Raw genomic sequence first — 57671 nt, 5'->3', positions numbered from 1 at the left:
ATATTAAATCCATGTTTAATTTTTTATTATCAGCATGCAGGTTTAGCATTATCTTTTAGTATATCTGGATGGATAAATTTATTTCTTATCTTTTGGATACTACACCAAAAAAAAATGATTAGTTTAAATTTTAATATATTTATTTTTATTTTTCGTTTATTCATTGCTTTATCTTGTATGACATTAACCTTAATTTTTATGTTATATTTTATACCTTTACATAATATTAATTCTTTTTTTACTAAAATAGTGTCTTTATTTACAATTTTATTTACTATTGGGATAGTTTATTTAATTAGTTTGTATTTTTTAAAAATATCATTTATAAATGATATTTATAGTATTAAAAATAGTAAAAAAAATTGAAATAATTAAATCAGTAGTTGAGTACTAATCTAATTAAATTAAAATTTGTACAAAATCATTTACATAATTATATTTATATTATTTATTATAATAGTAAGGTATATTATATTTAAGACGTGAATTTTTTTAATTTATTCAACATAAATTACATGGAGTTTTAAAATGAAAAAACGAGTTTCTGCTATTCTATTTGTTATATTAAGCCTAGCAAGTAGTGTTCAAGCAAAAAATTACGAGGGATGGTATTTAGGTGCTAAAATGGGATGGTCTCATTTTAATCTTTTAGAACATAAAAAAACACTATCATTAAAATCAAAAAATAATGAAACCAAAGATTCTAAAAGTGCTGATGCACCTGTTTTAGGTTTATTTTTAGGATATGATTTTAATTCATATTTTGGCTTAGAAATTGAAAATGATACAACTGGATTTTATCCGCATTTAATGTTTCAAAAATTAAACGAAAATACACAAGCTAATAATATTCAAATTTCGACAAAATTATCATATCCTATCACAGATGATTTTCGAATATACACCCGATTAGGAGGTATGATGTTTTGGGAGAATTTAACTTCTAAAGATGATTTAAAAAATGTTTTTACTAAAAATAGTTTAATATTTCCAAGTATTTCACTAGGTGCAGAATATATCTTAAATAATCAATTTATTACAAGGTTTGACTATACATTAAAAAGTACTGTTGAAGAAATTATGAATTTATCTAAACCAAATTTAGGTGATGCAGTTTTATCTTTTGGATGGAAATTTGGAAATTTTGATAATGATGTTTTTTCATCATATTCTCCAGAAACATCTAATAAACAATATGTTGCACTAAACGAAAATATTAATTTTCCTTTTAATAGCACAGAATTAAGACCTATATTTTATGATAAATTAAAAAAAATCGATACTGAAATCAATAATATTAAATCAAAAAATATTTATATTACACTTTCAGGCCATACAGATAGAATAGGGAATAAAGAATATAATCAAAAATTATCTGAAGATCGTGCATATAGTATTAAAAATTATTTTACTTCTCACGGAATTTCTGAAGATAAAATTACAATACAAGGAATGGGTAATCAATATCCCTTAACTGATCAAATATGCAAGGGTATAGAGAGTAGATCATTATTAATTAGTTGTTTAGCACCTGATCGTCGTGTTGAAATCGAAGTAACTGCTGATCAATAAAATTTTAGATTATTTTAATAAATATTTAAAAAAATTTAATTTATATTGTTATTTTCGGAGAGAGAGAGATTCGAACTCTCGGATGATTTCTCATCGGCGGTTTTCAAGACCGCTGCCTTAAACCACTCGGCCACCTCTCCATTAGATTATATAAACATTTATCATAGTAAAACATTCTATCATTGAATGTAAAGATAATTTTTTATTTATTTAAATTTTTAAGTTTAAATATAGTTTATTAATTAAATTTTATTTGTAATTTTTGTTTTTTTTTTTTATAATAGAATTTAAAGGCGTGTTGACAGATTGGATATGTAGCGGACTGCAAATCCGTATAACCCGGTTCGATTCCGGGACACGCCTGTAAAATGCCCGGATGGTGAAATTGGTAGACACAAGGGACTTAAAATCCCTCGGCTTTAAAAGCTTTGCGGGTTCAAGTCCCGCTCCGGGTATAAAAAAATACTTATCGTAAAAAAGATTGATATACTGTATAGAAATTTGTTTTTTCGATGATATTATATTTATTAAAAGTATTTTTTAAGATAAATTTACAATTAAAAAAATTATTCACAACAAATCTTAGCTCCCCTCCTATCTTTAAATATTTTATAGAATTTGTTATAATATCTTTAATAACATAAAAATCAATTTTTAAATCATTATGAAAAGGCGGATTAGATATAATTAAATCAAATTTATTATTTATATTAGAATAGGTATTACTAAATAAAATTTTTCCCTTAAAATTATTAGTACTTAAAGTTGATTGACTAGATATTATTGCAGATATTTTATTATCTATCATAGTTAGAAAAGAATTTGGAGACTTATTTAATATACACGCAGATAAAAATCCTGAACCACAACCAATATCAAGTATTTCTCCATTAACTTGCTTATTAATACTACAAGCAAGTAATTTACTTCCTGTATCTATTTTTTTATAACCAAAAACACCAGGTAAAGTTTTAATAAATAAATTTTCCCAAGTATGTGTTTTAAAATAATTTTTTAATACAAATGTTGTATTATTTTTAATGATTCCTGAAAATAAAATAGAATGTTTTGCATTTTCTAGTTTTTTTAATATAACCCATTTTTTTAATATTTTTATTGCGTTTTTTACTCCACTAGAATTGTTTCCAACAATAAAAATTTCATCATTAATAGAAAAACAAGATAATAAGTTATATAATTGAAATTTAGCTTCTAATTTATTTTTAGGCCAATAATATATAAGAGCATTGTAATTTTTAATATTTTTTTTAGAAACGATTAAATTTTCATATAAGTAAATTTTTTTATAGTTTTTTATGACTTCATGAAAAAAAATATTTTTTACAGTAATATGAATTCCTGTTTTTATACTTGGTAAGTATACTGGCAAATGATCTTGTATATTTCCTGAAAAAAAAATTTTTTTATATTTAAAAATTTTTTTATAACGTAGTATTAATTGACTATTTTGAGAAAACAACAAAATTTTAATTTTCCTTATAATTAATATAAAAAAATATATAATAATTTTATATATTTAAATATCAAGGTTTTGAATATTATAAAAAATAGAAATTGTTATAAAATAATATTTATATTATAATTTTAATTAAATTTAATGTTTAATTTTAAATAAAACACAATATGTACACTTAAAATGCATATAAACATATTATTGAGCTATATATATGCAAAAAAAGCCTATTGAAATAAAAGGTAGTAATTTTACATTATTAGTATTATACCTAAAAGATAATAATATAGATTTAATTAATAAGTCATTATATAAAAAAATTAAAGAATATCCTCAATTTTTTAAAAATGCACCTATTATTCTTAATGTGTCAAATTTATTATTAGATCAAATGAATTGGAGTAAAATAAAAGATGTTGTAATTTCACATGGTTTTTTTATTGTTGGAGTAACTGGTTGTAAAGATGAATATATTAAAAAAATAGTTATTAATTCTGGTTTACCTATTTTACTAGAAGGAAAAAAAATAGAAAATCTTAAAAAAGATATAAATGAAAATATTAGTACTTTTTATAAAGTACATAATTTTAAAAATATTAAAGTTAATAAAAAAATAAAAAAAATAGAAAAAACTCATATTATTAATAAACCTGTTCGCTCAGGTCAAAAAATATATGCTAAATATTCTGATTTAATAGTAATAAATAATGTAAGTGCTGGAGCAGAATTAGTTGCTGATGGGAATATTCATATTTATGGATCTTTACGTGGTCGAGTACTTGCAGGTGCTAACGGTGATATTAAAAGTAATATATTTTGTACAGCTTTATTTGCTGAATTATTATCAATATCTGGTAAATATTGGTTATCAGATCAAATACCATTAGAATTTATTGGAAAATCAGCTCAAATTTATTTAAATAATAAAGTTTTAACTATAAATTCTCTTAATTAAGTGTATTTTTAGGAACTTTTTATATGACACGGATTATTGTAGTTACTTCAGGGAAGGGGGGGGTAGGTAAAACTACTTCAAGCGCTGCTATTGCAACTGGTTTAGCAAGAAAAGGAAAAAAAACTGTTGTTATAGATTTTGATATAGGCTTAAGAAATTTAGATTTAATTATGGGCTGTGAACGCAGAGTAGTATATGATTTTGTTAATGTTATTCAAGGTGAAGCTAAAATTAATCAAGCTTTAATTAAAGATAAACAAACAAAAAATTTGTTTATTTTACCAGCATCTCAAACTCGAGATAAAGATGCTCTTACATATTCAGGTGTAGAAAAAGTTTTAAATGAACTAATAAAAATGAGTTTTGATTTTATTATTTGTGATTCACCCGCTGGAATTGAAAAAGGAGCTATTTTATCTATATATTTTGCAGATGAAGCAATTATTACTACAAATCCAGAAGTTTCTTCAGTCCGAGATTCTGATCGAATATTAGGAATTATATCATCAAAATCAAAAAGATCGGAACAGAATAATACACCTATAAAAGAATATCTTTTATTAACACGTTATAATCCAACACGTGTTAAATATGGTGAAATGTTAAGCATGAATGATGTTTTAGATATACTTCGTATTCCAATTATTGGTGTAATTCCTGAAGATACTTCTGTATTACGCGCATCGAATCAAGGGGAATCTGTAATTTTAGATAACACATCCAATGCAGGACATGCTTATTTTGATACAGTAAATAGATTATTAGGTGAAAATCATAAATTTCGTTTTATTGAAGAAGAAAAAAAGGGATTTTTACGACGTTTATTCGGGAGATAGACATGGCTTTATTAGATTTTTTTTTATCCCGGAACAAAAATACTGCTAATGTAGCTAAAAAAAGATTACAAATTATTGTTGCAGAACAAAGAAAGTTTAAAAATGCACCAGATTATTTTCCACAATTACAACGTGAAATACTTTCTGTAATTTGTAAATATGTAAATATTGATCCTAATATGGTTACAATACAACTAGAGCAAAAAAATGAAGAAATTTCCATATTAGAACTAAATATTGTTTTACCAGATTAACTATTATAAATAATTATATAGAAATGAAAAATCATTAATTAAATTTAATTTATATAAAATAATATCATCAATACTGAAGTATTTTTAGTATTTCAGTATTGACATTTTTTAATATTTAAAATATATCATTTAAATACTCAGAATTAACTTGTGTTGCATATAAAAAGTTATTATGTTTGATATTAAATAAAGCCAATGGAATTATATCTTTTGCATTAGGAAATATAGTTTTTGCTTTTTTTGTTTTTAAAAAATTTAAAGATTTTTTTTTATTCCATTCACTATTAACTATAATCCAATCTTCTTTAAAAAGGTGTATTTTTTTATTAATTTCATTTATATTTATTAAAGATTCTGTTTTTTCCCCAGACCATAATAATTTATTATTTTTAATATATTCAGCCCAATATACTTTATTTAAACCAGCATAAATTATAATTAGTATTTTTTTTTTTATATTTTCTCCATACTTTTTGTGCTATAATAGAAAAAGTTGAAATTCCTAAAATAGGAATTTTTAAAGTTAAAGATAAACTTTGAGCAATTCCTGTAGCAATTCTTAATCCAGTAAAATAACCAGGTCCTTTTGAAAAAGTTACATATTCAATTTCTTTTAATTTTGTATTAGATAAAATTAATATTTTCTTAATCATTGGTAATATTTTAATAGTATGTTTTTCTTTAGATTTATTTAGTAATGAATATATTTTTTTATTTTTATATATAGCAATTGAACAATAATTTATTGAAGCATCAATTGCTAAAATTATATTAGACATAATTTTTTCTCAATATTTAAATTAAATTTATTTTTATAATAAATATATTTTTAGAAAAATATATTTTTAATTTATATTTGAATTCTTAATAATTCTAACTAAATCAATACGATATTCTGTTGCTTTTACTATATAAAATGAAAAAGAATTAATATTAATTGTTTCACCTTGAGTAGGTAATTGACCATTTTGTGCTATTAATAATCCTCCTAAAGAAGCACAATCATCTTCTTTAATTAATTCCTTTGTATTAAGTAATTGTTGTAATGAATGTAAATCTGTTTCACCTTTAACTAACCAACTATTTTGTTCTTTAATGATATTAGGTGTTTCATCTGCATCAGGAAATTCCCCAGCTATAGCTTCTAAAACATCTAATGGCGTGATTAAACCTTGAACAACACCAAATTCATTACTTACAATTACAAAACTACCTTGGGCTCGACGGAGAACACCTAATAAATTAATAGGATCAAGAGTATCTGGTATAATAATAGGTGGTATTTGAGAAGAAAATTGATATACATCTTGATTTTTTTCGATAGCAACTAAAAGTTCTTTAGCTCTTACAATACCAATAATTTCATCTAGTTCACCTTTACAAACTGGAAATAAACTATGCGGTGTATCTAATAATTGTTTTCTAATTTCATTGATATTATTTTCTGTATTAACCCAAGATATATTACTTCTAGGAGTCATAATACTTTTAATTGATCGACCTGCCAATGTTAAAACTCCATTAATCATATATTTTTCTTCATCTTTAAACATTTCTGTTTCTACTGATGGTACAATTGATACCTTTTGAGTATTATTTATTTTAGTTTTTTTTATATTAATATTTTTATTTTTTTCTCTTATCATTAAACGCAAAATTGCTTCTGCAGCTCTCTGTCGCATAGGTTTTCGAGATTGATTTTTCATAAAATTATGACGAGCTATTTGATTAAAGATCTCAATTAAAATAGAAAAACCTATTGCAGCATATAAATATCCTTTTGGAATATAAAATTTTAATGATTCTGCAACTAAATTAAAACCTATCATTAATAAAAAACTTAGGCATAAAACTACAACAGTTTGATGTAAATTAATAAAATTGGTTAATGCTTTTGATGCTAATAACATAATTATTGCAGCTAATATTACTGCAATCATCATAATTAACAGTTGATTCACCATACCTACAGCTGTAATAATTGCATCTAATGAAAAAACTGCATCTAATATAACAATCTGGATAACTACTGCCCAAAAACTAGCATAGTTTTTGTTTTCTGTATTTTCATGATCTTCATCATTTTCTAATCTTTCATGTAGTTCAATTGTAGCTTTAAATAATAAAAATAAACCGCCAATTAATAAAATTAAATCACGAATTGATAAATCAAAAAATTTACTACTAAAAATTGGAGTAGTTAAAGTTACAACCCAGGAAATTAATGATAATAATGCTAATCGCATAATTAATGCTAAACTTAAACCAATTATACGTGCTTTATCTCTTTGTTCAGGAGGTAATTTTTCTGATAAAATTGCTACAAATATTAAATTATCAATCCCTAGCACTACTTCTAAAACTACAAGTGTTAATAAGCCGGCCCAAATTGACGGTTCTAAAAAAAAATCCATCAGAAAAACTCCGTAAAAAAAAATAGGACAGCGTAGTATTTAATTTATCTACAATATAGTATAATTAATATTATATATTTTATTTAAAAATCTTGTTTTATTTTTTTTAAGAAGATTAAAAATAATCTAGATATATATTCGAATGAATAGATTAAAAGAATTTATTTATATTTAATATATTAAAAATATTAGAATTTAATTTAAATTTTTTAATATTTTTTATTTTTTAAATAAAAAATTTTCTGTAACTTTTAAAATATATAAATATATTTTTTATTTTTTCTCTTAATAGATATTTTTTCTACTAAGAGAAATTTTTATATTATTTTTAATTTTTACATATATTTTTTATTATTTAAAGCTTGTATTCTTTTATCTAAAGAGGGATGAGATGCAAATAATTCGATAATTTTATTAGATCTTCCATGAATGCAAAATGTCATAATACTATCAGGTTCTTGTGGTTTAGAGCTTAATTTTAATCGATTTAACGCAGCAATCATTTTTTTATTACCTACTAATTTTGCAGAACTAGCATCAGCATAAAATTCTCGATGTCTAGAAAACCACATAGTTATAATACTTGCCAGAACTCCAAAAATTATTTCTAAAAATGTAGAAATTATAAAATAAGTAAATGAATTTTTTTCATTTTCATTATTTTCTTCTCGATTATTTAATAAAAGATTATTTAATATTTGTGAAACAATACGAGATATAAATATAACAAATGTATTTACAACACCTTGTATTAAACTCATTGTAATCATATCACCATTAGAAATATGACTAATTTCATGAGCCAAAACTGCTTCTGCTTCATCTTTAGTCATATTCTCTAATAATCCTGTAGATACTGCAACTAATGCTGAATTACGCCTGCAACCTGTTGCAAAAGCATTAATATCAGCAGAATCATATATGGCAATTTGAGGTGTTTTTATACCTTTTTTAAAAGCTTGTTGTTTAATAGTTGATATTAACCAATTTTCTATATCATTATTAGGGAAATTAATAATCCTACCATTAACAGAACGTAATGCAATCCATTTTGATATAAGCAGTGAAACAAGAGATCCACTAAAGCCAAATAAACTAGAAATAATTAAAATACCATAAATACTATCCGAATTAATTCCTGTTAATGTTAAAATTAAAGCAAATGTTGATGTAACTGCTAAATTAGTTAATAAGAAAAGAATGATACGTATCATAAGATATTATCTTCCTCAATGAAAAAATAATATATTAAATAATATAAATAAAAGTATTAATTTTAGATGAAAATTATTTTAACTTAACATGATTATCTTTATGAAGTCAATACAGATCAAGTATTTATAATTAGTTTAAATCAAATTTATTCCAATATCTTCCGTCTTGAATAAGCATTTGATCTGATATTTTTGGTCCTGATGTCCCTGGTTTATATAATTGAAGTGTATTTTTTTTTGTTATTTTCCAAGCATTAATAATTGGATCTATCCATTTCCATGCTGTTTCTATTTCTTCACGAGATACAAATAAAGATTGCACTCCTTTCATACTTTCTAATAAAAGCCTTTCATAAGCATCAATTTTATTTTCATTATTTTTATTAAAATAATTTGATTTAATTCTATTATCTTCTAATTGATATATTTCATATAATCCTGGTAATTTTTTTAATAAATCTATTTTTATATTTTCATTTGGTTCTAATTGTAAAATTAATTTATTCAAAGGTAAGTTTTTATTATATTTTGAAAATAAATTTACAGGTGTTTTTTTAAAAAAAATTACTATTTCTGAATATTTATGTGCTAATCTTTTTCCTGTTCTTAAATAAAAAGGAACACCATGCCATTTTTTATTTTCAATTTCTACTTTAATAGATACAAATGTTTCAGTTTCGCTTGTTTTATTTGTATTGTTTTCCTCTAAATACGAAGGAATTTTTCTACCATTAATATTTCCAGATGTATATTGTCCTCGAACAGTTTTAGTATTTATATTATTTATGTCAATAGTTTTAAGATTTTTTAATATTTTAATTTTTTCATTTTGAATACTTTTTGGTTGAATATTTTTTGGAGGATCCATAGCAATAATTGTTAATATTTGTAACAGATGGTTTTGTACCATATCCCTTGTTTGTCCTATTTGATTGAAATAATTCCATCTACCTTCAATACCTACTTCTTCAGATACAGTAATTTGAACATGATCAATAATTTTGTAATTCCAATTATGAAAAAATAATGAATTTGAAAAACGCAATGATAATATATTTAATATTGATTCTTTTCCTAAATAATGATCAATTCTAAAAATTTGTGATTCTAAAAAATATTTAGACATTTGATTATTAATTTTTTCACATGTATAAAAACATGTACCTATTGGTTTTTCTATTATTATTCTTGATGGTAATATATTTAAATTTATTTTTCCTAATCCTTTGAAAATAGCATTAAAATTATTAGGAGGTACAGCACAATAGTAAATATTTATATTTTTTGTTTGATCTAGAATTTTTTTTAATTCAATAAAGCATAATTCTTCATTTACATCTATATTGATAAAATGTAAACGAACACTTAATTGTTTCCAAATATTTTCATTAAAATTTTCATTTAAAAATTCTTTAATAGATTTTTTTACTATTTTTTTATATTCTTCTTTATTCCAATTAGCTCTAGCAGCTCCAATTATACGCGTATTAGGATGTATTTTTTTAAATTTTTCTAGTTTATATAATGCAGGTAGTAATTTTCTTCTAGATAAGTCACCTTTTGTTCCAAAAATAACTAAATCGCAAGATTGAGTAGTTTCTTTAAACATAAAATTTCTCTTTTTTATAATATAAAATTTTTTAATATTTTAAAAATATAAATAAATTTAAATAAAATTATTTGTTAGAATAAATATTGTTTAAGATTTTTTATTTAATATAGGGTATTATTAAATATAATTATTTTTATCAATGTTACTAAATAAATAACTAAATATAAATGAATATTTTATTTTCAATTATTTTTCTTCATGAAATTAAATTAAATAAAATAATATATTTAATTTTTTAATTATTATATTTTTATAGAGGTAGTATGTTAACTCGTTTAAGAAGAACTAAAATTGTAGCTACTTTGGGTCCTTCTACAGATCAAGATGATAACCTTAGAAAAATTATTCAATCTGGAGCTAATGTTCTTCGTTTAAATTTTTCTCATGGAACTTCTCAGGAACATAAAAAAAGAGCTATAAAAGCAAGAGAAATTATGCGTAGTTTAAATACTAATATTGCTTTATTAGGAGATTTACAAGGACCTAAAATTCGAATTTCTAAATTTAAAAAAAATAATATTTTTCTTTGTAAAAATAAAATCTTTATATTAGATGCAAATTTAGGAGAAAATGATGGTGATGAAGAAAAAATTGGAATTGATTATAAAAAATTACCATATGATTTAAATATTAATGATATATTATTATTAGATGATGGGAAAATACAGTTAGAAGTATTTAAAGTTACTAATTCTAAAATATTTACTAAAGTTATTATAGGGGGTGTTTTATCAAATAATAAAGGTATTAATAAATTAGGCGGTGGATTATCAGCACATGCGTTAACAGAAAAAGATCGAAATGATATAATACTTGCTTCTCAGATAGATGTTGATTACTTAGCAATTTCTTTTCCTCGTTGTGGAGAAGATTTAAAAAAAGCTAGATATTTATTAAATCAAGCTGGTAGTCAAGCAAAAATTATTGCAAAAATAGAACGTGCAGAAGCTGTTTTTGATCAAAGAATTATAGAAGAAATAATATTATCTTCAGATGCAATTATGATTGCTAGAGGTGATTTAGGAGTAGAAATTGGTGATGCAGAACTTGTAGGTATTCAAAAACATTTAATTAGAAGTGCTAGAAAATTAAACAAAGTAGTTATTACTGCAACACAAATGATGGAATCTATGATTTTAAACCCTTTACCTACTCGTGCTGAGGTTATGGATGTTGCTAACGCTGTTTTAGATGGTAGTGATGCAGTGATGTTATCCGCTGAAACTGCTTCTGGAAAATATCCATCTGAAACTGTTGAAAATATGTCTAAAGTATGTATTGGTGCAGAAAAAATACCAAGTATTAATGTTTCTAAACATCGTATTAATATGAAGTTTAATGATATAGAAGAAGCAATTGCTATGTCATCTATGTATGCAGCTAATCATTTAAATGGTATTACTGCAATAATCACAATGACCGAATCAGGTAAAACTGCATTAATGACTTCTAGAATAACATCTGGACTACCAATTTTTGCTTTATCAAAACATATCAAAACTTTAAATTTGTCAACTTTATATAGAGGTGTAATTCCTGTTTATTTTAATAGTAAAAATGATGGAGTAAAAGCAGCTAATGAAGCTATAATGTTACTTTGTAAAAAAGGTTATTTATTCAATGGTGATCTAGTGATTGTTACTCAAGGTGATATTATGGGAAAAATAGGAAAAACTAATACTAGTAGAATTTTAAAAGTATTTTATTAATAAATTATTTAATTATCTAAGTATATTTTAATTTAAATACATTATAATATTTTTAAATTATTTAAATATTTTTAATTTATCAAAATAATATTGATAAACTTATTGATATAATTGCTTTAGTTAATTATTAAAGTATATTAAATAAATCTAAAAGTTCTTTTTTATTTTATTTTTTTATTTAAATAAAATTTTATTTTGATATAAATATTTTTAATAATAAAATTATATATTATAAAAAATATTTTTATTCTATTTAATATCATTTAATATAAATCTATATTTATTTCTTAAAAAGTATTCTATAATATCCCATTATAGGATAAAAAAATAAGTTTATTTAATTATGTTAAATCTTATTAGTTTAAAAAATATATATGTAAATTTTTCTAATCATTCTATTCTTCAAAATATATCATTATCTTTAACTGAAAATCGTATTTTTACAATAATAGGTCCAAATGGTGCTGGAAAATCTACTTTAATACGTGTTATTTTAGGTTTAATTCATCCTACAACTGGTAAAGTTTTTCGTTCTTCCAATATCTCTATTGGATATGTACCTCAAAAATTATATCTTAATGATTTATTACCAATGACAGTTGATCGATTTTTAAGATTATCTCAATATAAAAAAAATACTAATAATATTTTAAAAATCTTAAAACGTGTCAAGGCTGAATCATTACAATATTTTCCATTAAAAAGATTATCTAGTGGAGAAATACAACGTATACTTTTAGCTAGATCTCTTTTAAATAATCCAAATTTGCTTGTTTTAGATGAACCATCACAAGGAGTAGATATTATTGGTCAATTAGATTTATATAATTTAATTTATTCTATTCGTAGAGAACTTAATTGTACTATTTTAATAGTATCACATGATTTAAATTTTGTTATGTCTAAAACTGATTATGTTATTTGTTTAAATAAACATATTTGTTGTTCCGGGCATCCAAAAAAAGTATTTAATAGTTTAGAATTTATTTCAATGTTCGGTTTAAAGCGTATTAAAGAAATAGCAATTTATCATCATAATCATGATCATATTCATCAATACTAATAACATACAAGATATTAACAAGAGTATTTATTTATTATGTTCAAATTAATCTTTCCAGGATGGTTATCTGGAATATTTTTATCTTTTGCTACAGGTTTTCTAGGTACTTTTATCATTTGGCGTCGAATGTCATCGTTTGGTGACACTTTATCTCATTCATCCTTATTAGGATTAGCTATATCTTTAGCATTTCAAAGTAATTCTTTTTATATTATCTTTATTTTTATAAGTTTACTTGCAGTTATTTTGGTATGGTTAGAAAAAATTTTACCTATTGCGTTAGAAACAATATTAACTATAATATCACATAGTTCAATGTCTTTAGGTATAATATTAATTAGTTTAATATCAACTCCAAAAAAAATAAATTTTGATCATTATTTATTTGGTGATCTACTTTCTATAAATCAAAACGATGTAATAATAATTTTTTTTGGAAGTATAATTGTTTTAAGTATTTTACTTATTTTTTGGGAAAAGATTTTATTGGTTACAATTAATCCAGAATTAGCTCAAATTGATGGTGTTAACATATTTTTTACGCGTCTAACTTTAATGTTAACTACTGCTTTAACAATTTCTATTTCAATTAAATTTGTAGGCGCTTTATTAATAACTTCTTTATTGGTTATCCCACCTGCAACTGCAAAATATTTTTCAAAATCTCCAGAAAAAATGGTATTTATTTCGATTTTACTAAGTATGTTATCTATTACAGGTGGAGTATTTTTATCTGTTTTTTTAAATACTCCAACAAGCCCTTCTATTGTTTTATTTTCTTCTTTTCTTTATTTGTTAAGTAGTATAAAAAAAATTTTTTTTAAAATATAAAAAATTATTTTTTATTAATATTAATATTTAATTCATTTAAATTTTTATTTTCTATTATACTTGGCGCGTTAGTCAGTGGGCATGAAGCTGATGTTGTTTTAGGAAAAGCAATAACATCTCTAATATTATCTGTATTTCTTAAAAGCATAATTATTCTATCTAAACCAAGAGCTATACCTGCATGTGGTGGAGCACCATATTTTAATGCTTCAAGTAAGAATCCAAATTTTTCTTTTTGATCTTTTTCATTGATACCAATAATATTAAAAACTTTTTTTTGTATTTCAAGATTATGAATTCGAACTGATCCACCACCAATTTCATATCCATTAATTACCAAATCATAACTATCTGACATAGCATAATCTAAATTTCTAGAAAATTTATTTTCATGATTTTTTTTAAATGCTGTAAATGGATGATGAATAGAAGAAAATACTCCTAATTTATTTTTTTTAAACATAGGAAAATTAATAATCCATAATGGAGCCCAAATATTTTTTTTAAAAATTAAAAAATCATTACCTAATTTAATACGCAATTTCCCTAAAGATTTATGTACAATATTTTCCTCACCGGCGACTATAAATAAAACATCTCCAATTTTAGCATTAGATTTAGTTAAAATTTTATTTAATGTTTTCTTATCTAAAATATTTTTTATTGAACTAATGATATTATTTTGATTATTATCGTCTTTTAAAATTTTTATATAAAATGATTTATTTATACCAAATTTATTAATGCTACTTAAGTATTCATTAATTTTTTTACGACTAAGTTTAAAACCTTGAGAAAAACATAATAAAGCTATTGTTTTATTTTTTAATGTATTTATTTTAAAAAAATCAAAAAATTTTATTTTATTAATAATATCAGATATATCAATTATTTCCATAGGATTTCGTAAATCAGGTTTATCTGATCCATACCTTTTAATTGCTTCATTATAAGTAATTACAGGAAATTTTTTTAAATGTATATTTAATATTTTAAGCCAAATTTTTTTAATTAATTGTTCTACTATATTTCGAATTTTTTTAGCATTTAAAAATGATGCTTCAATATCAATTTGTGTAAATTCCGGTTGACGATCTGATCTTAAATCTTCATCACGAAAACATTTAACTATTTGATAATATCTATCAATTCCAGAAATCATTAATAATTGTTTAAATAATTGCGGGGATTGTGGTAAAGCATAAAATTTTCCTATATGATTCCTGCTTGGAACTAAATAGTCTCTTGCACCTTCTGGAGTAGATTTAGTCAATAATGGTGTTTCAATATCTAAAAATTTTTTTTTTGTCATAAAATTTCTAATTAAATAAGTAACTTCATTTCTAATTTTTAAATTTTTAAATAAGATTGATTGACGAAGGTCTAGATAACGATATTTTAATCGTATATCATCACTATTATTATTTGAATAATCTATTGGAAGCGGTTCTGAAATATTAAATATATTTATTTTTTTTGCTAATATTTCTATTTTACCAGTATTCATTTTTGAATTTATATTTTTAATATTTCTTTTTTTTACAATTCCAGTGACTTGAATACATGATTCATTTTTTAATTTTAATGCTTTTTGAAAAATTTCAGAATTATTTAATTCAAAAATTATTTGTATAGTACCTGTATAATCTCTTAAATCTATAAAAATAAATTGACCAAAATTTCTTATTTTATTTACCCATCCAGATAAAATTATAGATTTATTTAAATCAATAAGTCCAATATTTCCACAATATTTAGTACGCATAAATTCTCTGTGAAATCAATTTTTTTGATAATTCTTAATTAAAATAATGTAATATTTTCATTTTTAAAAAATAGATTTCTTAAGAAAAATAACTTAAAAAATTAAATTAGAAATTTTTATATATTATGAATATTTGATAATATATAATTTTTAAAATTTTTTAATTTAAAAATGAATAAAATATTTTTAAAATTAACTATATAAAAATTAACGACTTCTAAAAATAATTCTTCCTTTCGTTAAATCATAAGGTGTTAATTCAATAGTTACTCTATCTCCTGTAAGTATTCGAATATAATTTTTTCTCATTTTACCTGATATATGAGCTGTAACAATATGTTTATTTTCTAATTCTACACGAAACATGGTATTAGGCAACGTATCAATTACAACTCCTTGCATTTCTATATTATCTTCTTTAGGCATTTTATTCTCTAAAATAGTTTTTTATTAACTAATTATATCTGATACTAGTCAGTTTGACTAGTATGTTTTTAACAGGAGTAAATTCATTAAATTATTTAATTTAATGAATTTAAATAACGTTCACTATCTATTGCTGCCATACAACCACTAGATGAAGATGTAATTGCTTGTCTATAAATATGATCTGTAACATCACCTGCAGCAAATACACCTGGAATACTTGTTTGAGTATAATTTCCATGTTTTTCTTTTTTAATTTTAATATATCCATTTTCCATTTCTAATTTGTTAATAAATATATTTGTATTTGGAATATGACCGATAGCAACAAATAATCCAGATGTAATAATTTTTTTTTGTTTTTTTTCAATTGAATTAACACTATTTATAATTAAATGTGTAATTCCGAATTTATCTCCTATTATTTCTTGAATAATATAATTTAAATATAAAATGACTTTTTTTGTTTTTACTAGTTTAAATAATCGATTAATTAATATTTTTTCTGCTTTAAAATTATTTTTACGATGTATTAAATGTACTTTATTTACAAAATTTGATAAATATAATGTTTCTTCTATAGCTGTATTTCCTCCTCCTACAACTGCTACTTCTTTATTTTTATAAAAAAAACCATCGCATATAGCACAAGTAGAAACACCTTTTCCTTTAAATTTTTCTTCTGAATTTATTCCTAAATAACGAGGAGATGAACCAGTAGCAATAATCACTGCATCAGCTGTATACTCATATTTTTCACCTAATAAAAAAAATGGTTTTTTATTAAAATTTACAGAAATAATTGTATCGAATATAATTTCTGTTTTATATTTTATTGCATGCTTATACATTCTATCCATTAAATTTGGACCAGTTATTTGATTTATATCTCCAGGCCAATTTTCAATTTCATTAGTATTCATTAATTGCCCACCTTTATTATATCCAGTGATTAAAATAGGAGATAAATTTGCTCGTGCAGTATAAATAGCTGATGTATATCCTGCTGGTCCAGATCCTATAATAATTATTTTACTATGTTTTTTCATGCTATTTTCCTTGTACTTTTTTAATATTTAAAGTTTAATATTTAATATTCTAAAATATATTTAAAAAATAATATTTTTTAAGTAATTTAATATTTTAATAATTACATTAATATAACTATTTTATAATAAAAAAATTTTTTATTTTATAAAAAGAAATTAAAATTATGTTAAATCCTTATTTATTACGTAAAGAACTATCCGAAGTTGCAAAAAAATTGTTAAAAAAACAATTTAAACTAAATATTTCATTAATATCTGAAATTGAAAATAAAAGAAAAAAATTACAGATAAAAACTGAAAATTTACAACATAATCATAAATTATTATCAGATTTATTTAGAAAATCAAAATTGTTAAAAAAAAATGATGAGCATTTAAAAAATAAAATTATTAAATCTAATCAAAAACTAAATATTTTAAAAAATGAATTAAATATTATAAAAGAAAAAATTTATAATATTTCTATGTCTATACCAAATATACCATCATCAGATGTTCCAGAGGGAATAGGTTCAAATAATAATAAAGAAATTAAATATTGGGGTACAAAAAAAATATATAATTTCAAAATTTTAAATCATATAGAATTAGGTAATCAATTAAATCAAATAGATTGGAAGTCTGCAGCAAAAATATCAAGTTCAAAATTTGTTGTTTTAAAAGGAAATATTGCACTTTTACATCGCGCTTTAGGTCAATTTATGTTAGATCTTCATACTAATGAACATGGTTATGTCGAAACATATGTACCTTATTTAGTAAATCAAGATAGTTTATATGGTACAGGTCAACTACCTAAATTTAATGATGATTTATTTTATGTAAATAATATTAATAAAAAAAAATATATATTAATACCAACTTCAGAAGTTCCTTTAACTAATTTATTTAGAAATCAAATATTAGATGATAACTATCTTCCTATTAAACTTACTGCTCATACACCATGTTTTAGATCAGAAGCCTCTTCTTATGGACGTGATAGTCAAGGTTTAATTCGGTTGCATCAATTTGATAAAGTAGAACTTATACAAATTGTTCAACCAGAATTATCTATGAAAATATTAGAAAAACTTACTAATCATGCAGAAAAAGTTTTACAATTGTTAGAACTACCATATCGAAAAGTTTTATTATGTGGTGGAGAAATGAGTTTTTCTGCTGTTAAAACATATGATTTAGAAGTATGGTTTCCTTCACAAAATCAATATCGAGAAGTATCTTCTTGTTCTAATATGGGTGATTTTCAAGCACGTAGAATGAAAACACGATATCAAAATAAATATAAAAAAAGTAAAAATTTTGTACATACATTAAATGGTTCAGGTTTGGCAATTGGTAGAACATTAGCAGCAATATTAGAAAATTATCAACAAAAAGATGGTAGAGTTAAAATTCCAAGTATATTAAAAAATAAATATATGAAAGGTATGAATTTTTTAAGTTAGTTATTAACAATTATTGGTAAAAAATAATGAGTTTAATTTATAATTTTAGCGCTGGACCAGCTACAATTCCTAAAGATGTTATTTATCAAGCACAGAAAGAATTAATAAATTGGAAAAATTTAGGATGCTCTGTTATGGAAATCAGTCATCGAACTAAAGAATTTAATACAGTTGCTATAGAAGCAGAACAAAATTTAAGATATTTATTAAATATTTCTAATAATTATAAAATATTATTTTGTCAAGGCGGAGCTAGAGGCCAATTTTCAGCAATTCCAATGAATTTATTAGGAAAATATTCAAAAGCTGATTATATAAATAGTGGTTATTGGTCTCATTCTGCATTTATAGAATCTAAAAAATATTGTTTTTCTAGAAATATATTAATAAAAAAAATAAAAAATAATAAAATATCCCTTTTAAAATATAAAAAATGGGATATCAGCGATATTTCTGATTATATCCATTATTGCCCTAATGAAACAATAGATGGATTATCAATCTATGAAGAACCATTTTTTGATAATAAAATTATTGTCGGTGATTTTTCATCATTTATTTTATCTCGTTCAATTAATATTAATAAATATGGACTTATTTATGCTGGTGCTCAAAAAAATATTGGACCTGCAGGAATTACAATTATTATTATTAGAAAAGATTTACTAAAAAATACATTAAAAATATGTCCATCTATTCTAGATTATAATATTATTTCTAAATATAATTCTATGTTTAATACTCCACCTACTTTTGCATGGTATTTATCAGGTTTAGTATTTAAATGGATTAAAAAAAAAGGTGGAATAAAAAAAATTGAAGAATTAAATAAAAAAAAATCAGATTTACTATATAAAACTATAGATAATAGTATGTTTTACATTAATAATATAGATCAATCTAATAGATCTAAAATGAATGTTGTATTTGATTTATTTGATCCAAAACTAAATACAAAATTTTTAAAAGAAGCTAAAAATTTTGGTCTGTATGCTTTAAAAGGACATTCTAAAGTAGGTGGAATGCGAGCTTCAATATATAATGCAATGCCTTTAGATGGAGTTAAAAAATTAGTTAAATTTATGTTATTCTTCGAAAAAAAATATGGATAAAATATTTTTAAAAAAATAAAGAGTATATAATGCAAAAAATTTTAAAATTAAATCCTGTATCTTATGTAAATGGTACTATTTTTTTACCTGGTTCTAAAAGTATTTCAAATAGAGTATTATTATTAGCATCAATTAGCTGTGGTACAACTTATATAAATAATTTATTAGATAGTGAAGATACTCAATATATGTTGCATGCTTTAAAAAAAATTGGAATTTATTATTCTTTATCAAATAATAACAAAGTATGTTGTATTAAAGGAAATATTCAATCTTTTAAAGTTAAAAATCCTATTTCATTATTTTTAGGAAATGCAGGAACAGCTATTAGACCACTTCTTTCTATTTTTTCATTATATAAAAATGAAGTAATATTAACTGGAAATAATAGAATGAATGAAAGACCTATTAAAGATCTTGTTGATGCATTACGACAAGGAGGTGCAATAATTCAATATAAAAACAATTCAGGATACCCTCCAATTTGTACTAAAGGTGGTTTTAAAGGAGGAGTTATTATATTAAATGGTAGTATTTCTAGTCAATTTTTAACATCTTTATTAATAATTTCTCCATTATCTTCAAAAGATACAACTATATTAATAAAAGGAAATTTAGTTTCTAAACCTTATATAGATATTACATTAAATTTAATGAAAAATTTTGGGATTGAGATTACACATGATTCTTATTCAATTTTTTATATTAAAAGTAATCAAAAATATAAAACACCAGGTAAGTATTCAATTGAAGGAGATGCATCTTCAGCATCTTATTTTTTAGCAGCTCCTGCAATTAAAGGTGAATCAGTAAAAGTTATAGGAATCGATAAAAAAAGTATTCAAGGTGATGTTAAATTTGCTAATATTCTTGAAAAAATGGGAGTTATTATTCAATGGGGTGATGATTTTATTATATCTCGGAAAGGTGAATTAAATGCAATAGATTTAGATATGAATGATATTCCAGATGCAGCAATGACTATTGCAGTTTTAGCTTTATTTGCAAAAGGTACAACAACTATTAGAAATATATATAATTGGAGAGTTAAAGAAACAGATCGATTATCTGCTATGTCAAATGAATTAAAAAAAGTTGGAGCAAATATTAAAACAGGCACAGATTTTATCTCTATTACACCTCCTAAATTTATAAAATTTGCACAAATTAATACATATAATGATCATCGTATTGCTATGTGTTTTTCATTATTATGTTTATCTAGTGTTGGCGTAGAAATATCTAATCCTAATTGCGTAGTTAAAACTTATCCAGAGTATTTCAAAGATTTTTTACATATTTGTAAGTTTTAATTAAATATAATTAAACATTTATGTAAGAATTTTTAATAAATCATATATTTTTATCTAAGTAATTTTATATATGAAAAAATATAATAATATTCCTGTAATTACAATTGATGGACCTAGTGGCGTTGGAAAAAGTACATTATGTGGTATAATAGCTAATAAATTAAATTGGTCTATTTTAGAATCTGGGATGATATATAGATTGTTAGCATCAATAATACTAAAAAATAATATTCCTATTATTGAGAAAAATATAGTTTCTGTTTTAAATAATTTAGATTGTTCTTTTTTTAAAATTAATATGCAAAAAAAAAGTTTAATATCTCAAACAATTTATCTTCAAAAAGTTGGAGAAACAGCTTCTAAATTAGCAACTTTTACTAAAATTAGAAAAATATTACTAAATAAACAAAGATGTTTTCGTAAATTTCCTGGCTTGATAGCAGAAGGAAGAGATATGGGGACAGTAGTATTTCCTGATGCTATTATAAAGTTTTTTTTAAATGCTGATTTAAAAACTCGTGTTTTTAGAAGAATAAAACAATTTAAAAAAATAGGGATATCTATTAATTATATAGAATTATTAGAACAATTAAAAATTCGAGATCAACGCGACCAAAACCGAACAATTTCTCCTTTATACCCATCAAAAGATGCTATAATACTAGATTCTACGAATATGACACTTTCTGATATCATTAAATGTTTAATGAAAGAAATTAAAAAAAAAATAATTATATAATTGATAAGATATCTAAAAAATAAACTTTATAATATGGATAATTATAAAACATATACAATAAGCTCATTTTAACATGAAGTGAAAAATGAACATTAATGAAAATTTTTTTATATTATTAATATGAATGAATCTTTTGCTCAATTATTTGAAGAATCACTAAAAGAAATTAAAACACGCCCTGGTTCTATTATTCGTGGAGTTATTATATCTATAGAAAAAGATACTATTTTAGTTGATGCTGGTCTTAAATCTGAATCTTCTATTCCACTAGAACAATTTAAAAATTCTCAAGGTGTACTTGATGTTAAAGTAGGGGATTATGTTGATGTAGCTTTGGATGCTATTGAAGATGGTTTTGGAGAAACACTTTTATCTCGTGAAAAAGCAAAAAGACATGAATCATGGCTTGTTTTAGAACAAGCGCATGAACAATCAAAAATAGTTATGGGTGTTATTAATGGTAAAGTAAAAGGTGGTTTTACTGTTGAATTAAATGATATACGTGCATTTTTACCAGGATCGCTAGTTGATGTTCGACCTGTTCGAGATACAATACATCTTGAAGGAAAAGAATTAGAGTTCAAAGTAATAAAATTAGATCAAAAAAGAAATAATGTAGTAGTATCTAGAAGAGCTGTTATTGAATCTGAAAATAGTGCTGAAAGAAATCAATTACTCGAAAATTTACAAGAAGGTATTAAAATTAAAGGAATTGTAAAAAATCTAACAGATTATGGAGCTTTTGTAGATTTAGGTGGTGTTGATGGTTTGCTTCATATTACAGATATGGCATGGAAAAGAGTTAAACATCCTAGTGAAATTGTTAGTATAGGTGACGAAATTAGTGTTAAAATTTTAAAATTTGATAAAGAAAAAATACGCGTATCTTTAGGATTAAAACAATTAGGTGAAGATCCATGGATAGATATTTCAAAACGATATCCTGAAGGAATTAAATTAAATGGACGTGTAACAAATCTTACAGATTACGGTTGTTTTGTAGAAATTGAAGCAGGTGTAGAAGGACTAGTACATGTTTCTGAAATGGATTGGACAAATAAAAATATCCATCCATCTAAAGTAGTTGCTGTAAATGATATAGTAGATGTTGTTGTTTTAGATATTGATGAGGAACGTCGTCGAATTTCACTTGGATTAAAACAATGCAAAATTAATCCATGGAAAGAATTTTCAGAAACACATAAAAAAGGAGTACATGTTGTTGGTAAAATTAAATCAATTACAGATTTTGGTATTTTTATTGGTTTAAAAGGAGGTATTGATGGATTAGTACATTTATCTGATATTTCCTGGTCAATTCCTGGTGAGGAAGCTGTTAAAAATTATAAAAAAGGTGATGAAATTTCAGCTGTTGTTCTACAAGTTGATGCAGAAAGAGAGCGTATTTCTTTAGGTATTAAACAATTAGAAGAAGATCCATTTAATACATATGTTTCTAATGTTAAAAAAGGTATGATCATCAATGGAAAAATTATATCTTTTGATGATAAACAAGTTGTAATTGAATTATCAGAAGGAATTTATGGAAATATAAAATTTTCTGATTCTACTTCTATTAAATATGAAGAATTTATCAAAAAATTTAAAATTAATAAAAAAATTGAAGTAAAAATATTGAATTTTGATAGAAAAAGTAGAAATATTAATTTAAGTTTTCATATTTTAGATATAAAAAATAATAAAAAAGATACAAAAAATAAATTAAATCAAAAACAAAAAGATGAAATATTTTCAAATGTCATGGTAGAAGCTTTTAAAGCAGCTCAAAATAATGAATAATTATTTAAAAATAAAATATAATTTTATTAAAGTAAAATTATAATATATTCTTAATAGTATATTCTTAAATTAGAGGATTTATGAAAAAATCAGAATTATTTAAAAAATTAATAAAAAAAAATACATATAAAAAATAAAATTACACAATATGCAATAAAAGAAATATTAGAATATATATCTTTTGCATTAGCTAATGGAGAACGAGTTGAAATTCGAGGATTTGGAAGTTTTTCTTTACATTATAGATCATCTCGTATAGTTCGTAACCCTAAAACTGGAGAAAAAACTAAATTAAGTGCAAAATATGTACCTTATTTTAAACCAGGAAAACAATTAAAAATTCGCATTAATATATATAAATAAAATTTTTTAACATTTTATTTTAGAAACTAAGTTGATTCTTTTTAAAAAACTTAGTTTCTATGTTATTTTTTGAATATTATTAAAATGGAATATTAAAAAAAATGAAAAAAAAAATTATTGTAGCTAATTGGAAATTAAACGGAAATACTAAAACTATTTCAAATTTTTTAATAAATTTTAAATTACATGTATTACCTTATTTAAAATATAATACAATTGTTATTTCACCTTCTACAATATATTTAGAAAGAGTTTATAATAATATACAAAATTTAAATATATTTCTTGGAGCACAAAATGTAGATGTCAATATAAAAGGATCTTTTACTGGTGAAACTTCGATTTTAATGTTAAAAGATATTGGTGTGAAATATGTTATTATTGGACATTCTGAAAGACGTTTTTTTCATAATGAAACTAATGAAATCATTAATAAGAAATTTGATTTAATTAAAAAATTTAATTTAATTCCAATATTATGTATAGGAGAAAGTCAAGATGAAAAAAATAAGAATCAAACTAAAGAAGCGTTAAAAAATCAATTAAATCATATAATTAAACATCTTGGAATACAGGCGTTTTCAAATTCAATTATTGCATACGAACCTATTTGGTCTATCGGAACAGGTATATCAGCTGATCCTATATATGTACAAAAAATACATCAATTTATAAAAAATTATATTTATAAAAATCAGAATGATATAAATAATATAAAAAATTTATCAATTCAATATGGTGGCTCTGTAAATATAAAAAATGCTAAAAACTTGCTTGAACAACCTGATATTGATGGATTATTAGTTGGAAATTCTTCTTTAATATATGAGGATTTTTTAAAAATTATTAAAATATCTTCTGATATTTTTAAAAAAAATAATATTTAATTTTTTATAAATTTTTTATATATCCAACCACCTAAATTTATTCCTAAAATTGGTGTCACAGTAGGTATTAAAAAATATGGGAAAGTACTATTATTTAAACCAGTAAAGGCTAATTTACCCCACCCTATAAAGCTTAAAAATATTCTAGGACCTAAATCATGTGCAGGATTTAAAGTTACATTATTTAAAGATCCTAAAGATATGTTAATAATAGCAACTAACATCCCTATTAAAAATGGACTAGTTGTTTTTTGAATAATAAAAAAATTTTTTTTATCATTAATTCTCATAAGAATAATTATAAAAATTATCGAAATAATAGCTTCTTTTATAAAATCATCTATAAAAATATAATTTTTTTGAGGATATACACAAAAAATTGAAGCAAGTTGAAAACTTTCTTTTGTTCCTCTTATAATATTATATTTATGTTCAAAAGATATTAGTATATTATAATACATATAATATATTAGTATTGTAAAAAAAAAAGCACCAAATATTTGAGATATAATGTATGGTATGACCTTTTTTTTATTAAATTTATCAAATAACCAGAGAAAAATAGTAATAGCAGGATTTAAATGAGCCCCAGATATTGAAATACTAAAATAAATTGATAAAGCAACTGAAAAACCCCAAATCATGCCTATTTCATATTGACTCATGTGAAAATTTGTTAATTTCGATGTTACTAAGCATCCTATACTAAAAAATATTATTAATCCTGTCCCTAAAAACTCAATTATACATTGTTGGAATATTTTGTTTTTACCACGTAGATTCATTATTTTCAATACCTATATAATTTTATTATAAACTATTTTTTAATTCTAGTTATATAATAAAATTAAAAATTTAGAGCGCCGGAAAAACCGGCACTGATTTATTATTAATAAAGTTTTTTAGCAGTAATCAACCAATCTTTTTTAAACATACGTTTCATATTTTTTAATGCATCTGTTATGTCATTAAATACCATTTTTTCATTTTGAACACCTACACATTTACCTTGATATCCTTTAATTAATAATTCCACAGAGTAGGCACCCATTCTTGAAGCTAAAATACGATCATATACTACAGGTGCTCCTCCTCTTTGAATATGACCTAATATAGTTGCTCTTGTTTCACGATTAGTTTTTTTTTCAATATATTTAGCTAATTTTTCAACATCACATATATATTCTGTAATAGCAACAATTGCATGTTTTTTACCTTTTTTAATACCAGCTTTTATTTCTTTTACTAATTCTTTTTTTGTACATTTAATTTCTGGAAGAACGATAAACTCACAACCTCCAGCAATTGCAGCTGCTAATGTTAAATCACCACAATATCGACCCATTACTTCTACAATTGAAATACGTTGATGAGATGAAGATGTATCACGTAATCTATCAATTGCTTCAACAACTGTTTCCAAAGCTGTAAAATATCCTATTGTATAATCTGTACCTGCTACATCATTGTCTATTGTTCCAGGAATACTAATACATGGCATGCCCATTTTTGTTAATTTTTGAGCTCCTATATAAGAACCATCACCACCTATAACAACAAGTCCATCAATTTTTTTTTCTTTTAAATTATTAATTGCTACATTTCGTATTTCATTTTTACAAAAATCATAAAATCTTGCTGATCCTAAAAATGTACCGCCTCTATTAATCATATCTGAAACACTATATCTATCTAATTGAATCATTCGGTTTTGATATAAACCTAAATATCCATCATAAATTCCAAATACTTCTAATTTTTCACTTAATGCTGTTCTTACTACTCCTCTAATTGCAGCATTCATTCCAGGAGCATCGCCGCCGCTAGTTAATACTCCAATTCTTTTTATCATAATAATCTCGTTTTTAATTACTATAAAAAAATTATTTTTTATTAAGAATATATTTTTAATATTGTGATATATTAGTTTTTATTTTAAATCAATAAAGAATTGAAAATATTAAAAAAATTTTTGAATTTTGATGATTTTTTAAAATAATATATATTTAATTCAAAAAAATTTATCTTTTATTTATTCAGAAATAAAAAATACATATATATATTAATTATAAAATCTTAAAATGTATGTTTAAAATGATTTATTTTAAATAATACCATTGAGTAGGAATATATTTTTCATTGAATTCTAAAACAATTGGTGCTGCAGTTGGAATTTCTAATTCTAAAATTTTTTTATTATCAATTTTATTTAAATATTGAATCAATGCTCGAATAGAATTTCCATGAGCTACAATTAATATTTTTTTTCTTTTTTTTAATTTAGGGTAAATGCTTTTTTTCCAATATGGAATTACTCTTTGAACAGTGTCTTCTAAACTTTCACCACAAGGGATTTTATCAATATTAATGTTAGAATATCGTATATCATTTCCTGGAAAACGCTTATCTTTAATGTTAATTTTTGGTGGGCTAACATGAAAACTACGTCTCCATAAAAGTACTTGTTTATATCCATATTTTTGAGTTATTTCATCTTTATTGAATCCTTCTAGATCTCCGTAATGTCTTTCATTTAAATGCCATGATTTTCGAACTGATATCCAATTTTGGTTTAATTGATCTAAAATATATTGTAAAGTACATATTGCTCTTTGTAACATAGATGTATACGCACAATCAAAAAAAAATTTTTTTTGTTTTAATAATAATCCTGTTTTTTTAGCTTCAATTTTTCCATTTTTACTTAATTTTACATCGTGCCAACCAGTGAATTTATTTAATTTATTCCATTCACTTTCACCATGTCTAATTAAAACTAATTTATTCATAATTTTATCCATTATATTATATTTTAATTAATTTTTTTATTATGTCATTATTTCTTTATAATAAGAAAAAATTTATCTATATTATTTAAATATTTAAAAAATTTTTTCTAAATACAAATAATATATTTAATAATAAAAGTACAGTTTATTATTTATTGTGATACTGTACTTTTAAAATATAAAAAAATTAATGCATTTAAATTATTATTTTTAAATATCAATTATAATACGATTAAAATCTTCTAATATATTTTTTACTTGATTTAAAAAGCTAATTGACTCTTTTCCATCAATTAAACGATGATCATAAGATAATGCCAAATACATCATTGGTAAAATTTTTACTATTCCATTTATTGCCATTGGACGATCTTTAATAGCATGCATGCCTAATATTGCCATTTGAGGTGGATTAATAATGGGAGTTGACATTAAAGAACCAAAAATTCCTCCATTTGTTATAGTAAAATTTCCTCCAATTAAATCTTCTACTTTAATTTTATTATTTATACTTTTAATAGAAAAATCTTTTATTTTTTTTTCTATTTCCGACATTGTTTTTTGATCAGCGTTTCTTAATACTGGGGTAATCAATCCTCTAGGTGTTGAAACAGCAATACTAATATCAAAATTTTTATAAAATATAATATCTGTTTTATCAATGGTTGCATTTATTTTTGGAAAATCTCGTAATGCTTTAACAACTGCTTTTACAAAAAACGACATAAAACCAAGACGAATACCATATTTTTCTTGAAATAACTCATTGTATTTCTTACGTAAAGAAATAATTGTTGTCATATTTACTTCATTAAAAGTAGTCAACATAGCTGTATTATTTTTTGTTTCTAATAATCTTTCAGCTATTTTTTGACGCAATTGCGTCATTTTAACTCTATATGTATTATTTTTTAGAGCATTGATATTATTCAAATTAGATGTTTTTTGAAAATCTGGATTAATATCTTGTTTTCTAAAAGTATTTAATTTGTTAATATTAAGTGAATTTGTATTAATATTATGAACTTTAATAAAACGTCTAGCTGATGGTGTTAAAGAATTTTTTAAATTTTTATTATTATTTAAAATTTTATCTTTATTGAAAAAATTATCTGGATGAATGGATTGATCTTTTTCATGTAAATCTATTTTTTTTTTTTCAATATTATTTATTTTTTTTATTTTACCTATTATTTCACTAGACTGAACAATACATCCAGTTTGTTTTAAAATATTATTTATTATACCATCACATGGTGATGATATTTCTAACATAACTTTATCTGTTTCAAGATCAACTATTTTTTCGTCAAGATGAACTATTTCTCCTATTTTTTTATACCATTTAGCAACTACTGCATTGGTTACAGAATCCGGTAAATCTGGTACAAGAATATTAACTATATTCATATTTTATCCTTTTTTTAAATTATATTTAATGCATTTTTTATTAATTGTTCTTGTTCTTTTTTATGTGTTGAAATACAACCTACTGCTGGAGATGCAGAGGAAGAACGACCAATATATTTCAATATAGAAGAAAATGGTAAAATATTATGAAAATAATTTTGTATATATATCCATGCACCTTGGTTATATGGTTCTTCTTGACACCAAATATAATCTTTCACATAAAAATATTTTTTTAATATATTTAATATCTCATCCATTGGGAATGGATATAATTGTTCAACTCGGATTATAGAGATATCAATAATATTATTTTTATTTCTATATTCTAAAAGTTCGTAATATATTTTACCAGAACAAAAAATAAGACGTTTTATTTTTTTTAAATTATTATTTGCTTCATTTATTACTTTTTTAAAATTATCATTAACAATTTGATCTAATGAAGAAGATGATAATGGGTGTCGTAAAAGTGACTTAGGTGTGAAAATTATTAAAGGTTTATAAATATTTATTAAAATTTGTTTTCTTAATAAATGAAACATTTGAGAAGATGTACTAGGAATACAGACTTGTATATTATCTTGAGCACAAAGTTGAAGGAATCTTTCAATCCGGGCAGAAGAATGTTCTGGTCCTTGACCTTCATAACCATGAGGTAAAAAAAGAACTAAATTAGATTTTTTATTCCATTTTTGTTCACCAGAAGTAATAAATTGATCAATTACTACTTGAGCGCCATTGGAAAAATCTCCAAATTGAGCTTCCCAAATAATTAAATTTCTTGAAGGATATAATGAATATCCATATTCAAAAGCTAATACTGATTCCTCTGATAGAACTGAATCCCAAATTTCAAATCGTCCTTGATTTTTTTTAATATTGTTTAAAGGTATATAAATAGATCCATTTTTTTGGTCATGAATGTAGGCATGTCTATGAAAAAAAGTTCCTCTACTAATATCTTCACCGGAAAGACGACATGAAATACCTTCATTAAGTATTGTTGCATACGCTAAAGACTCAGAAGCCCCCCAGTCAAATAATTTTTTTCCTTCAGCCATTTTTATTCTATCTTGATAGATTTTTTTTACTCTATGATGTAATTTAATAGATTTAGGAATAGTATTAATATTATATAATAATTTTTTAATATTAATTAAATCTAATTTATTTACATTTTTTTTTATTTTAAAAAAATTTATATTTTTATCTTGAAAATTTATATTATTCTTGCAAAAAATATATTTTCCTATTATTAATTTATTAAAATATTTTTCTTTAATTTTATTAATTTTATCAATTGTAATACATTTTTGATTAATTAATAATTTAGAGTATATTTTACTAACACTAGGGTGATTTTGAATTTTTTTATACATTATTGGTTGAGTAACAGAAGGATCATCTATTTCGTTATGACCATGTCTTCGATAACAAACTAAATCAATAAATACATCTTTTTTAAATTTTTTTTTAAAATCTAAAGCTAACTGAACAACAAATATTGCAGATTCTACATCATCACAATTAACATGAAAAATAGGTGCTTGAATAAATTTAGCAATATCAGTGCAATATTTACTGGAACGAAGATCATTAGGGTTTGAAGTAGTAAAACCAATTTGGTTATTAATTATAATGTGAATAGTTCCACCTATTTTATAACCATTAGTTTGAGACATATTCAATGTTTCTTGTACTACACCTTGTCCAATAATTGATGCATCTCCATGAATATTAATAGGCAAAATTTCTTGACTAGAACAATTTAAATTGTCTATAGAAGACCTTGCTATTCCAAGAACTACTGGGTTAATTATTTCTAAATGAGATGGATTATATGCTAGTTTTAAACTAATCGTTTTATCTCTATTCTTTATATATGACTCTCCTCCAATGTGATATTTTACATCTCCACTACCTTGTTTATTAGATATATTAATACCAGAAAATTCATCAAATAGTATCTTAGGATTTTTATTTAATACATTAATTAATACATTTAATCGACCTCTATGAGCCATTCCTATAATAATATCTAAAATATTGTTATTTTTTGAATAACGTATTATTTCATGTAACATTGGAATAAGTGCTTCAGAACCTTCTAAAGAAAATCGTTTTACACCAGAAAATTTTTTTCCTAAATATTGTTCTAAAGTTTCTGCATAAATAATTTCTTTTAAATATTGTATTTTATTTTCTTTTAAAATATAGTTTTCTTTAAAATATAGTTCTATGTATTCTGTTATCCATTTTTTTATATGTATATTATCAATGTACATATATTCAAAACCAACAGAATTGCAATATTTGTTATATAATTTATTATACAAATCTATTATTTTAATTTTAAAATGAGAATTTTTTTGAAAATTAATTTTTACTATTTGATTTAATTCATATTGATTAAATTCATAATATGAAAGTTCTAAATATGGATATTTTTTTTGTTTATGTAATTGAAGAGGATCAATTAAAGATTTTTTATAACCTCTTTTTTGAAAAAAACTAATCATTTTATAGATTTTATTATATAATATTTTATTATTTTCTTGATTTAATGTTTTAATATCCTTATTTATTTTATTATTTAAATTCTTATTAAATGAAGTTTTATTTTTTAAAAAATTTTTATTTTCTAAAGATAAATTAAAAAATACTTTTTGCCATTCATCATTAATAAATGACGGATTTATTAAAAATTTTTTATATATATCATCTAGATATTGTTGATTTTCAGCAGATAACCAAGAAGAATTAGACCATTTTTTTAGTATATTTTCATTCATTTTTATTTAAATTTTCAATAGATTAATAATTAAATTTATTTTAATATTTTATATTAAAAAATATTTTTTTATAAATTATGATGGATTATAAATATCAATAAAAGTTACATCTAAACTATATTTTTTATTCAACCATTCACCTAATGATTTAATTCCATCTCTTTCACTACAATAATGTCCTAGTGCAAAAAAATGAATACCTAATTCTCTAGAAATGTATATGGTTTCTTCAGACACTTCACCTGTTAAAAAAGCATCAATTTTAAACTTATATGCTTGTTTAATAAAATCCTGTCCTTTACCACTGCACCATGCAATATATTTAATCTTTTTTGGAGCATTTTGAGAAAAATGTATAGGTTTTTTTTTAAAAACTTTTTCTATTTTTTGATAAAATTCAGTACTACTTACTTCATGATGTAAATTACCCCATAATACATATGGTAAAATCTTACCTTTAATAGAAATATTTAATCTTTTAGCAATTTGTACGTTATTACTGAATTTTGAATGAATATCTAATGGAAGATGCCAACTATATAAATTAATATTATTAGATAAGATAGTTTTTAAGCGCTTTCTTTTAAAATTATGAATATATTTTGATTCTTTATCCCAAAAGTATCCATGATGTACAATAATAGCATTTGCTTGTTGAGATATAGCTATATCTATTAATTCTTGACATGCACTAACTCCTGTAATAATTTTTTTAATTGTTTTTTCACCTTCTATTTGTAAACCATTAGGAACAATATCATTATATTGATTGCTAAGTAATTTTTTATTAATTATTTTTTCTAAAAAAAAATTTTCCATATTAAAATTTCCTATTTAATATTTAATTTATAGGTGATTTAGCCATGTGATACATTAATAAAAATTTTTCTCGATTATTTTGAAAATTTATAATTGGTTTTGGATAGTTTATTTTATAATTTTGTTTAATTATCCATTCATATGGATTATGAATATATGGATTTGGTATATTTTTTAATTCAGGAAGATATTTTCTTATAAAATTTCCTAATTTATCAAAAAATTTAGATTGACGCAGTGGATTAAAGATGCGTATATATGGATTAGAATCACTACCAATCGATGCAGACCATTGCCATCCTCCATTATTTAAAGCATAATCTCCATCAATTAAATGAGACATAAAATATTTTTCTCCCTCTCTCCAGTTAATTAAAAGACTTTTGACTAAAAAACTTGATGTAATCATTCTTAATCTATTATTTATCCAACCTGTTTTATTTAATTGTCTCATTCCAGCATCTATTATAGGAAAACCAGTTTTACCATTTTTCCAAGCATTAAAATAATTTATATTATCTTCCCAAGTTATTTTTTTTTCCCATGAAAATAATGATTGAGATTTACTAATTATAGGAAAACCAATAAGTAAATGATAATAAAATTCCCTCCATATTATTTCATTTAACCAAGGAGAATTAAGTATTATATTTAATGTTACTGTTTTATATTCTTTTAAAAGTACTTCTAAACAATATTTTGGAGAAATAATTCCTAAAGATAAATAAGGAGAAAGCATGCTAGTATTCGTATAAAATGGAAAATTTTTCTTTAATAAATAGTCTTTTAATTTATAAGTGCAAAAATATTTTAATTGATTTTTTGCATTAATTTCTCCAATAGGAAATAAATTTTGATCAAATTGTATTAAATAAGATTGAATATAATCTATTTTACATGTATTACGTATAAAGATTCGTTTTTTAGGAATAGGATAACATGTTGGAATTTTATTAGATAAATAGTTTATTATTTTTTTTTTAAAAAAATAAAATTTTCTATAAGACATTTTATTTTTATTTTTTATTTTATCTGGTGAAACTAAAATATTACTATGAAATGCTTTTATAAAAGTTCCTTGTAAAGATAATTTTTGTGTGATTAAAATATCTCTATTTTTTTCATTTATCTCATATTGGTAATTATAAAATAAATTATTTATTTTATGTATCTTACAAAAATATAATAAATATTCTATTGACTGAAAAAAATCAGCACATTCATAATGATATAAGACAATATTTAATTTTAATAACTCATTTTGCAAAAAAATTACATTTTGATAAAGAAAAGACAATTTTTTCATCGACATAAAATGATCGTTCCATTGTTTTTTAGTAAAAATAAATAAACCTATTACTTCGTCTGTATCAGATAAGCATGCATTATATAAAGCTTTATTATCATATATTCGAATATCATTTCGAAACCATACTAAATTTTTACTCATATTGATTATTTTAAAATTTTTATATTTCTTAAAAATAACATATTATAGTTTCCATTAAAAAAATTTTTTAGTTATTTTATTAAATAAATTTATGATTAGTAATAAAAATATTTATTTCATAGATAATAGGCAGGATAATATGAAAAAAGTAGGTATTTTTTTTGGTAGTGATACTGGAAATACAGAAAAAGTAGCAGGAATTATTCATAAAAAAATTGGTAAAAATAATTCTTTTTTATACGATATTAGTAATAGTTCTAAAAAGGATATAGAAAGTTTTGATAATTTAATATTTGGTATTCCCACTTGGTATTATGGTGAAGTTCAGTGCGATTGGGATGAGTTTTTGCCTATTTTAAAACAAATAGATTTTTCTAATAAGACTATTGCATTATTTGGTTGTGGTGACCAAGAAGATTATAGTGAATATTTTTGTGATGCATTAAGTGTAATATATAAAATTATAAAAAAAAATAAAGCAAATATAATTGGTGAATGGTCAACTAAAGGATATCATTTCGATTGCTCAAAATCCTTATTAAATAAAAATTATTTTATGGGGTTAGCTTTAGATGAAGATCGTCAATCCAATCAAACAAAAAATCGAATAAAAATATGGATTAATGATATCATTTTAAAATTTAGTTAAATAAAAAATGTATATATTTAAAAAATAAATATATTTTAAAAAATAAAAAGTATCATAATATAAATAAAAAAAGAAAAATATGATTGATAAAATAAATCAGTTTAATTTATTACATGGTATACTTCGAAAAAATCATCGTAAAAATATTAAAATAAATTATAAAAATCTTCCATTTATTGGTCAAGATATTTGGACTATATATGAACTATCCTGGTTAAATTTAAATGGTTTACCAAAAGTTTCTATTGCTATAATTGAATTTGATATTAGCAGTAAAAAAATTATTGAATCTAAAAGTTTAAAAATTTATTTAAATAATTTAAATCAAAAAAAATTTAAAAATAGTCATAATTTAATTAAACAAATTGAATCAGATTTAAAAAAATGTGTGCTAGGTAATGTTTCTGTAAAATTATTTGATTTAAATAAAATTAAAAATATGGGATTATCAAAATTCAATGGTATATGTATAGATAATAATAAAGTTATTATTAAATCATACACTTATAATAAATTATTTTTAAAAAATTCAGCTAAAAAAAGAAAAATAGTAACTGAATCTTTATATAGTAATTTATTTAAATCAAATTGTCCTATAACTCAACAACCTGATTGGGCTTCAATTAATATTATATATACCGGTCAAAAAATTAATCATTCAGCATTACTAAAATATTTAGTTTCATTTCGAACACATAATGAATTTCATGAAGAATGTATTGAAAGAATATTTAATGATATTCAAACTCTTTGTAAACCGGAAAAACTTAGTGTATATGCAAGATATAATAGAAGAGGTGGAATTGATATTAATCCATGGCGTAGTAATACAAATTTTAAACCTTATTTGATTAGATTATCAAGACAGTAAAATTTTTATTATTTATTAATTTTTTTTATATAAATAAGCAGTATTAAGTAAATGCTTAATATTGCTTATTTAATATAAATTATAAAAAATTAAATTAATAAATATTTTTAGTTTTATAAACTATTATAAACTAAAGTAACTAAATCTAGTACTTTACTAGAATAACCAGTTTCATTATCATACCAAGCAATTAATTTAGCAAAGTTTTTATTTAATGATAGACCAGCTTGAACATCAAATATAGAAGTTAACTCTTCTCCATTAAAATCTGTAGATACCACTTGATCTTCTGTATAACCCAAAATACCTTTCATATCTTCTTTAGAAGCTTGTTTAATTACATCACATATATCTTTATATGTAGCTGATTTTTTATAACGAACTGTTAAATCAACTACAGATACATTAGTTGTAGGAACACGAAATGCTATTCCTGTTAATTTTCCATTTAAATTAGGTAAAACTTTTCCTACAGCAATTGCTGCTCCAGTTGAGGAGGGAATAATATTTTGAAAAGCACCTCGACCCCCTCTCCAATCTTTTTTAGAAGGTCCATCAACAACTTTTTGAGTAGATGTACTAGCATGTACAGTTGTCATTAAACCTTCAATGATTTTAAAATTATCATCTATTACTTTAGATAAAGGAGCTAAACAATTAGTAGTGCAAGATGCGTTAGATACAATATTTTCACCTTGATATTTATCAAAATTTGCTCCCTTAACAAACATAGGAATGTTATCTTTAGAAGGACCAGTAAGAACTACTTTTTTTGCTCCTGATAAAATATGTTGATATGCAGTATCTCTAGTTAAAAATAGTCCAGTAGATTCAATTACAACATCAATTGATAAATCACCCCATATTAATTTTTTAGGGTCTTTTATTGAAGTAATTCTAATTTTTTTTCCGTTAATAATGATATTTTGATTATTTACTTCAATTTTTTCTTGAAATACACCATGTGTAGAGTCATATTTTAACATATATGCTATATATTCAGGATCTATTAAATCATTTATTGCTACAATTTCAATATTTTTACGTTTTTGAGCTAAACGAAATAAAACTCGTCCAATCCGACCAAATCCATTAATACCTACTTTAATAGTCATAATTTCACCATTACTTTATATAATTACTAAATTTATAATAAATTTTTTAACTCATTAAAATATTTTTATATTAAAAATTTAAAATTTTTTTAATATTTTATTAGGATCTATTTTTGAAGCATAATATGCAGGATACCAATTTGTTAAAATTGCTATTATTATCGTAATAATAAAAATATTAATTAAATCTGATATATTTATTTTTAACAATAAAAAATTTTGATAATAAATATTATTTAATAACAAACTATGATGAAAAAATTTTTCTAGAAAAAACGTAATTTTTTTATAATTTAAAACTGTCAAAGTACCAGTTATTATACCAATAAAACTACTTACAAAAATAAAACGCATACCATAATATAAAAAAATTAATTGAATAAGAAAATTATTAGCGCCTATACTACGTAAAATAGCAATATCTTTTGTCTTTTTAGATATAGATAATAAAGATATAGATATAATACTGAAGCAAGATATTATGATTAGTAAAAATAATGTAATATATATAATTATTTTAGTTTTATTAATATCATCATATATATATTTATAGCTATTAATCCATGTATATAAAAAAATAGGAACATTAATTTTTTGAGCTATATTTAAAATAGTTTTTTTAGCTTCTAAGGGATTAGACATATATAATTCAATAGCATTTATATTATTTTTAATATTAAAATTATTTTGAAAAAACGAAAAAGGAACAAGTCCAATATTAGAATTTATAATACTATTTGAATTAAATATAGATTTAATTTGAAAAGAAAAAATTTTTACTCTTTTATTTTTAAAAGAAAAATTATTATCTAAAATAATTAAATCAACCCAATCTCCTTTTTTTAAGGATAAATATTCAGATATATTAGAAGATATAATAATTTGATTATTTTTAATGTTATTTAATTTTTTAAATTGATTATCTATTTTTTGAAAAGAAAAATATTTTTTTATATACTTAATATTTTTAAAACTTTTAATATTAAAAAATTTTATCTTTGTATCTTTTAATAAAATACTATTCATTAAAATATATGGTTCAGAATAATTAATATTATCTAAACAATTGATGTTTTTTATCATTTTATCCCAAGATACAAATGGTTTATATATTGATTTTATAATACCATGAGGTAAAGATGATAAAACATTTTTATTTAATAATATTTTAAAACCATTAATAGCGCTAATACTAATAATTAATGTAAAAATACTTAAAGCAATACCTACCTTAGATAATATTGAAATTAAAAAAAATATATAATCTTTATTATTTTTAAAATATAAACGATTTGCAATAAAAAATGGTAAAAAATTCATTTAATATTTCTTTATTATATTGAGTGTTTTATCTTTCATTTCAAATAAGGTGCTAGCTTGATTAGCCAAATTAAGATCATGTGTTGCAATTATAAAAGAAGTATTAAAATCTTTATTAAACTTAAATATTAAATCAAAAATAATTTTTGAATTATGAAGATCTAAATTACCAGTTGGTTCATCTGCTATTATTAAATTTGGTTGATTAACAAAAGCCCTTGCAATTGCTACACGCTGTCTTTCGCCGCCAGATAACTCATATGGATATTTATTAATTTTTTTTTCTAAACGAATTTTTTTTAATATTTCATATGATTTTTCTTTAGCTTCTCTTATAGTTTTATTACTAATTAATAAAGGTATTGAGACATTTTCAAGTACATTAAAATCTAGAAGTAAATGATGGAACTGGTAAATAAATCCTAAATTTAAATTTCTTAATTTAGATATTTGATTAGATGACATTGAATTTAATAATATACCATTAAAATAAATAGTTCCAGATGTAGGTTGTTCTAAACCACTAACTAAATGCAATAATGTACTTTTTCCAGATCCTGATTTTCCAATAATTACAGCTATTTCACCTTGATAAAGATGAAAGGATATATTTTTTAAAATATGAGTCTTTTTTATATCATCTTGATAAAATTTAGTAAGATTAATACATTTTAATATTATATTATTCATGAGATAAAATTCTAGCAGGTGTTGATTTAACAATATTCCAAATAGGATATAGTATCGATAAAATAGAAATTAATATAAATATAGTATTAATTAAAATAATTTGCATAGGATATATTTTTAATGAAATAGATATGTTACTAAAAAAAATATTAATTATAAAATTTAAAAATTTTTTTTGAAAAATTAATAAAAAACTAATTAAAGTACCTAACATACTTCCGATAATTATTACACTAGAACCTAATGTAATAAATATTAGTATAATTTTTCTATAACATAATCCACATGTTTGTAAAATGGCAATAATATTTTTTTTTTCTATCATGCTTATTGTTAAATTAATAAATATATTAAAACTTACAATAATTAAAATTAAAATAAAAAAAAGTAACATGATATATTTTTCAATTTGAACTATTTTAAAAAATTCTCCTTGTTGTGATTTCCAATCTAAAAAAAGTAAATTATTTCTTATTTTTTTAATTATATTAATATCATAATAAAATGGATTTTTAAACCATACTCTCCAACCAGTTATATAATCTTTATGATATTTTAATAAATTTAAAGCATCTGTATTATTTATTAGTATTTGATAATTATCGATTTCATTTTTTGTTTCAAATATACCAACAATTTTAAATATTTTTTCTTCATTATTTTCTATTAATAATTTTTTATTATTAGGAAATATTATTAATTTAATTAAATCATTAATATTTAAATTAAGTTTTTTTGATAATTGCTTACCTATAATTATATTATTTTTTGAAGAATTTAATTTATATAAAAATTTTTCAACATTATAGAATTTAAAATGATCAGTAATATTTTTCTTAAAAGCAAGCAACTCAGCTATAGAAATGTTATTTTTATTTTTAATGAATACTTTGCTGCTAATAAAACTAGATATTTTTTCAATATTATTAAATTTTAAAATTTCTTTAGGAAATTCTAATTTATTTATATAGTAATTTTTATTAGTAATAATCAAATGTGGAATAAATGATAAAAAACGTTTTTTAAATTCATCTTGAAATCCATTAAATAAAGATGTTGTGATAATAATTGATGAAATACCAATACTGATACCTAAAATAGATAAAATAGTAAGTATTTTTTTAAAATTTGTTAATTTATCGTTCCATAAATAACGTAAACCAATAAATATATATATAGGTTTATACATTTATACTTTCTTATATTATTTTTATTAAAAATTTTATCATAATTAAATATATATTTTGTTAAAATATTTATTTAATATAAAACATTAATTTAAATTAAAAAATATTCTAATAAATTAATAATACAATCATTAAATTTAAAATAAAAAATTTATTAAGTATATTCTTTTTAATAATAATATAAAGAAAAATAATTATATTTAAAGATATATTTTTAATTTTTTTTAAATTTAATTTTTTCTTTATGATTTTTAAAAATTTTTAGTTAAAATTAAAAATATTCATTTTATTTTTATAAAACATTTTATTATGAAAATAGTATTAAAAAACATGCAAAATAAAAATTTTATTAAATATAAATTAATAAATTTTTTTAAAGATAATTTAGATAAAAAAAATTTTAATAAGATTTTAAATTTTTTATATAATTTTTCAGGAAAAACTATTTTTTTTATAACAAAAAAAGAATGTTTAATAAGTTTTTTAAAGATTTTAAATTTAAAAAAAATTTATCCTAAATATATAAAGAATATTTTTGAAATTAATAAAAAATATAATTTTTATTATATTATAGAAAATTTATATAATAGTTTTTTTGATACTAAAAAAAACTTTTTATTTATTTCAACAAAAGAAATTTTTTCAAATATTCAAATTATAAATAAATCTGAATTATTTCAAAATAAATTTTTATATCAATTAAAAAATAATGATTTTGTTATACATATTCAACATGGAATTGGAAAATATCAAGGACTCACCACAATAAAAACAGCTAGCTGTGAATCGGAGTATTTAGTTATTTTATATGCAGATGGTGATAAATTATATGTTCCTATTTCATATTTGCATTTAGTTTCTCCATATGACAAGTTAGAAAAAAATATTACTTTGAATAAATTAGGAAATGATAAATGGGATAAAGAAAAAAATAAAATTAGCAAAAATTTATATGATTATGCAGCAATTTTATTGAATATATATGCAAATAGATTATCTAAAAAGGGATTTTCTTTTAAAAAATATGAACAAGAATATAATCTTTTTTGTAAAGATTTTCCATTTCAAATTACTATTGATCAAGAAAAAGCTATAAATGCTGTATTAAATGATATGTATAAAAATACTCCAATGGATAGATTAATTTGTGGAGATGTAGGTTTTGGAAAAACAGAAATAGCTATTAGAGCTGCTTTTTTATGCGCATTAAATAAAAAACAAACTATTTTCTTAGTGCCTACAACATTATTAGCAGAACAACATTTTAATAGTTTTTTAAAACGATTTAAAAATTGGTCCATTCATATAGATATACTATCTAGATTTAAAAGTAAGAAAGAAGAAGAAAATATTTTAAAAAAAATTAAAATTGGTCAAATTAACATCCTAATAGCTACTCATAAAATTTTATTTAAAAATATTACATGGTTTAATCTTGGTTTATTAATTATTGATGAAGAACATAGATTTGGTGTTCTTCAAAAAGAGATAATTAAAAAAACATACGGTCATATTGATATACTTACTTTAACAGCTACGCCTATTCCTAGAACATTAAATATGATTATACATGGAATAAAAGACTTATCTATTATATCTAATCCTCCAAATAAAAGAAAAAAAATAAAAACTTTTATAGAAGAATATAATTTTAATTTAATAAAAAAAGCTATTTATCAAGAACTTTCTAGAGGTGGTCAAATATATTATATATATAATAAAATTAAAGGTATTAATGATATAGCGATAAAACTATCAAAATTAATTCCAACTGCTAAAATTAAAGTGGCTCATGGAAAAATGAATAGTATTGAACTAAAAGAAATAATGAATGAATTTTATCAAAATCATTTTAATATATTAGTTTGTACCACTATTATAGAAAGTGGAATTGATATACCTAAAGCAAATACAATGATTATTGAAAATGCTGATCATTTTGGATTGTCTCAATTACATCAACTTAGGGGTAGAATTGGACGTTCTAATGATCAAGGATATGCTTTTTTACTTATTAATAATTTTAAAACTATTACATTAAATGCAAAGCAAAGATTAGAAGCTATTAGCTTAACAAATAATTTTGGCGGTGGTTTTAATTTATCTAATCGAGATTTAGAAATTAGAGGAATTGGTGAATTAATTGGAAAAGAACAAAGTGGTAATTTTAATAGCATAGGTATTAATCTATACATAAAATTATTAAATAAAGCTATCAAATTTTTAAAACAAGGGAAAAAAAAAATACCTCTTGATGATTTTATTAAAAAATCAGAAATTCAGTTAAATGTACCCGCTTTATTTCCAGATAATTATATTTCTGATATTAATCAACGATTATTTTTTTATGAAAAAATTGAAAACGCTAAAAATAATAATGAAATAAAAGAAATATATTTAGAACTATTAAATCAATTTGGTAAATTGCCTACTATATCTGAAAATTTAATCTTAATTGCTAAAATTAAATTATTAGCAAAAAAAATTGGAATCATATATATTAAATCTAATCAATCAAATGGAGTAATAAAATTTAATAAAAATAATTTAATTGATATGCAATATTTAATTTCAATTTTTAAAGAAGAACCAACTTTATGGAAAATGATAAATGATAAAAAGCTACAGTTTTTTCATAATTTTCAAAATAATTCATTACGTTTAAAATGGATTTTAGATTTTTTAAAAAAATTAAATATAACTTCATAAAATATATTATTTATTTTAAATAATTTTATTATATATTTTAAAATTTCAATCATAGGAATTATATGAAACAAATTGTTTATATTGCAAATTCAGAAAGTCAAACAATAGAAGTATGGAAATTATATCCAGATGGAAAAATGGAAATTATTCAAACTGTTCATGTTGATGGAAATGTGCAACCAATAAATTTTATTAAAAGTAAAAATTTATTATATGTAGGTGTTCGTCCAAAAAATCGAATACTTATCTACACTATTAAAAAAAATGGTACTTTATTCAAACAAGGAGAAAAAAATATTCCAGGAAGTTCAAATTATATTTCTTTTAGTCCAGATAAAAAATTCTTATTTTGTAGTTCATACCATCATAATTCTATGAGTGTTATACCATTGAGTCAAAATGGAAATCCTAAAAATCCTATACAAATTATTCATAATATCAATGGCTGCCATTCTGCTTTGTTTAATACTAAATATAATGTATTATTTATTACTTCTTTAAAAGAAGATACTATTTACTTATATTATTTAACAAAATATGGTATATTAAAAAATACTCAACAAAAATATATTCAAACTAAATATAATTCAGGTCCACGTCATATTGTTTTTCATCCTAACCAAGATTTTCTTTATAACATAAATGAACTCAATGGAACTATAGATGCATGGAAAATATATATAAAAGAAAAAATAGTTCAAGTAAAACATATACAAAATATATCAATAGTAAAAAATCATATTATTACAAACAAATATTGGTCATCTGATATTCAGATAACATCAAATGGTAATTTTTTATATGTTTCTGATCGAATTTTAAATAATATTACATTATTTAATATTAATAAAAAAAATGGAAAAATTATTCTTATTAAACATTATCCCACAGAAATACAGCCAAGAACATTTTGTATTGATAAATATAATAAATATATATTAGTTGCAGGTCAAAAATCTAATAAATTTACCATATATAAAATAGATATAAATACAGGGAATTTAGAAAAATTAAATAGATATTCCACAGGTAAAGAACCATTGTGGATTATTACATATCCAATTTAGTAATATTTTATTAAATAAAAAATATATTTTGATCTAAAGACTTTTTAATAATATAAATTAATTTTTTTAAATCTTCTATACTAATAATATAAGGTGGTACAATATAAATTAATTTTCTAAAAGGTCTAATCCAAACACCGTTTTTTACAAAAAAATTTTGTATTAATTCTAAATTAATAAATTTTGAACATTCTACTACACCAATAGCACCTAATACACGCACATCAATAACTCTAGGATGATTAATTAATGGTAATAAATTTATGTTAAGTTCTTTTTCTATATTACTTACTTGTTCTTGCCATTGATTTTTCTCTAAAATTTTTATATTAGCATTTGCTGCAGAGCAAGCTAATGGATTTGCCATATACGTAGGTCCATGCATAAAACAACGAGTGCTACTATTGCTAATAGTATTAGCAATATGTCTTGAAGTTAAAGTTGCTGCTAGTGTTATTGTACCACCAGTTATAGCTTTTCCTAAGCATAATATATCAGGAATTACATTAGCATGTTCAAAAGCAAAAAATTTTCCAGTTCGTCCAAATCCTGTTGCTATTTCATCAAAAACTAATGGAATTGAATAATTTTGACATAGCTCTTTTACTTTTTTTAAAAATATAGGATGATAAAATTTCATACCTCCTACGCTTTGCACAATTGGTTCTAATATTACACCAGCAATTGTAAAGATATTTTTTTTTATTATTTTTTTAAATGATATAATATCATTAGAGTTCCAATGGTCATTAAAATTAGAACATGGAGCATTTGCAAATAAATTTTTTGGTAAAAAATGATTATATATTTTATGCATAGAATTATTTGGATCAGAAATAGACATAGCTCCAAAGGTATCACCATGATATGCATTTTTAATTGTTAATATTTTTGTTCTATTTTGTCCTAGAGCTTCCCAATATTGTATTAACATTTTAATTGCTACTTCAATAGCAATTGATCCAGAATCTGAAAGAAAAATACATTCTAATTTTTTTGGAGTTAATTTAATTAATTTTTTACAAAGCAAAATAGCTGAGGGATGTGTTATTCCTCCAAACATAACATGAGAAATCTTTTTAATTTGTTTTTTTAAAGCTTTATTTAATATAGGATTATTATAACCATGTATAGTAGACCACCATGAAGACATACCATCTATTATTTTTTTTCCATTTTTTAACTTTAAATATACTCCTTTAGCTGAGATAATAGAATAACAAGAAACAGGTTTAATTAAAGAAGAATATGGATGCCAAATATGTTTAGCATCAAATAACATATCAGATTGACTCATTTTAATTTATATATAAAATATTGAATAGTTTATTATAAACTTTTAAGTAAATAAAATCATAATTTTTTTGGAGACTATATGAAACAAAAATGGACCTTGAAAAATACAAAAATATTATTTAATAAACCATTTTTTGACCTTATATTTGAGGCTCAAAAAAAACATCGTAAATATTTTAATCCAAATAAAATACAAATTAGTACATTATTATCTATTAAAACAGGAGCATGTCCAGAAGACTGTAAATATTGCCCGCAAAGCGCAAGATATAAAACAGAATTAAAAAAAAATAAATTATTAGAATTAGATAAAATTTTAAAATCAGCAAAATATGCAAAAGAATCAGGTTCTACACGTTTTTGCATGGGAGCAGCATGGAAACATCCTAATGAAAAAGATATACCATATTTAGAAAAAATTATTAAAGAGATCAAAAAAATGGGTATGGAAACTTGTATGACTTTAGGAACAATAAATAATATTCAAGCAAAGAAATTATCAAAAGCAGGTTTAGATTTTTATAATCATAATTTAGACACATCTTCTAATTTTTATAAAAATATTGTAACTACAAGAACATACGAAGAACGTTTAAATACTTTAAAAATAGTTAGAAACGCTGGGATGAAAATTTGTACTGGAGGAATTATTGGATTAGGCGAAAAAATACAAGATAGAATGGAATTATTAATGGAGTTATCTAATTTAGATATACAACCTGAAAGTGTTCCAATCAATATGTTGGTAAAGGTACCGGGAACGCCAATGGAAAATAATATAGATGTAGATCCATTTGATTTTATTAGAGTTATCGCAGCAACTCGTATTATGTTACCAAAATCTTACATTAGATTATCAGCAGGTAGAAATAACATGAATGATCAAACACAAGCTATGTGTTTTATGGCTGGTGCAAATTCAATTTTTTATGGATGTAAATTATTAACTGCAAAAAACCCAAAAGAAATAAACGATTTAAATTTATTTAAAAAACTAAACTTATCACCTGAATATAGCAAACAAAATCAAAAAGAAAAAAATAAAAATAGTTTAAAATTATTTAAATTAAATAAAAAACAGTATTATAATGCTGCAATATAAAAATAAATAAATATTTTAAAATAAAAAATTTTTATTAAAAATTTAAATATATATATTATGTCAATAAAATAAAATAAATAAAACTAATTTAAATAAAATTAATAAAAGATTTATTTTGTATATTAATACATTAATATTATTTAAAAAATATACTCTTTAAAAAATAAAAATAAATTATGATAAAAAAATTTTTTATTACTGGTACTGATACAAATGTAGGAAAAACAACTACAAGTAGTATTTTATTAAAAAAAGCTCAATATTATGGATATCAAACAGCAGCTTATAAACCAATTTCTTCTGGTATGAAAAAATATAAAAATATTAACTCTAATACTTATAAAAGTAAATTTAAATTTATTAACGAAGATGCTTTTATTTTAAAAAAAAATAGCTCCGTTTACTTACATTATAAAGAAGTTAATCCAATTACATTTATTGAAAATGCACCCCCTAATATATTAAGTATTATTAAAAAAAGAAAAATAAAAAAAGAATATTTATCTTTAGGTTTAAAAAAAATATCTAAAAAATCTAATTGGATTTTAATTGAAGGAGCTGGTGGATGGTATACACCTATATCTAATACATATACTTTTGCAGATTGGGTGAAAGAAGAAAAATTAAGAGTTATTTTAGTTGTAGGAATTAAATTAGGATGTATAAATCATGCAATTTTAACTGAAAAATCTATACTTTCAGATCAGTTAATATGTGTAGGATGGATAGCTAATAATATTCTTCCAAATAATAAGTATAATTCATATTATATCCAAACTTTGTTAAATTATATTAAATCACCATTATTAGGAGTAATCCCTTATTTAAAAAATAGAAATAAAATTAATATTAATAAAATAAAAATTCAATTACCTGAATAAAACATTTTTATATAGTAAAAATAATATTTTTTATTAACAAAGATGGATATATTTTTTTAATTTAAATATAAACTGGATATTCAGAACAAAGTTCTAATACCTTTTTTTTAATCTTAAAAATATTTTTTGTATCTTTAATATCATTTAAAATTCTTATCATCCAGTTCGTCACTTTAATCATTTCTAATTCTTTAAAACCTCTTCTTGTAACTGCAGGGGTTCCAATACGTATTCCAGAAGTAATAAAAGGGCTTCTTATATCGTTTGGAACTGTATTTTTATTTACAGTAATATTTGCTTGACCTAAAGCAATATCAGCATCTTTACCCGTAATTTTCTTGTTCATTAAATTAATTAAAAACAAATGATTATAAGTATTTCCTGAAACAATTTCATATCCTTTTTCTAAAAAAGTTTTAACCATAATCTTTGCATTTTTTAAAATTTGTTTTTGGTATTTCTTAAAATTTGGTTCTAAAGCTTCTTTGAAAGCAATTGCTTTTCCAGCAATAACATGCATAAGTGGGCCGCCTTGACTACCTGGAAAAACAGATAAATCTAATTTTTTATAAAATAAAGAACTACCATTTTTCGCAAGAATAATACCTCCTCTTGGACCAGATAATGTCTTATGTGTTGTGCTAGTTACAACATGTGCATATTCAATTGGATTAGGATAAAGTTTTGTAACAACTAATCCAGCTATATGTGATATATCTACAACTAAATAAGCATTTACTTTATCTGAAATTGAACGCATTTTAGACCAATCACAAATACCAGAATATGCTGAAAAACCACCAATAATCATTTTAGGTTGATATTCTTTTGCTAATTTATCAATTTCTTCATAATTAATAATACCATTATCATCAACTCCATAAGTAATTGCTTTATATAATTTACCTGAAAAATTTACAGAAGAACCATGTGTTAAATGACCACCATGAGATAAATTTAAACCTAAAATCGTATCTCCAGGAGATAAAAGAGCTGCATAAACAGCAAAATTAGCTTGAGATCCAGAATGAGGTTGAACATTAGCATAATCAGAATTAAATAATTTTTTTGCACGATTGATAGCCAATTTTTCTATAGTATCTATGTGTTCACAACCACCATAATATCTTTTACCGGGATAACCTTCTGCATACTTATTTGTTAATTGAGAACCTTGTGCATACATAACATAATTACTAGCATAATTTTCTGACGCAATTAATTCAATATGATTTTCTTGCCTTTTTTTTTCTTGATACATAGCTGTCCATAATTCTGGGTCATATTTTTTAAATTCAATTTTTTTATTAAACATTTTTTTCCTATTATTAATAGTTATAATAAAATTTTTTAATTAATTTTATTATATAACTATTTTTTAAAAATATTTTTAATTTTTAATATTAATTCATTTTTGGAAAGATATGATTCTTTTTTATTTTTTAATTCTTTTACTAAATAGAAATTTTTTTTTACTTCATTTTCACCTATTAAAATAACAATACGAGCACATGATTCAACAGCATGTTTTATTTTTTTTGAAAGACTAATATTTAAAAAATTTATAAATATTTTTAATTTAGGATAAATATTTCTAATTTCTTCTGATAAATTAATAGCATAAGTTTTATTTTCTTCGCCAATAAAAATAATATAGATATTAATTTTCTCTATATCATAAGGGAAAATATTTAATTTTTTTATTAATAAAATTAATCGTTCAATTCCAATAGCAAATCCTATTGCTGATGTTTTTTTTCCACCTAATTCTTGCACTAAAAAATCATATCGTCCACCAGCACAAATAGTATTTTTAGATCCTATATTTTTACTTTTCCATTCAAAAACTGTATCATTATAATAATCTAGACCTCTAACTAAATTCGGATTATATTTATATTTTATTTTATATAAATTAATCATATGGCATAAATTATTAAATTTATCTATCGACTTTTTATTAATATAATTACTTAATAATGGAGCTTTTTTTAAGATTTTTTGAATATTTAAATTTTTTGAATCTAAAATTCGAAGTGGATTATTATATAATCGTTGTTTAGATTCATCATCTAAATAAGATTTATTTTGCTCTAAAAAATATATTAATTTTTCTTGATATTTGATACGATCTAATCGTAAACCTATTGAATTTATTTCTAAAGTTAAATATGAATTAATACCAAGCATTTTCCATAAACGATTTGTTAATAAAATTATTTCTAAATCAATATCTATGGTATCTAATCCAAATATTTCTGCACCTAATTGATAAAATTGTCGATATCTTCCATATTGAGGTCTTTCATATCTAAACATAGGACCTAAATACCAAAATTTTTGTTTTTTTTTATACAATAAATTATTTTGTATTAAGGCTCTAACACATCCAACTGTTCCTTCCGGTCGTAAAGTCAAACTATGACCATTTTTATCAATAAATGAATACATTTCTTTTTCTATTATATCTGTAACTTTTCCAATAGTTCGTTGAAAAATTTCTGTTCTTTCTAATATAGGAAATTTAATTTCTTCATAAGCATAACTATTTAATACTTGTTTAAAATTTTTTTCCAATATATTCCAAATATTTAAATCTTGATTAAAATAATCATGCATTCCTCGAATTGAATTAATTTTTTTATTCACTATGATCTCTTATAATTAAGTATACATTAAATTATTAAATATTATTTTTTTTAAAATATTCAATTTTTTGATTCATCTAATTTTCGACGAATTTGTATTTCTAACTCTTTTACTATATTTGAATTATTTAATTTGTTTTTTTGACGTACTCCATCTTTATATAATGCACTTTTTTTATAACTTCCAGTAACACCTATATCAGCTATTTTAGCTTCTCCTATTCCATTAACAAGACAACCAATAATCGAAACATTCATAGAAGTTTCAATATCTTCAAGTTTTTTTTCTAATTGATTTACCACATTAATAACATCAAACTCTTGTCTAGAACATGTTGGACAAGCAATAAAATTAATACCTCTTGATCGAATTCCTAAAACTTTTAAGATATCATAACCTACCTTGACTTCTTTAGTAGGACATGCCGCTAAAGAAACTCTTAAAGTATCTCCTATACCAGATGATAATAATAAAAAAAGCCCAATAGATGATTTAACAGTTCCATTACGAAAATTTCCAGATTCTGTAATTCCAATATGTATAGGTTGAGTGATTTTTTTTGATAATATTTGGTTTGCTTGCACTGTAGTAAAAACATCAGATGATTTTATACTAACTTTAAATTGATTGAAATTTAAACTATCAAAATACTCAACATGTCTTATAGCAGATTCCACTAAAGCTTCAGGAATAGGAAATTTATATTTTTTTAATATATCATGTTCTAATGAACCAGCATTTACACCTATTCTAATTGGAACATTATTATATTTAGCACAATTAATAATTTCATTTATTCTTTTTTTATTTCCAATATTTCCAGGATTAATTCTTAAACAATCTGCTCCATATTTTATAGATTGAATTGCCAATCTATAATCAAAATGTATATCTGCTATTAATGGAATATTTACTTGTTTTTTAATTATTTTAAATGCTTTCGCTGATTCTTCTGTAGGGACAGAAATTCTTATGATGTCAACTCCAACTTTTTTTAGCTGAGTAATTTGACTAATTGTATTTTTTATATCTGTTGTTTTTGTATTAGTCATAGATTGTACAGCAATAGGAGCATTATCTCCAATAGGCACATTTCCTATATAAATACGATCAGATTTTCTTCTATTAATAGTTTTATATGTATTCATTATAATTATATATACTTATTGTGAATATTTATTATTAAAAAATTAAAAGAAATATTTTAATTCAAAAAAAAATTTTTATTTATTAAAATAAACTTTAAACTAGTATAGTATAATTTTATTATAAAATTATAAATGGTTTTTTATTACGACTAATTACATTTCCAACTAACTGACCACATGCTGCATTAATATCTTTGCCTCTATTTTTTCTAATTGTTGTATTAAATCCATGATTTCTTAAAACGTTTGCAAAAACATTAATTGTATCTGAAGAGCTACATTTAAAATTAGAATATTTAAATACATTCCAAGGAATAAGATTTATTTTACTAGGTATATTCCTTAGAATATATGATAATTCCTCTGCATGTTTAATAGAATCATTAATATTATGAAGCATTACGTATTCTATAGTAACTCCATTATGATTTGCATTTGAATGTTTTAAATATTTAGATACTGAACTTAAAAGAGATTGAATATTATATTTTTTATTAATAGGCATAATTGAATTTCTAATATAATTATTTGGTGCATGCAAAGAAATTGCTAAATTAATATCAATTTTCTGACTTAATTTATCTAATGCAGGTATAATTCCTGAAGTTGATAAAGTAATACGACGCTTAGATAATCCAAATCCATTTTTATGTAAAATAATATTTAACGATGTAATAATATTATTTAAATTTAATAATGGTTCGCCCATTCCCATAAATACAATATTAGTTATTTTTTTTTGTTTTAATCTTATTTTTGCTTGCAAAATCTGAGAAATAATTTCAGAAACTTTTAAATTTCTATTAAACCCCTCTTTTCCTGTAGCACAAAATTTACATTTTAAAGGACATCCAATTTGTGATGAAATACATAAAGTAGAACGTTTTTTTTCTGGTATATAAACTGTTTCTATTTTTTGATTATTTAAAGATGTGATCCATTTTATAGTACCATCGGAAGAAATTCTTTCTTCTGAAAAATTTTTCATATTTATATATGAAATTTGATTTAATTTGTTTCGAATTTTTTTACTAATATTAAACATTTTATTAAAATCATGACAATTATAATTATAAATCCACTTCATAATTTGTTCGGTAGTAAAACTTTTTGCTCCAATAGATGAAATAAATAATTGCATTTTTTTTTCATCTAAATCTAATAAATTAATTTTAGTAGGTAAAATATTTAAATTTATATTTGTACACATTTAAATACCTTAATAAAAAAAATAAATATAAGTTTATTTTAAGATAAATATAATTTATATAAAAAATTTAAGAAATTATTAAAAATTAAAAAATCTATTTAAATAATGAAAAAATATTAAATATATTTAAATTATGGTAATATTATATATACTATAATTAAACATAGATATTATATAAAATAAATTATTTTTAGGAGAATTTAATGCACCCTATGCTAAATATTGCAGTTCGAGCAATTAGAAAAGGAGGAAATATAATCATAAAAAATTATGATACTCAAAAATTTATTAAAAATGATTTTGAAAAAAAACAATATTTTATTAAACAAGTTATGCATGAAACATATCAAACTATTAGCAAAATAATTTATAAATATTATCCAAATCATATTATTGTAAAAAAAAATGCTCATTATATATCAGATGATAAAAAAATATTTTGGATCGTAAATGAATTAGATGGAAAAAAAAATTTTATTAAAAATTTTCCACATTTTTGTATAGCAATAGCTATAATTTTAAAGAAAAAAACAGAAATATCAGTAATATATGATCCTATAAAAAATGATTTATTTACCTCTGTTAGAGGGCAGGGTTCTCAATTAAATGGATATCGAACACGTTGTACTAATTTAAATAATTTAAATGGCTCTGTAATATCAATAAATTTAATGTTTAAAGAAATATATTCTAAATCTTATTTTAATATATATGAAAAATTAACTTTATATGGAATATCATTTCGATATACTGGATCAACTTTACTTGATTTAGCATATGTTTCTTCTGGTAAAATAGATTGTTTAATGATTGATTTTAAATTATTTAATTCTATTAATTTTATTGCAGGGCATTTACAAACAATAGAATCTGGATATTTAACAACTAATTTAACAGAAAAGAATACTAAATTTATTTTAAATTTAACTAGTAGTCCTGCACTTATTAAGTTAATTATTGAAAAAATATGTAAAAATTATACAGTTCAATAATTAATCATTATGACTTATTAAAAGTACACCATTTATTTTTAATAAAAAATGCTGACCAACCTGTAAATTTTCCTTCTTTTTTAGAAGCAATATATTGTTTTTGATTTATTTTATCAAAACAAATTATTGTTTTATTACCTTTGTCATCTACTATTGGTGCATTAGTTAGATAATGTAATTTTTTAGGAAGCAAATGTTTAAATCTAACTAATTCTTCTACAAAAGGAGATCGAGTTTCTTTTGATTTAGGAAAGGTATAAGCAGCAAAAAAAATACCAGATACACCTTCTCTTAAAACAAACCATGTATTAGATTTTTTACATAATATCTCAGGAAATGGAATAGGCTCTAATTTAGGTTCTGAAATTTCACCATTAGGTAAAATTTTTCTTTTATTTTTACATACTTTATTACTGCATATAAAAAATTTTCCAAATTTACCTATTTTTAATAACATATTATTTTGACATTTATCACAGTATAATATTTTAGATAAATAAATAGGACTTTGAAAATTTCCTTTCTCTAAATAATAAATATTACATAACGGATTATTATCACAAATATAAATTTTTAAATTTTTATTAATTAAATATGAATCCATTATAATGTTACATTTATTACATTTTTTTTGTTTTTCTTTATTTTTTTTATGATTTGTTTCAATTAAATCAAAGTTATCTAATGAAATTAAATTTATAGTATTTTTACAACGTATTCCAGGTTTTAAATTATATCCAGAACAACTTAGGAAAACACCTGTAATTGCCGTTTTAATAACCATTTTTTTATTACAATTAGAACAATCAATATCTGTAAGAACATTAATATTATTAATCATTCCACCTTCCTCTGGAGGTTTTTGAGCTAATTCAAACTGTTTAGAAAAATTTTTGAAAAATATATTTAATACGTTTTTCCAAGAAATTCGATTAGCAGAAATTTCATCTAGTTGCTTTTCCATACGCGCAGTAAAATCATAATTTACTAAGTCAGTAAAATGTCTTTTTAATTGCATAATAATAATTTTACCTATTTTGCTCGCATAAAATTTATTATTTTTGACTTTTAAATAACCTTTATCTTTTATTTTTGTTATTATACTAGAATAAGTAGAAGGCCTTCCAATTCCTTTTTTTTCTAATTCACGAACTAAAGACGCTTCATTGAATCGTGGAGATGGTTTAGTAAATACTTGATTAGTTAAAATTTTTTTTATAATTAAAATATCATTAATTTTAAAATCTAAAAAATTTAATTCAATTAATTTTGATTGTTTAAATATTTTTGTCCAGCCTTCAAAAAGTGTAATATTTTCAGTAGCTTTTAATTTAAATTGATCTACTATAATTTTTAATGTAATAGATTTATGTTTTTCAGATTTCATTTGAGATGCTATAAACTGATTCCATATTAGTTTATATAATTTAATTGCATCTAAATTAATAAGATTTTTATTTATACTAAATTTTTCTATATCTGTAGGACGAATTGCTTCATGTGCTTCTTGAGAAGATATTTGATTTTTATATTTATTTTCTGTTTTAGGTAAAAAATCAAAACCATAATGTTTTTTTATATAATTCCTTGCTTTTTTAATTGCATAATCACTAACATGAAAAGAATCGGTTCTTGTATAAGTTATATAACCTTCTTCATATAATTTTTGTGCTAAAAACATTGTTTTTTTTACGCTAAAACCTAAATGAATACTAGATGCTTGTTGTAAAGTAGAAGTAATAAAAGGAGCTGGTGACTTTTTATATAAAATTTTATCTTTTCGATCTGTAATATAAAAAGATAAATGTTCAAGTTTTTTAACTATAGAATTTACTTCTTTTTTATTATTTAAATTAAGTATTTTATTTTTAAAATGTGTAAGATCCATTACAAGTTTTTTTTTATTAGATGAAATAAACTGAATTTTTATTTTCCATTTTTCTTTTTCTTGAAAATTTTTTATTTCATTTTCTCTTTCTGTAACAATTCTAACAGCAACTGATTGAACACGTCCTGCAGATAAACCTCTGCAAATTTTTTTCCATAGCAATGGTGAAATCATATAACCTACAATTCGATCCATAAATCTACGAGCTTGTTGAGCATATACTCGATTCATATTAATTTGAGTAACATTTTTAAAAGCTTTTTTAATTGAATGTTTAGTTATTTCATTAAATACTACTCGAACAAACTTACTAGGATCTCCACCAATAACTTCTTTTAAATGCCAAGCTATTGCTTCTCCTTCTCTGTCTAGATCTGTAGCAAGATATATACGATCTACTTGATTTGCAATATTTTTTAGTTCATTAATAATTTTTTCTTTACCAGGTAAAATATAATATTTAAAACTCCAATTTTCATATGGATTAATTCCCATTTTTTCTATTATTTTTTTTTGTTCATTATGTTTTAAAAAAGAATAATTATTTTTTTTTTCTTTTATATATTTATTACTTAATAAATCACGAATATGACCAATACTAGATTTAACTATATAATTTTTACCTAAATATTGATCTATAGTTTTTGCTTTTACTGGTGATTCTACTACAACTAAAAACTTAGACATTATTTTAACCCAATAAATGATGTAGAAAATTTAAAAAATAATTAATATGTAATTTTAATATAATGTTAATATTAAAATAAGATTTTTTTAAAAATTTAACTTTTTAAATACATAATTATATTTCTTAAAAAATATTATCTAATTAATTTACATAAATTAATTAATAATCTATTATTAATTTTTTTCCATTCTCCTTCTTTTAGATCTTTTGGTAACAAGATATTTCCATATCTTATTCTAATTAGTTTATTAACTTGACAATTAATAGATTGAAAAATTAATCTAATTTCATGATTTTTACCTTCACATAAAATACCTTTAAACCATTGATTTTTATTTTTTTTTTGAAAAATTGGTTCAATATGTTTAAATTTAATATAATTATTTTTAATAATTATACCTTTTTTTAAAGTTTCTATTGCATTTGTATTTATTTTACCAAAAACACGTATGTAATATTCTCTTTCTATTTGATTTTTAGGATGCATAAGTTGATTTGCTAAATCTCCATTATTTGTTAATAATAATAATCCTTTAGTATTAATATCTAGTCTTCCAATATTAATCCATCTACTTAATTTTAAATTAGGTAATTTATTAAATATAGTTAATCGTTTTTCAGGATCATTTCTAGTACAAATTTCTCCTACTGGCTTATTATAAATAATCATTTTTAATTTTATATTTTGCCTAAAAATTATTTTTTTTTTATTAATAAAAACATTTCCTGGATTATTTTTATCTAAATATTGACCAATGGTTGCTTTTTTACTATTTATATATATATTTCCTTGTTTAATTAAAGATTCTATATAACGACGAGAACCATAACCTAAGTTAGCAAGTATTTTTTGTATTTTTTCTTTCATTTAAAAATACCTTTTAATATTTTAAAAATATTAGAATAAAATTATTCTTAAAATAAATCAAAATAGATAATAATATTTTAAAAATAAAAAATAATAATGTATTAAATATAATTTAAAAAATATCTAATTGTATTTTTTTATTTTGTATAAAATAACAGAACTACTGTTTTATCTATTATTAAACTTATAAAAAATATATAATATTAGATAAATATTTATATATAATATTTATAACAAAATATTTAATAATAATATTAATAAATAAACTTTTTTAAAATTTAAATTGAATTATTTATTACAATAGATTATTGTAAAAAAATTATAAAAATAGTAATTATTAATATTTAATTAAAAAGCTTTTAAGGTTGTCAATGCAAAAAATATTTAAAAAAATTTATAAATTTACATCTTTAAATCAACAAGAAAGTTATAAATTATTTCAATCTATCATTGCTGGAAATATAAATGAAATACAACTATCATCTATTTTAACAGCTATGTATATGCGACCTGAATCAAGTGAAGAAATATTAGGTGCGGTTCATGCTTTTTTAGAAACAATGAAATTATTTCCTAGACCAAATTATATTTTTTCTGATATAGTAGGAACAGGCGGGGACAATAAAAATACAATTAATATTTCAACTACTAGTGCTTTTGTTGCATCTTACTGTGGATTTAAGATTATTAAACATTGTAATCAAGGTGTCTCAAGTAAATCAGGTTCATCTAATCTTTTAAGCAAATTTAAAATTAATTTGAATCCATCCTTGGAAAATTCTTTAAACACTTTAAATAAATTAAATATTTGTTTTTTGTTTGCACCTCAATATCATAATGGTTTTAAATATGTCAATAATATTCGAAAAATTTTAAAAATTAAAACTATTTTTAATTTATTAGGACCATTTTTAAACCCTGCTCGTCCTATTTTTACATTAATTGGTGTTTATAAAAAAGAATTGATTTTACCTATGATAAAAATTTTAAAAAAATTAAAATATCAAAAAGGAATTGTGATGCATAGCAATGGAACTGATGAAGTAACATTAGATGGTATTACATATATTTCAGAATTAATAAATAATAAAATTTATTCATATGAATTAGAAGCTAAAGATTTTGGACTTAAACCTCATTCTCAAAAAATACCTTCAGTTAATTCTCCAGAAGAAAGTTTCAATATTATAAAAAAAATTATGAAAGGAAAAGGTGAGAGATCACATGAAGAATTAATTGCTG

At 22.0% G+C, this 57671-nt stretch carries 48 protein-coding genes, 3 tRNA genes and 1 pseudogene (2 of these 52 cut by a window edge); 25 read left to right on the top strand and 27 right to left on the bottom strand.

The annotated features are described in order from the left end of the window. Positions 1–366 carry the 3' end of a murein biosynthesis integral membrane protein MurJ gene (gene murJ / locus AB4W67_RS01615; RefSeq protein ID WP_367682308.1) on the top strand. The gene continues 1185 nt to the left of window position 1, outside the view, so only the last 366 of its 1551 coding nucleotides appear in the window; the start codon falls outside the window, past its left edge; it ends in the stop codon at positions 364–366. Positions 367–528: 162 nt separating this feature from the next. Then, positions 529–1572, top strand: coding sequence for an OmpA family protein (locus AB4W67_RS01610; RefSeq protein WP_367682307.1), 1044 nt, complete (start codon positions 529–531; stop codon positions 1570–1572). A gap of 55 nt (positions 1573–1627) precedes the next feature. On the opposite strand, the gene AB4W67_RS01605 is transcribed toward AB4W67_RS01610, so the two are convergent. Next, positions 1628–1712, bottom strand: a tRNA-Ser gene (locus tag AB4W67_RS01605). Positions 1713–1864: 152 nt separating this feature from the next. On the opposite strand from AB4W67_RS01605, the gene AB4W67_RS01600 reads away from it, so the two are divergent. Together AB4W67_RS01600 and AB4W67_RS01595 are read left to right on the top strand one after the other, a co-directional pair. Continuing rightward, positions 1865–1935, top strand: a tRNA-Cys gene (locus AB4W67_RS01600). A 7-nt stretch (positions 1936–1942) separates the two neighbouring features. Continuing rightward, positions 1943–2027 (top strand) — tRNA-Leu (locus AB4W67_RS01595). Positions 2028–2038: 11 nt separating this feature from the next. Here AB4W67_RS01595 and rsmC read toward each other — a convergent pair. Next, the gene (rsmC, locus tag AB4W67_RS01590) at positions 2039–3055 is read right to left on the bottom strand and encodes a 16S rRNA (guanine(1207)-N(2))-methyltransferase RsmC (protein WP_367682306.1); all 1017 of its coding nucleotides are present in this window, start codon (positions 3053–3055) and stop codon (positions 2039–2041) included. A gap of 205 nt (positions 3056–3260) precedes the next feature. Between rsmC and minC the strand changes: the two genes are divergently transcribed. The 3 genes from minC to minE are packed head-to-tail and all read left to right on the top strand — an operon-like array spanning position 3261 to position 5091. Beyond that, entirely contained in the window at positions 3261–4001 is a 741-nt protein-coding gene (gene minC / locus AB4W67_RS01585) for a septum site-determining protein MinC (RefSeq protein WP_367682305.1), read from the top strand. 23 nt (positions 4002–4024) lie between these two features. Further along, on the top strand, positions 4025–4837 hold the full coding sequence (minD, locus tag AB4W67_RS01580) for a septum site-determining protein MinD (protein ID WP_367682304.1): 813 nt from the start codon (positions 4025–4027) through the stop codon (positions 4835–4837). Between the two features lie 2 nt (positions 4838–4839). Continuing rightward, the gene (minE, locus tag AB4W67_RS01575) at positions 4840–5091 is read left to right on the top strand and encodes a cell division topological specificity factor MinE (protein ID WP_367682303.1); all 252 of its coding nucleotides are present in this window, start codon (positions 4840–4842) and stop codon (positions 5089–5091) included. Between the two features lie 413 nt (positions 5092–5504). Here minE and tsaB read toward each other — a convergent pair whose 3' ends face one another. From tsaB to zwf, 4 genes are all read right to left on the bottom strand, one after another. Beyond that, on the bottom strand, positions 5505–5870 hold the full coding sequence (gene tsaB / locus AB4W67_RS01570) for a tRNA (adenosine(37)-N6)-threonylcarbamoyltransferase complex dimerization subunit type 1 TsaB (RefSeq protein ID WP_367682302.1): 366 nt from the start codon (positions 5868–5870) through the stop codon (positions 5505–5507). A 66-nt stretch (positions 5871–5936) separates the two neighbouring features. Then, complete coding sequence (locus AB4W67_RS01565; protein ID WP_367682301.1) at positions 5937–7505, bottom strand: TerC family protein; 1569 nt, start codon at positions 7503–7505, stop codon at positions 5937–5939. A 335-nt stretch (positions 7506–7840) separates the two neighbouring features. Further along, on the bottom strand, positions 7841–8719 hold the full coding sequence (gene htpX / locus AB4W67_RS01560; RefSeq protein WP_367682300.1) for a protease HtpX: 879 nt from the start codon (positions 8717–8719) through the stop codon (positions 7841–7843). A 130-nt stretch (positions 8720–8849) separates the two neighbouring features. After that, positions 8850–10328, bottom strand: coding sequence for a glucose-6-phosphate dehydrogenase (gene zwf, locus AB4W67_RS01555; RefSeq protein ID WP_367682299.1), 1479 nt, complete (start codon positions 10326–10328; stop codon positions 8850–8852). Positions 10329–10594: 266 nt separating this feature from the next. Between zwf and pyk the strand changes: the two genes are divergently transcribed. From pyk to znuB, 3 genes are all read left to right on the top strand, one after another. Further along, the gene (gene pyk / locus AB4W67_RS01550) at positions 10595–12040 is read left to right on the top strand and encodes a pyruvate kinase (protein WP_367682298.1); all 1446 of its coding nucleotides are present in this window, start codon (positions 10595–10597) and stop codon (positions 12038–12040) included. 343 nt (positions 12041–12383) lie between these two features. After that, the gene (znuC, locus tag AB4W67_RS01545) at positions 12384–13103 is read left to right on the top strand and encodes a zinc ABC transporter ATP-binding protein ZnuC (protein WP_367682297.1); all 720 of its coding nucleotides are present in this window, start codon (positions 12384–12386) and stop codon (positions 13101–13103) included. 36 nt (positions 13104–13139) lie between these two features. Continuing rightward, a complete protein-coding gene (gene znuB / locus AB4W67_RS01540) occupies positions 13140–13934 on the top strand; it encodes a zinc ABC transporter permease subunit ZnuB (protein WP_367682296.1) in 795 nt (264 codons plus the stop codon). Positions 13935–13938: 4 nt separating this feature from the next. On the opposite strand, the gene aspS is transcribed toward znuB, so the two are convergent. The 3 genes from aspS to trxB all read right to left on the bottom strand — a co-directional run bounded on the left by aspS (position 13939) and on the right by trxB (position 17174). Then, positions 13939–15699 carry an aspartate--tRNA ligase gene (gene aspS / locus AB4W67_RS01535; protein ID WP_367682295.1) on the bottom strand — a complete coding sequence of 587 codons (1761 nt, stop codon included), beginning with the start codon at positions 15697–15699 and terminating at the stop codon, positions 13939–13941. Between the two features lie 207 nt (positions 15700–15906). After that, positions 15907–16125: a translation initiation factor IF-1 gene (gene infA, locus AB4W67_RS01530; RefSeq protein WP_367682294.1), complete on the bottom strand. Its 219-nt coding sequence runs from the start codon at positions 16123–16125 to the stop codon at positions 15907–15909. A gap of 95 nt (positions 16126–16220) precedes the next feature. Next, a complete protein-coding gene (gene trxB / locus AB4W67_RS01525; protein WP_367682293.1) occupies positions 16221–17174 on the bottom strand; it encodes a thioredoxin-disulfide reductase in 954 nt (317 codons plus the stop codon). 164 nt (positions 17175–17338) lie between these two features. On the opposite strand from trxB, the gene serS reads away from it, so the two are divergent. The 7 genes and pseudogenes from serS (at position 17339) to tpiA (ending at position 24836) form a co-directional block, all read left to right on the top strand. After that, entirely contained in the window at positions 17339–18622 is a 1284-nt protein-coding gene (gene serS, locus AB4W67_RS01520; protein WP_367682292.1) for a serine--tRNA ligase, read from the top strand. Between the two features lie 26 nt (positions 18623–18648). Next, positions 18649–19734: a phosphoserine transaminase gene (gene serC, locus AB4W67_RS01515; RefSeq protein ID WP_367682291.1), complete on the top strand. Its 1086-nt coding sequence runs from the start codon at positions 18649–18651 to the stop codon at positions 19732–19734. A 29-nt stretch (positions 19735–19763) separates the two neighbouring features. Next, positions 19764–21047 (top strand): 3-phosphoshikimate 1-carboxyvinyltransferase, encoded by a 1284-nt coding sequence (aroA, locus tag AB4W67_RS01510; RefSeq protein WP_367682290.1) that lies wholly within the window; start codon positions 19764–19766, stop codon positions 21045–21047. A 70-nt stretch (positions 21048–21117) separates the two neighbouring features. Beyond that, positions 21118–21786, top strand: a complete 669-nt coding sequence (gene cmk, locus AB4W67_RS01505; RefSeq protein WP_367682289.1) for a (d)CMP kinase — start codon at positions 21118–21120, stop codon at positions 21784–21786. A gap of 120 nt (positions 21787–21906) precedes the next feature. Beyond that, entirely contained in the window at positions 21907–23586 is a 1680-nt protein-coding gene (gene rpsA / locus AB4W67_RS01500) for a 30S ribosomal protein S1 (protein ID WP_367682288.1), read from the top strand. Between the two features lie 80 nt (positions 23587–23666). After that, positions 23667–23949 (top strand): annotated as a pseudogene (ihfB, locus tag AB4W67_RS01495) (integration host factor subunit beta). A 101-nt stretch (positions 23950–24050) separates the two neighbouring features. Further along, on the top strand, positions 24051–24836 hold the full coding sequence (gene tpiA / locus AB4W67_RS01490) for a triose-phosphate isomerase (RefSeq protein WP_367682287.1): 786 nt from the start codon (positions 24051–24053) through the stop codon (positions 24834–24836). Here the strand turns inward: tpiA and AB4W67_RS01485 are convergent. From AB4W67_RS01485 to phrB, 7 genes are all read right to left on the bottom strand, one after another. Continuing rightward, complete coding sequence (locus AB4W67_RS01485; protein WP_367682286.1) at positions 24833–25621, bottom strand: MIP/aquaporin family protein; 789 nt, start codon at positions 25619–25621, stop codon at positions 24833–24835. The two genes, tpiA and AB4W67_RS01485, sit on opposite strands and share 4 nt — an antisense overlap. Before the next feature lie 104 nt (positions 25622–25725). Next, the gene (gene pfkA, locus AB4W67_RS01480; protein WP_367682285.1) at positions 25726–26688 is read right to left on the bottom strand and encodes a 6-phosphofructokinase; all 963 of its coding nucleotides are present in this window, start codon (positions 26686–26688) and stop codon (positions 25726–25728) included. Positions 26689–26935: 247 nt separating this feature from the next. Further along, complete coding sequence (gene gpmA, locus AB4W67_RS01475) at positions 26936–27625, bottom strand: 2,3-diphosphoglycerate-dependent phosphoglycerate mutase (protein ID WP_367682284.1); 690 nt, start codon at positions 27623–27625, stop codon at positions 26936–26938. Between the two features lie 210 nt (positions 27626–27835). After that, positions 27836–29035, bottom strand: a complete 1200-nt coding sequence (gene sucB / locus AB4W67_RS01470; RefSeq protein ID WP_367682283.1) for a dihydrolipoyllysine-residue succinyltransferase — start codon at positions 29033–29035, stop codon at positions 27836–27838. Between the two features lie 14 nt (positions 29036–29049). After that, on the bottom strand, positions 29050–31830 hold the full coding sequence (locus tag AB4W67_RS01465; protein WP_367682282.1) for a 2-oxoglutarate dehydrogenase E1 component: 2781 nt from the start codon (positions 31828–31830) through the stop codon (positions 29050–29052). Between the two features lie 75 nt (positions 31831–31905). Further along, positions 31906–32649 carry a Nif3-like dinuclear metal center hexameric protein gene (locus AB4W67_RS01460; RefSeq protein ID WP_367682281.1) on the bottom strand — a complete coding sequence of 248 codons (744 nt, stop codon included), beginning with the start codon at positions 32647–32649 and terminating at the stop codon, positions 31906–31908. A 22-nt stretch (positions 32650–32671) separates the two neighbouring features. After that, positions 32672–34099: a deoxyribodipyrimidine photo-lyase gene (gene phrB, locus AB4W67_RS01455; RefSeq protein ID WP_367682280.1), complete on the bottom strand. Its 1428-nt coding sequence runs from the start codon at positions 34097–34099 to the stop codon at positions 32672–32674. 139 nt (positions 34100–34238) lie between these two features. Here phrB and fldA point away from each other — a divergent pair, with 139 nt between their 5' ends. Both fldA and queF read left to right on the top strand, forming a co-directional pair. Then, entirely contained in the window at positions 34239–34748 is a 510-nt protein-coding gene (gene fldA / locus AB4W67_RS01450; RefSeq protein ID WP_367682279.1) for a flavodoxin FldA, read from the top strand. 79 nt (positions 34749–34827) lie between these two features. Continuing rightward, positions 34828–35619 carry an NADPH-dependent 7-cyano-7-deazaguanine reductase QueF gene (gene queF / locus AB4W67_RS01445; RefSeq protein ID WP_367682278.1) on the top strand — a complete coding sequence of 264 codons (792 nt, stop codon included), beginning with the start codon at positions 34828–34830 and terminating at the stop codon, positions 35617–35619. A 113-nt stretch (positions 35620–35732) separates the two neighbouring features. On the opposite strand, the gene gap is transcribed toward queF, so the two are convergent. From gap to AB4W67_RS01425, 4 genes are all read right to left on the bottom strand, one after another. Continuing rightward, positions 35733–36734, bottom strand: a complete 1002-nt coding sequence (gene gap / locus AB4W67_RS01440) for a type I glyceraldehyde-3-phosphate dehydrogenase (RefSeq protein ID WP_367682277.1) — start codon at positions 36732–36734, stop codon at positions 35733–35735. 78 nt (positions 36735–36812) lie between these two features. After that, the gene (locus tag AB4W67_RS01435; protein WP_367682276.1) at positions 36813–38054 is read right to left on the bottom strand and encodes an FtsX-like permease family protein; all 1242 of its coding nucleotides are present in this window, start codon (positions 38052–38054) and stop codon (positions 36813–36815) included. Next, on the bottom strand, positions 38055–38744 hold the full coding sequence (lolD, locus tag AB4W67_RS01430; protein ID WP_367682275.1) for a lipoprotein-releasing ABC transporter ATP-binding protein LolD: 690 nt from the start codon (positions 38742–38744) through the stop codon (positions 38055–38057). Further along, positions 38737–39933, bottom strand: coding sequence for an ABC transporter permease (locus tag AB4W67_RS01425; RefSeq protein WP_367682274.1), 1197 nt, complete (start codon positions 39931–39933; stop codon positions 38737–38739). Before AB4W67_RS01425 ends, lolD begins: the two co-directional genes overlap by 8 nt. Positions 39934–40240: 307 nt before the next feature. Here AB4W67_RS01425 and mfd point away from each other — a divergent pair, with 307 nt between their 5' ends. After that, positions 40241–42640 carry a transcription-repair coupling factor gene (gene mfd, locus AB4W67_RS01420; protein WP_367682790.1) on the top strand — a complete coding sequence of 800 codons (2400 nt, stop codon included), beginning with the start codon at positions 40241–40243 and terminating at the stop codon, positions 42638–42640. 62 nt (positions 42641–42702) lie between these two features. Beyond that, a complete protein-coding gene (gene pgl / locus AB4W67_RS01415) occupies positions 42703–43707 on the top strand; it encodes a 6-phosphogluconolactonase (protein ID WP_367682789.1) in 1005 nt (334 codons plus the stop codon). A 10-nt stretch (positions 43708–43717) separates the two neighbouring features. On the opposite strand, the gene bioA is transcribed toward pgl, so the two are convergent. After that, a complete protein-coding gene (gene bioA / locus AB4W67_RS01410) occupies positions 43718–45004 on the bottom strand; it encodes an adenosylmethionine--8-amino-7-oxononanoate transaminase (protein WP_367682788.1) in 1287 nt (428 codons plus the stop codon). 78 nt (positions 45005–45082) lie between these two features. Here bioA and bioB point away from each other — a divergent pair, with 78 nt between their 5' ends. Both bioB and bioD read left to right on the top strand, forming a co-directional pair. Next, complete coding sequence (gene bioB / locus AB4W67_RS01405; protein ID WP_367682787.1) at positions 45083–46105, top strand: biotin synthase BioB; 1023 nt, start codon at positions 45083–45085, stop codon at positions 46103–46105. Positions 46106–46281: 176 nt separating this feature from the next. Further along, complete coding sequence (gene bioD, locus AB4W67_RS01400; protein ID WP_367682786.1) at positions 46282–46986, top strand: dethiobiotin synthase; 705 nt, start codon at positions 46282–46284, stop codon at positions 46984–46986. Positions 46987–47047: 61 nt separating this feature from the next. On the opposite strand, the gene glyA is transcribed toward bioD, so the two are convergent. The 4 genes from glyA to rlmN all read right to left on the bottom strand — a co-directional run bounded on the left by glyA (position 47048) and on the right by rlmN (position 51993). Beyond that, positions 47048–48301, bottom strand: a complete 1254-nt coding sequence (gene glyA / locus AB4W67_RS01395; RefSeq protein ID WP_367682785.1) for a serine hydroxymethyltransferase — start codon at positions 48299–48301, stop codon at positions 47048–47050. Between the two features lie 56 nt (positions 48302–48357). Next, positions 48358–49635 carry a histidine--tRNA ligase gene (gene hisS, locus AB4W67_RS01390; RefSeq protein WP_367682784.1) on the bottom strand — a complete coding sequence of 426 codons (1278 nt, stop codon included), beginning with the start codon at positions 49633–49635 and terminating at the stop codon, positions 48358–48360. 59 nt (positions 49636–49694) lie between these two features. Next, positions 49695–50783 carry a flavodoxin-dependent (E)-4-hydroxy-3-methylbut-2-enyl-diphosphate synthase gene (gene ispG, locus AB4W67_RS01385; protein ID WP_367682783.1) on the bottom strand — a complete coding sequence of 363 codons (1089 nt, stop codon included), beginning with the start codon at positions 50781–50783 and terminating at the stop codon, positions 49695–49697. A gap of 118 nt (positions 50784–50901) precedes the next feature. Beyond that, a complete protein-coding gene (gene rlmN / locus AB4W67_RS01380; protein ID WP_367682782.1) occupies positions 50902–51993 on the bottom strand; it encodes a 23S rRNA (adenine(2503)-C(2))-methyltransferase RlmN in 1092 nt (363 codons plus the stop codon). A 203-nt stretch (positions 51994–52196) separates the two neighbouring features. Between rlmN and AB4W67_RS01375 the strand changes: the two genes are divergently transcribed. After that, positions 52197–52985: an inositol monophosphatase family protein gene (locus tag AB4W67_RS01375; RefSeq protein ID WP_367682781.1), complete on the top strand. Its 789-nt coding sequence runs from the start codon at positions 52197–52199 to the stop codon at positions 52983–52985. Positions 52986–52992: 7 nt separating this feature from the next. Here the strand turns inward: AB4W67_RS01375 and topA are convergent, their stop codons facing one another. Both topA and AB4W67_RS01365 read right to left on the bottom strand, forming a co-directional pair. Further along, a complete protein-coding gene (topA, locus tag AB4W67_RS01370) occupies positions 52993–55560 on the bottom strand; it encodes a type I DNA topoisomerase (RefSeq protein WP_367682780.1) in 2568 nt (855 codons plus the stop codon). A 134-nt stretch (positions 55561–55694) separates the two neighbouring features. Next, positions 55695–56429, bottom strand: a complete 735-nt coding sequence (locus tag AB4W67_RS01365) for a pseudouridine synthase (protein ID WP_367682779.1) — start codon at positions 56427–56429, stop codon at positions 55695–55697. A gap of 371 nt (positions 56430–56800) precedes the next feature. Here AB4W67_RS01365 and trpD point away from each other — a divergent pair, with 371 nt between their 5' ends. Next, positions 56801–57671, top strand: partial view of an anthranilate phosphoribosyltransferase gene (gene trpD / locus AB4W67_RS01360; protein WP_367682778.1) — the 5' portion only. The gene runs 140 nt beyond the window's last position; the window shows 871 of its 1011 coding nt (coding positions 1–871); it begins with the start codon at positions 56801–56803; the stop codon falls past the right edge of the window.

The sequence above is a fragment of the Buchnera aphidicola (Protaphis terricola) genome (assembly GCF_964059145.1).
GTDB classification, from domain to species: domain Bacteria; phylum Pseudomonadota; class Gammaproteobacteria; order Enterobacterales; family Enterobacteriaceae; genus Buchnera; species Buchnera aphidicola_BP.
Note: the sequence above shows the minus strand (reverse complement) of the source record. Positions and strands in the feature narration are given on the sequence as shown.

What these genes read in the sequence shown, in the direction of transcription:
- bioB (WP_367682787.1), top strand. Translation starts at nt 45,083, where the DNA reads ATGAAACAAAAATGGACCTTGAAAAATACAAAAATATTATTTAATAAA.
- AB4W67_RS01565 (WP_367682301.1), bottom strand. Translation starts at nt 7,505, where the DNA reads ATGGATTTTTTTTTAGAACCGTCAATTTGGGCCGGCTTATTAACACTT.
- pgl (WP_367682789.1), top strand. Translation starts at nt 42,703, where the DNA reads ATGAAACAAATTGTTTATATTGCAAATTCAGAAAGTCAAACAATAGAA.
- znuB (WP_367682296.1), top strand. Translation starts at nt 13,140, where the DNA reads ATGTTCAAATTAATCTTTCCAGGATGGTTATCTGGAATATTTTTATCT.
- aroA (WP_367682290.1), top strand. Translation starts at nt 19,764, where the DNA reads ATGCAAAAAATTTTAAAATTAAATCCTGTATCTTATGTAAATGGTACT.
- AB4W67_RS01485 (WP_367682286.1), bottom strand. Translation starts at nt 25,621, where the DNA reads ATGAATCTACGTGGTAAAAACAAAATATTCCAACAATGTATAATTGAG.
- AB4W67_RS01460 (WP_367682281.1), bottom strand. Translation starts at nt 32,649, where the DNA reads ATGGAAAATTTTTTTTTAGAAAAAATAATTAATAAAAAATTACTTAGC.
- queF (WP_367682278.1), top strand. Translation starts at nt 34,828, where the DNA reads ATGATTGATAAAATAAATCAGTTTAATTTATTACATGGTATACTTCGA.
- lolD (WP_367682275.1), bottom strand. Translation starts at nt 38,744, where the DNA reads ATGAATAATATAATATTAAAATGTATTAATCTTACTAAATTTTATCAA.
- AB4W67_RS01375 (WP_367682781.1), top strand. Translation starts at nt 52,197, where the DNA reads ATGCACCCTATGCTAAATATTGCAGTTCGAGCAATTAGAAAAGGAGGA.
- gpmA (WP_367682284.1), bottom strand. Translation starts at nt 27,625, where the DNA reads ATGAATAAATTAGTTTTAATTAGACATGGTGAAAGTGAATGGAATAAA.
- htpX (WP_367682300.1), bottom strand. Translation starts at nt 8,719, where the DNA reads ATGATACGTATCATTCTTTTCTTATTAACTAATTTAGCAGTTACATCA.
- pyk (WP_367682298.1), top strand. Translation starts at nt 10,595, where the DNA reads ATGTTAACTCGTTTAAGAAGAACTAAAATTGTAGCTACTTTGGGTCCT.
- aspS (WP_367682295.1), bottom strand. Translation starts at nt 15,699, where the DNA reads ATGCGTACTAAATATTGTGGAAATATTGGACTTATTGATTTAAATAAA.
- AB4W67_RS01465 (WP_367682282.1), bottom strand. Translation starts at nt 31,830, where the DNA reads ATGAATGAAAATATACTAAAAAAATGGTCTAATTCTTCTTGGTTATCT.
- rlmN (WP_367682782.1), bottom strand. Translation starts at nt 51,993, where the DNA reads ATGTGTACAAATATAAATTTAAATATTTTACCTACTAAAATTAATTTA.
- rpsA (WP_367682288.1), top strand. Translation starts at nt 21,907, where the DNA reads ATGAATGAATCTTTTGCTCAATTATTTGAAGAATCACTAAAAGAAATT.
- fldA (WP_367682279.1), top strand. Translation starts at nt 34,239, where the DNA reads ATGAAAAAAGTAGGTATTTTTTTTGGTAGTGATACTGGAAATACAGAA.
- zwf (WP_367682299.1), bottom strand. Translation starts at nt 10,328, where the DNA reads ATGTTTAAAGAAACTACTCAATCTTGCGATTTAGTTATTTTTGGAACA.
- pfkA (WP_367682285.1), bottom strand. Translation starts at nt 26,688, where the DNA reads ATGATAAAAAGAATTGGAGTATTAACTAGCGGCGGCGATGCTCCTGGA.
- AB4W67_RS01610 (WP_367682307.1), top strand. Translation starts at nt 529, where the DNA reads ATGAAAAAACGAGTTTCTGCTATTCTATTTGTTATATTAAGCCTAGCA.
- topA (WP_367682780.1), bottom strand. Translation starts at nt 55,560, where the DNA reads ATGTCTAAGTTTTTAGTTGTAGTAGAATCACCAGTAAAAGCAAAAACT.
- AB4W67_RS01425 (WP_367682274.1), bottom strand. Translation starts at nt 39,933, where the DNA reads ATGTATAAACCTATATATATATTTATTGGTTTACGTTATTTATGGAAC.
- serC (WP_367682291.1), top strand. Translation starts at nt 18,649, where the DNA reads ATGAGTTTAATTTATAATTTTAGCGCTGGACCAGCTACAATTCCTAAA.
- mfd (WP_367682790.1), top strand. Translation starts at nt 40,241, where the DNA reads ATGAAAATAGTATTAAAAAACATGCAAAATAAAAATTTTATTAAATAT.
- glyA (WP_367682785.1), bottom strand. Translation starts at nt 48,301, where the DNA reads ATGTTTAATAAAAAAATTGAATTTAAAAAATATGACCCAGAATTATGG.
- AB4W67_RS01365 (WP_367682779.1), bottom strand. Translation starts at nt 56,429, where the DNA reads ATGAAAGAAAAAATACAAAAAATACTTGCTAACTTAGGTTATGGTTCT.
- AB4W67_RS01435 (WP_367682276.1), bottom strand. Translation starts at nt 38,054, where the DNA reads ATGAATTTTTTACCATTTTTTATTGCAAATCGTTTATATTTTAAAAAT.
- infA (WP_367682294.1), bottom strand. Translation starts at nt 16,125, where the DNA reads ATGCCTAAAGAAGATAATATAGAAATGCAAGGAGTTGTAATTGATACG.
- tsaB (WP_367682302.1), bottom strand. Translation starts at nt 5,870, where the DNA reads ATGTCTAATATAATTTTAGCAATTGATGCTTCAATAAATTATTGTTCA.
- ispG (WP_367682783.1), bottom strand. Translation starts at nt 50,783, where the DNA reads ATGAATACATATAAAACTATTAATAGAAGAAAATCTGATCGTATTTAT.
- cmk (WP_367682289.1), top strand. Translation starts at nt 21,118, where the DNA reads ATGAAAAAATATAATAATATTCCTGTAATTACAATTGATGGACCTAGT.
- phrB (WP_367682280.1), bottom strand. Translation starts at nt 34,099, where the DNA reads ATGAGTAAAAATTTAGTATGGTTTCGAAATGATATTCGAATATATGAT.
- minD (WP_367682304.1), top strand. Translation starts at nt 4,025, where the DNA reads ATGACACGGATTATTGTAGTTACTTCAGGGAAGGGGGGGGTAGGTAAA.
- tpiA (WP_367682287.1), top strand. Translation starts at nt 24,051, where the DNA reads ATGAAAAAAAAAATTATTGTAGCTAATTGGAAATTAAACGGAAATACT.
- znuC (WP_367682297.1), top strand. Translation starts at nt 12,384, where the DNA reads ATGTTAAATCTTATTAGTTTAAAAAATATATATGTAAATTTTTCTAAT.
- trxB (WP_367682293.1), bottom strand. Translation starts at nt 17,174, where the DNA reads ATGAAAAAACATAGTAAAATAATTATTATAGGATCTGGACCAGCAGGA.
- bioD (WP_367682786.1), top strand. Translation starts at nt 46,282, where the DNA reads ATGATAAAAAAATTTTTTATTACTGGTACTGATACAAATGTAGGAAAA.
- minE (WP_367682303.1), top strand. Translation starts at nt 4,840, where the DNA reads ATGGCTTTATTAGATTTTTTTTTATCCCGGAACAAAAATACTGCTAAT.
- minC (WP_367682305.1), top strand. Translation starts at nt 3,261, where the DNA reads ATGCAAAAAAAGCCTATTGAAATAAAAGGTAGTAATTTTACATTATTA.
- serS (WP_367682292.1), top strand. Translation starts at nt 17,339, where the DNA reads ATGTTAAATCCTTATTTATTACGTAAAGAACTATCCGAAGTTGCAAAA.
- gap (WP_367682277.1), bottom strand. Translation starts at nt 36,734, where the DNA reads ATGACTATTAAAGTAGGTATTAATGGATTTGGTCGGATTGGACGAGTT.
- bioA (WP_367682788.1), bottom strand. Translation starts at nt 45,004, where the DNA reads ATGAGTCAATCTGATATGTTATTTGATGCTAAACATATTTGGCATCCA.
- sucB (WP_367682283.1), bottom strand. Translation starts at nt 29,035, where the DNA reads ATGAATATAGTTAATATTCTTGTACCAGATTTACCGGATTCTGTAACC.